59 protein-coding genes and 1 tRNA gene (1 of these 60 cut by a window edge) are annotated in these 57394 nt (G+C 44.5%); 37 read left to right on the forward strand and 23 right to left on the reverse strand.

Annotated features, from left to right (window positions below; genetic code table 11):
* Positions 1 to 202 (forward strand): hypothetical protein (locus Q7P33_RS09355; protein ID WP_303869657.1); only part of this gene is annotated, 202 nt, incomplete at its 5' end.
* A gap of 448 nt (positions 203 to 650) precedes the next feature.
* Here the strand turns inward: Q7P33_RS09355 and Q7P33_RS09360 are convergent.
* From Q7P33_RS09360 to Q7P33_RS09380, 5 genes are all read right to left on the reverse strand, one after another.
* Positions 651 to 1007, reverse strand: coding sequence for a hypothetical protein (locus Q7P33_RS09360; RefSeq protein ID WP_303869660.1), 357 nt, complete (start codon positions 1005 to 1007; stop codon positions 651 to 653).
* 11 nt (positions 1008 to 1018) lie between these two features.
* A complete protein-coding gene (locus tag Q7P33_RS09365; protein WP_303869663.1) occupies positions 1019 to 1873 on the reverse strand; it encodes an RNA polymerase sigma factor in 855 nt (284 codons plus the stop codon).
* A 239-nt stretch (positions 1874 to 2112) separates the two neighbouring features.
* Positions 2113 to 2607, reverse strand: coding sequence for a QueT transporter family protein (locus Q7P33_RS09370; protein WP_303869666.1), 495 nt, complete (start codon positions 2605 to 2607; stop codon positions 2113 to 2115).
* A gap of 160 nt (positions 2608 to 2767) precedes the next feature.
* Positions 2768 to 4129 carry a DUF2252 domain-containing protein gene (locus tag Q7P33_RS09375; protein WP_303869668.1) on the reverse strand — a complete coding sequence of 454 codons (1362 nt, stop codon included), beginning with the start codon at positions 4127 to 4129 and terminating at the stop codon, positions 2768 to 2770.
* Positions 4130 to 4339: 210 nt separating this feature from the next.
* A complete protein-coding gene (locus tag Q7P33_RS09380; RefSeq protein WP_070371752.1) occupies positions 4340 to 4732 on the reverse strand; it encodes a pyridoxamine 5'-phosphate oxidase family protein in 393 nt (130 codons plus the stop codon).
* 126 nt (positions 4733 to 4858) lie between these two features.
* Between Q7P33_RS09380 and Q7P33_RS09385 the strand changes: the two genes are divergently transcribed.
* The 15 genes from Q7P33_RS09385 (at position 4859) to Q7P33_RS09455 (ending at position 17852) form a co-directional block, all read left to right on the forward strand.
* Entirely contained in the window at positions 4859 to 5257 is a 399-nt protein-coding gene (locus Q7P33_RS09385) for a helix-turn-helix domain-containing protein (RefSeq protein WP_303869677.1), read from the forward strand.
* The gene (locus Q7P33_RS09390) at positions 5250 to 6257 is read left to right on the forward strand and encodes a PLP-dependent cysteine synthase family protein (protein WP_303869680.1); all 1008 of its coding nucleotides are present in this window, start codon (positions 5250 to 5252) and stop codon (positions 6255 to 6257) included. Before Q7P33_RS09385 ends, Q7P33_RS09390 begins: the two co-directional genes overlap by 8 nt.
* Positions 6258 to 6299: 42 nt before the next feature.
* Positions 6300 to 6776, forward strand: a complete 477-nt coding sequence (locus Q7P33_RS09395; RefSeq protein WP_303869682.1) for a methylglyoxal synthase — start codon at positions 6300 to 6302, stop codon at positions 6774 to 6776.
* 12 nt (positions 6777 to 6788) lie between these two features.
* Positions 6789 to 7043 carry a TIGR03905 family TSCPD domain-containing protein gene (locus Q7P33_RS09400; protein ID WP_303869684.1) on the forward strand — a complete coding sequence of 85 codons (255 nt, stop codon included), beginning with the start codon at positions 6789 to 6791 and terminating at the stop codon, positions 7041 to 7043.
* Positions 7040 to 7243, forward strand: a complete 204-nt coding sequence (locus Q7P33_RS09405; protein ID WP_303869685.1) for a YwbE family protein — start codon at positions 7040 to 7042, stop codon at positions 7241 to 7243. Before Q7P33_RS09400 ends, Q7P33_RS09405 begins: the two co-directional genes overlap by 4 nt.
* A gap of 763 nt (positions 7244 to 8006) precedes the next feature.
* Positions 8007 to 9212 (forward strand): molybdopterin molybdotransferase MoeA, encoded by a 1206-nt coding sequence (locus Q7P33_RS09410; protein ID WP_303869687.1) that lies wholly within the window; start codon positions 8007 to 8009, stop codon positions 9210 to 9212.
* A gap of 2 nt (positions 9213 to 9214) precedes the next feature.
* Positions 9215 to 10057: a DUF364 domain-containing protein gene (locus Q7P33_RS09415; protein WP_303869690.1), complete on the forward strand. Its 843-nt coding sequence runs from the start codon at positions 9215 to 9217 to the stop codon at positions 10055 to 10057.
* A 42-nt stretch (positions 10058 to 10099) separates the two neighbouring features.
* The gene (locus Q7P33_RS09420; RefSeq protein WP_303869692.1) at positions 10100 to 11122 is read left to right on the forward strand and encodes an iron ABC transporter permease; all 1023 of its coding nucleotides are present in this window, start codon (positions 10100 to 10102) and stop codon (positions 11120 to 11122) included.
* On the forward strand, positions 11122 to 11907 hold the full coding sequence (locus tag Q7P33_RS09425; RefSeq protein ID WP_303869694.1) for an ABC transporter ATP-binding protein: 786 nt from the start codon (positions 11122 to 11124) through the stop codon (positions 11905 to 11907). Before Q7P33_RS09420 ends, Q7P33_RS09425 begins: the two co-directional genes overlap by 1 nt.
* A gap of 33 nt (positions 11908 to 11940) precedes the next feature.
* On the forward strand, positions 11941 to 12999 hold the full coding sequence (locus Q7P33_RS09430) for an ABC transporter substrate-binding protein (RefSeq protein WP_303869695.1): 1059 nt from the start codon (positions 11941 to 11943) through the stop codon (positions 12997 to 12999).
* A gap of 39 nt (positions 13000 to 13038) precedes the next feature.
* Positions 13039 to 14049: a radical SAM protein gene (locus tag Q7P33_RS09435; protein ID WP_303869696.1), complete on the forward strand. Its 1011-nt coding sequence runs from the start codon at positions 13039 to 13041 to the stop codon at positions 14047 to 14049.
* Between the two features lie 46 nt (positions 14050 to 14095).
* Complete coding sequence (locus Q7P33_RS09440; protein WP_303869698.1) at positions 14096 to 15127, forward strand: iron ABC transporter permease; 1032 nt, start codon at positions 14096 to 14098, stop codon at positions 15125 to 15127.
* Positions 15124 to 15957 (forward strand): ABC transporter ATP-binding protein, encoded by an 834-nt coding sequence (locus Q7P33_RS09445; RefSeq protein ID WP_303869700.1) that lies wholly within the window; start codon positions 15124 to 15126, stop codon positions 15955 to 15957. The genes Q7P33_RS09440 and Q7P33_RS09445 overlap by 4 nt, the downstream gene beginning before the upstream one ends.
* Positions 15944 to 16789, forward strand: coding sequence for a Rossmann-like domain-containing protein (locus Q7P33_RS09450; RefSeq protein WP_303869702.1), 846 nt, complete (start codon positions 15944 to 15946; stop codon positions 16787 to 16789). Before Q7P33_RS09445 ends, Q7P33_RS09450 begins: the two co-directional genes overlap by 14 nt.
* 25 nt (positions 16790 to 16814) lie before the next feature.
* The gene (locus tag Q7P33_RS09455; RefSeq protein WP_303869703.1) at positions 16815 to 17852 is read left to right on the forward strand and encodes an ABC transporter substrate-binding protein; all 1038 of its coding nucleotides are present in this window, start codon (positions 16815 to 16817) and stop codon (positions 17850 to 17852) included.
* A gap of 99 nt (positions 17853 to 17951) precedes the next feature.
* On the opposite strand, the gene Q7P33_RS09460 is transcribed toward Q7P33_RS09455, so the two are convergent.
* The 8 genes from Q7P33_RS09460 to Q7P33_RS09495 all read right to left on the reverse strand — a co-directional run bounded on the left by Q7P33_RS09460 (position 17952) and on the right by Q7P33_RS09495 (position 23843).
* A complete protein-coding gene (locus Q7P33_RS09460; protein ID WP_303869705.1) occupies positions 17952 to 18494 on the reverse strand; it encodes a PH domain-containing protein in 543 nt (180 codons plus the stop codon).
* A gap of 46 nt (positions 18495 to 18540) precedes the next feature.
* Complete coding sequence (locus Q7P33_RS09465) at positions 18541 to 19032, reverse strand: hypothetical protein (protein WP_303869707.1); 492 nt, start codon at positions 19030 to 19032, stop codon at positions 18541 to 18543.
* On the reverse strand, positions 19033 to 19665 hold the full coding sequence (locus Q7P33_RS09470) for a TVP38/TMEM64 family protein (RefSeq protein ID WP_303869709.1): 633 nt from the start codon (positions 19663 to 19665) through the stop codon (positions 19033 to 19035).
* Between the two features lie 121 nt (positions 19666 to 19786).
* Entirely contained in the window at positions 19787 to 20830 is a 1044-nt protein-coding gene (locus Q7P33_RS09475; RefSeq protein WP_303869711.1) for a glycerol-3-phosphate dehydrogenase, read from the reverse strand.
* 183 nt (positions 20831 to 21013) lie between these two features.
* The gene (locus Q7P33_RS09480; protein ID WP_303869712.1) at positions 21014 to 21142 is read right to left on the reverse strand and encodes a hypothetical protein; all 129 of its coding nucleotides are present in this window, start codon (positions 21140 to 21142) and stop codon (positions 21014 to 21016) included.
* A gap of 197 nt (positions 21143 to 21339) precedes the next feature.
* Positions 21340 to 22137, reverse strand: a complete 798-nt coding sequence (locus Q7P33_RS09485; protein ID WP_303869715.1) for an ABC transporter permease subunit — start codon at positions 22135 to 22137, stop codon at positions 21340 to 21342.
* A gap of 21 nt (positions 22138 to 22158) precedes the next feature.
* Positions 22159 to 22956 carry an ABC transporter permease subunit gene (locus Q7P33_RS09490; protein ID WP_303869717.1) on the reverse strand — a complete coding sequence of 266 codons (798 nt, stop codon included), beginning with the start codon at positions 22954 to 22956 and terminating at the stop codon, positions 22159 to 22161.
* Entirely contained in the window at positions 22953 to 23843 is an 891-nt protein-coding gene (locus tag Q7P33_RS09495; RefSeq protein ID WP_303869720.1) for an ABC transporter ATP-binding protein, read from the reverse strand. The genes Q7P33_RS09490 and Q7P33_RS09495 overlap by 4 nt, the downstream gene beginning before the upstream one ends.
* Positions 23844 to 24034: 191 nt before the next feature.
* Between Q7P33_RS09495 and Q7P33_RS09500 the strand changes: the two genes are divergently transcribed.
* The gene (locus tag Q7P33_RS09500) at positions 24035 to 24709 is read left to right on the forward strand and encodes an NAD(P)H-dependent oxidoreductase (protein ID WP_303869721.1); all 675 of its coding nucleotides are present in this window, start codon (positions 24035 to 24037) and stop codon (positions 24707 to 24709) included.
* A 218-nt stretch (positions 24710 to 24927) separates the two neighbouring features.
* On the forward strand, positions 24928 to 27327 hold the full coding sequence (locus tag Q7P33_RS09505; RefSeq protein ID WP_303869723.1) for a diguanylate cyclase: 2400 nt from the start codon (positions 24928 to 24930) through the stop codon (positions 27325 to 27327).
* Between the two features lie 82 nt (positions 27328 to 27409).
* Here Q7P33_RS09505 and Q7P33_RS09510 read toward each other — a convergent pair whose 3' ends face one another.
* Both Q7P33_RS09510 and Q7P33_RS09515 read right to left on the reverse strand, forming a co-directional pair.
* A complete protein-coding gene (locus Q7P33_RS09510; RefSeq protein ID WP_303869725.1) occupies positions 27410 to 28624 on the reverse strand; it encodes a cell wall metabolism sensor histidine kinase WalK in 1215 nt (404 codons plus the stop codon).
* A 5-nt stretch (positions 28625 to 28629) separates the two neighbouring features.
* Positions 28630 to 29310, reverse strand: coding sequence for a response regulator transcription factor (locus tag Q7P33_RS09515; RefSeq protein WP_303869727.1), 681 nt, complete (start codon positions 29308 to 29310; stop codon positions 28630 to 28632).
* Positions 29311 to 29476: 166 nt separating this feature from the next.
* Here Q7P33_RS09515 and Q7P33_RS09520 point away from each other — a divergent pair, with 166 nt between their 5' ends.
* The 4 genes from Q7P33_RS09520 (at position 29477) to Q7P33_RS09535 (ending at position 33212) form a co-directional block, all read left to right on the forward strand.
* Positions 29477 to 30151, forward strand: coding sequence for a polyphosphate polymerase domain-containing protein (locus tag Q7P33_RS09520; RefSeq protein WP_303869729.1), 675 nt, complete (start codon positions 29477 to 29479; stop codon positions 30149 to 30151).
* A 42-nt stretch (positions 30152 to 30193) separates the two neighbouring features.
* Positions 30194 to 30865, forward strand: coding sequence for a DUF4956 domain-containing protein (locus tag Q7P33_RS09525; RefSeq protein WP_303869731.1), 672 nt, complete (start codon positions 30194 to 30196; stop codon positions 30863 to 30865).
* Positions 30866 to 30879: 14 nt separating this feature from the next.
* A complete protein-coding gene (locus Q7P33_RS09530; protein ID WP_303869733.1) occupies positions 30880 to 32916 on the forward strand; it encodes a CotH kinase family protein in 2037 nt (678 codons plus the stop codon).
* Positions 32917 to 33122: 206 nt separating this feature from the next.
* A tRNA-Ser gene (locus Q7P33_RS09535) sits at positions 33123 to 33212 on the forward strand.
* 126 nt (positions 33213 to 33338) lie between these two features.
* On the opposite strand, the gene Q7P33_RS09540 is transcribed toward Q7P33_RS09535, so the two are convergent.
* Complete coding sequence (locus tag Q7P33_RS09540) at positions 33339 to 33767, reverse strand: DUF3788 domain-containing protein (RefSeq protein WP_303869735.1); 429 nt, start codon at positions 33765 to 33767, stop codon at positions 33339 to 33341.
* A 205-nt stretch (positions 33768 to 33972) separates the two neighbouring features.
* On the opposite strand from Q7P33_RS09540, the gene Q7P33_RS09545 reads away from it, so the two are divergent.
* Together Q7P33_RS09545 and Q7P33_RS09550 are read left to right on the forward strand one after the other, a co-directional pair.
* Positions 33973 to 34407 (forward strand): iron chaperone, encoded by a 435-nt coding sequence (locus tag Q7P33_RS09545; protein ID WP_369693293.1) that lies wholly within the window; start codon positions 33973 to 33975, stop codon positions 34405 to 34407.
* A gap of 129 nt (positions 34408 to 34536) precedes the next feature.
* Positions 34537 to 35442 carry a hypothetical protein gene (locus tag Q7P33_RS09550; RefSeq protein ID WP_303869738.1) on the forward strand — a complete coding sequence of 302 codons (906 nt, stop codon included), beginning with the start codon at positions 34537 to 34539 and terminating at the stop codon, positions 35440 to 35442.
* Between the two features lie 42 nt (positions 35443 to 35484).
* On the opposite strand, the gene Q7P33_RS09555 is transcribed toward Q7P33_RS09550, so the two are convergent.
* Positions 35485 to 36285 carry a ferredoxin gene (locus tag Q7P33_RS09555; protein ID WP_303869741.1) on the reverse strand — a complete coding sequence of 267 codons (801 nt, stop codon included), beginning with the start codon at positions 36283 to 36285 and terminating at the stop codon, positions 35485 to 35487.
* Between the two features lie 105 nt (positions 36286 to 36390).
* On the opposite strand from Q7P33_RS09555, the gene Q7P33_RS09560 reads away from it, so the two are divergent.
* From Q7P33_RS09560 to Q7P33_RS09585, 6 genes are all read left to right on the forward strand, one after another.
* Complete coding sequence (locus Q7P33_RS09560) at positions 36391 to 37290, forward strand: helix-turn-helix transcriptional regulator (RefSeq protein WP_303869743.1); 900 nt, start codon at positions 36391 to 36393, stop codon at positions 37288 to 37290.
* A 105-nt stretch (positions 37291 to 37395) separates the two neighbouring features.
* Positions 37396 to 39135: an ABC transporter ATP-binding protein gene (locus Q7P33_RS09565; RefSeq protein ID WP_303869746.1), complete on the forward strand. Its 1740-nt coding sequence runs from the start codon at positions 37396 to 37398 to the stop codon at positions 39133 to 39135.
* Positions 39132 to 40988: an ABC transporter ATP-binding protein gene (locus Q7P33_RS09570; protein WP_303869749.1), complete on the forward strand. Its 1857-nt coding sequence runs from the start codon at positions 39132 to 39134 to the stop codon at positions 40986 to 40988. Before Q7P33_RS09565 ends, Q7P33_RS09570 begins: the two co-directional genes overlap by 4 nt.
* 133 nt (positions 40989 to 41121) lie before the next feature.
* Positions 41122 to 44583 (forward strand): YDG domain-containing protein, encoded by a 3462-nt coding sequence (locus Q7P33_RS09575; RefSeq protein WP_303869751.1) that lies wholly within the window; start codon positions 41122 to 41124, stop codon positions 44581 to 44583.
* A gap of 620 nt (positions 44584 to 45203) precedes the next feature.
* Positions 45204 to 46112 (forward strand): helix-turn-helix transcriptional regulator, encoded by a 909-nt coding sequence (locus tag Q7P33_RS09580; RefSeq protein WP_303869753.1) that lies wholly within the window; start codon positions 45204 to 45206, stop codon positions 46110 to 46112.
* Between the two features lie 68 nt (positions 46113 to 46180).
* Positions 46181 to 46858, forward strand: a complete 678-nt coding sequence (locus tag Q7P33_RS09585; protein WP_303869755.1) for an SOS response-associated peptidase — start codon at positions 46181 to 46183, stop codon at positions 46856 to 46858.
* Between the two features lie 165 nt (positions 46859 to 47023).
* Here Q7P33_RS09585 and Q7P33_RS09590 read toward each other — a convergent pair whose 3' ends face one another.
* Positions 47024 to 48601: a hypothetical protein gene (locus Q7P33_RS09590; protein ID WP_303869757.1), complete on the reverse strand. Its 1578-nt coding sequence runs from the start codon at positions 48599 to 48601 to the stop codon at positions 47024 to 47026.
* 276 nt (positions 48602 to 48877) lie between these two features.
* Here Q7P33_RS09590 and Q7P33_RS09595 point away from each other — a divergent pair, with 276 nt between their 5' ends.
* The 6 genes from Q7P33_RS09595 to Q7P33_RS09620 all read left to right on the forward strand — a co-directional run bounded on the left by Q7P33_RS09595 (position 48878) and on the right by Q7P33_RS09620 (position 53754).
* On the forward strand, positions 48878 to 49465 hold the full coding sequence (locus Q7P33_RS09595; protein ID WP_303869759.1) for a hypothetical protein: 588 nt from the start codon (positions 48878 to 48880) through the stop codon (positions 49463 to 49465).
* Between the two features lie 200 nt (positions 49466 to 49665).
* Entirely contained in the window at positions 49666 to 50379 is a 714-nt protein-coding gene (locus Q7P33_RS09600; protein WP_303869761.1) for a DnaJ domain-containing protein, read from the forward strand.
* A gap of 30 nt (positions 50380 to 50409) precedes the next feature.
* Positions 50410 to 50820 (forward strand): hypothetical protein, encoded by a 411-nt coding sequence (locus Q7P33_RS09605; RefSeq protein ID WP_303869763.1) that lies wholly within the window; start codon positions 50410 to 50412, stop codon positions 50818 to 50820.
* A 375-nt stretch (positions 50821 to 51195) separates the two neighbouring features.
* Positions 51196 to 51459: a hypothetical protein gene (locus tag Q7P33_RS09610; RefSeq protein ID WP_303869766.1), complete on the forward strand. Its 264-nt coding sequence runs from the start codon at positions 51196 to 51198 to the stop codon at positions 51457 to 51459.
* Between the two features lie 219 nt (positions 51460 to 51678).
* Positions 51679 to 52014: a glutaredoxin domain-containing protein gene (locus Q7P33_RS09615; protein ID WP_303869770.1), complete on the forward strand. Its 336-nt coding sequence runs from the start codon at positions 51679 to 51681 to the stop codon at positions 52012 to 52014.
* A gap of 30 nt (positions 52015 to 52044) precedes the next feature.
* Complete coding sequence (locus tag Q7P33_RS09620) at positions 52045 to 53754, forward strand: FAD-dependent oxidoreductase (RefSeq protein ID WP_303869772.1); 1710 nt, start codon at positions 52045 to 52047, stop codon at positions 53752 to 53754.
* A gap of 83 nt (positions 53755 to 53837) precedes the next feature.
* Here the strand turns inward: Q7P33_RS09620 and Q7P33_RS09625 are convergent, their stop codons facing one another.
* The 4 genes from Q7P33_RS09625 to Q7P33_RS09640 are packed head-to-tail and all read right to left on the reverse strand — an operon-like array spanning position 53838 to position 54944.
* Positions 53838 to 54053 (reverse strand): hypothetical protein, encoded by a 216-nt coding sequence (locus Q7P33_RS09625; protein WP_303869774.1) that lies wholly within the window; start codon positions 54051 to 54053, stop codon positions 53838 to 53840.
* A gap of 1 nt (position 54054) precedes the next feature.
* On the reverse strand, positions 54055 to 54261 hold the full coding sequence (locus Q7P33_RS09630; RefSeq protein ID WP_303869775.1) for a hypothetical protein: 207 nt from the start codon (positions 54259 to 54261) through the stop codon (positions 54055 to 54057).
* A 9-nt stretch (positions 54262 to 54270) separates the two neighbouring features.
* Entirely contained in the window at positions 54271 to 54726 is a 456-nt protein-coding gene (locus tag Q7P33_RS09635) for a hypothetical protein (protein ID WP_303869777.1), read from the reverse strand.
* Between the two features lie 11 nt (positions 54727 to 54737).
* Complete coding sequence (locus tag Q7P33_RS09640) at positions 54738 to 54944, reverse strand: helix-turn-helix transcriptional regulator (RefSeq protein ID WP_303869779.1); 207 nt, start codon at positions 54942 to 54944, stop codon at positions 54738 to 54740.
* A 336-nt stretch (positions 54945 to 55280) separates the two neighbouring features.
* Between Q7P33_RS09640 and Q7P33_RS09645 the strand changes: the two genes are divergently transcribed.
* On the forward strand, positions 55281 to 56771 hold the full coding sequence (locus Q7P33_RS09645) for a carbohydrate-binding domain-containing protein (RefSeq protein WP_303869781.1): 1491 nt from the start codon (positions 55281 to 55283) through the stop codon (positions 56769 to 56771).
* 144 nt (positions 56772 to 56915) lie between these two features.
* On the opposite strand, the gene Q7P33_RS09650 is transcribed toward Q7P33_RS09645, so the two are convergent.
* Positions 56916 to 57394: the 3' portion of a hypothetical protein gene (locus Q7P33_RS09650; protein ID WP_303869783.1), read on the reverse strand. It continues 478 nt past the right edge of the window; 479 of the gene's 957 nt are visible here — the last part of the coding sequence; its start codon lies off the right edge, out of view; it ends in the stop codon at positions 56916 to 56918.

Below are 57394 nucleotides of genomic sequence, written 5' to 3' on the forward strand. Positions count from 1 at the left end.
GCCGAAAGTACTTGGTGGGCAACTGCCTGGGAGGATAGGACATTGCGGGACTTTTTTTAATGAAGCCGTGCAAAAAAATAGATTCATAATGAAAGATATAAGGATACTTAATATCTTTCATTATGAATCTATTTTTTTATGGGGCGAAGCCCCAAACGGAGGCGCAGCGCGAGCGGAGACGGAGTTGCACGGCTCTATTTAACGGCAGTAACTTTAAGAGCTGTTTGAGATGAAAGCTTTTTATATTTTTAAGGAAGGAGCCATCTGGCGACTGACGCGACGAAGGCGTAGCGTTAGCTACGCCGAAGTGCCGCATGAGCGAGTTAAACGGCAGTACAATTGAGAGCCTGATTCAAGTTCACTTGAAATCAATGTTTATGTCTGTATTTTTTATGGGGCGAAGCCCCAAACGGAGGCAAAGTGAAACGGCGCCGGAGTTAGATCCAGACTTGCTTTTTATTGACATGCAATCAATTCGGATTATAGTACAGGTAAGGGGCTAGAGACATTTCAATGCCCTTGCCCCTTAATTAAATACTCTATTCTATATCAATTTTAGCAAATACACAAATCTTGAAACGCTCCCAAGCTATAGTCTTAAGCAGGTAATTGCCATGGCAATTACCTGCTTAACAGTTTTTCAGACGAACTTAATCCACTTGATATTTCGTATTACAGGCGCTACAATTAATTTCGTATTTATATGAATCAAGATTCTTTTCCAATAGTGTTGTCAGTGGAGATTTATCTTCAGGACAACATAAACGATTTTTTATTTGAATCAATGATTGTTTGCTATTGGTTGGCTTTATACTTTTGGGCTCAAAAGTGATATGGACACTACCGCAATTTCCGCATTTGCACTGATAGTTCAAACGAAAAAGATCATAAGTGACATAACACAGGTAACCAATCGTTTTATTACAACCTTCACAGTAGATCCAGCCACCGTAAGCATTGGCAAGCCGCGTGTTTATTAATTCTTTATATGCTGGGATTCTTGCCATAGTGGTGCTCCTTAGGCTCTGCCCATAATGGTCGCCATGTTTTCAGAGCCAAGGATTTTTTTAAGAAAATCCTTGGTGTTCTTGGGCGAACGATATCTGGGTAATTGAGCAAAGATAGCAGATTCGGTATCCATTTCCTCCATCGCTGACAAATAGTTTAAGGCAATAACTTCATCCACTTTTTCAAGTTGACTGTACTCCAAATTAGCAGGATTTAAACGGTGATTAGAAATAGCATAGCCAATCCGCTTTTGACAGTTGCATTTTTCTGAGGCAGCAAGACCGCAATACTGCTTCATAAAATCAGCCATTTTTTGACGAATCCGCGATAAACGCTGGCGGTATGCTTCCGGAGTAATCTCCAGAATTTCACCACAAATCTTGCTGTCTACTCTAAACATGATGCCCAGGACATAGATCAGACGACTTTCCGGGTCAAAACACTGGAGCATGACGTTGGTGCAGGACATTTTAAGTTCGTGAGTCAAAATTTCTTCGTCGACGTCATTTAGTTTACCTGGGTTATTCTCTAAAAATCCGGCTTCGATGTCCGCACCATAAAATTCAAAACTAAGCGGCGGCTGCTTTGCGAAAAAAGATTTTTTATAATTCAGCAGGTAATTGGTAGTGATGCGATATACCCAAGTGGTGAATTCACTTTCTTTCCTAAAAGACGACAAGCTTGTCATAATCTTGATGAGGATTTCCTGGGTGGCGTCTTCCGCATCATGGGGACTGCCGAGCATCCGTAATGACAAATTATATACCATATCCTGTACGCTACCAAGCAGGATTTCCAATGCCTGTTTATCACCACTAAGAGCCAGCTCAATTTGTTCATTTGTTTCAATCGATTTACTGTTCATAATAATCTCCATTTCATGTGATTTTGTTCTATACTAATTAGACAATTGTCGATCAGGACTTGTGACAGGAATTTTTAACTTTTTTCGCATGAGTTATATTTTGTTTGTATACATACTATGGTTATTTTAGTGTTTCGACGCTAACAATAGTTTTAATCGCAAAAGTTTAGATTAATTTAGGCGATACTAAAAAAGACAGGTACACGGAGCCTGTCTTTGAATAAAAGTGTATATTATTTTTAGTTCTGATGGAAAATTACCCGACGCTTGTCCAGGGCAAAATAGAGAACGGAACCTAACACCATGCACGAGATCACTTCGCCAATCCCTACGGTTGCCATCATGACTGGGATTGGTAAGGGAACACCATAACTGAATTTTAAGATAAACGGTACAATGATCATATTGACTATCACTGGGGGAACGGTAACCAGCAGCGGATATTTGTGGTTTCGCAGCTGATAGCTAAGGATTGCCGCAATGAGCGTTGCCAGACTCCCAAAGACAATGTCAATCACGGTACAACCGGTTAACAAATTGCTCAGAAGACAGCCAAGAAACAGACCTGGTATGGCGGCCGGGGTAAAGACCGGCAGGACACAGAGCATCTCGGAGAGCCGAATTTGAATTTCGCCGCTGGCCAAACCCATTGCGCTGGACACAAAGGTCAGAACCACATACATGGCAGCAATGACCGCTGCCTGCGTAACAAAGAGAACACTGATTTTTTGCATAAAAAAAACTCCTTTAGTTTTGTTTTACGTGTGGAAGGTCACGAACACACGAAGATTCAATGAGAAATAAACTCATATACTATAACTATAACGGATATCGACAGAAAAGGCAAGTGAAAACGTCGACTCCAGGGGTTATTTTCACTTGCCGATAGGAGCATTAGTTACTGGAAAAATGCCTGGCATAGATTTCATAATCGCGGTAAACTTGCTCAGAATAGGCTAGGCACCAGTCAAGAACAGCGTGATCAAACCCGTCGTCAGTACCTAAATAACCATTGATCCAGTTGGCATAAGGGCTCTGGACATGGGCCCGGGCCAGGGATAAACCACAATTAATAACGTATTGCTTAAAAGTCTCGAAATCCAGTTCGGATAGATCAACAGTTCCTTTCATGTCCCGAAACTGACGAACATAAAAATCCATCCCTTCGGTAGCAGAAAAATAGCCAAGAAAAGGGTCTGAAGCGGCTTGAAGGATCTGCTGATGGCTAACCACCCGATAGCCATTACCAAGGCCATGAGAGAGTGTATCCGGAGTGGTAAAATTTTTCTGATTGTATTGAGTAATTGCTGATTCATTAGCCTGCTTGATCTGTAAAACAAGATGACTTTCATCTTCACAGGTTAGCACCAGCAGATAACAGCGGGTACCAATACTGCCAACGCCGACGACTCGCTGGGCAATATCGGTTAACACATGTTGGGATAAGAGCATTTCAATATCCGGACGCACCGTTTTTAAATATTGCCGAAAATACTGTTCCACTTCATCAATGAGTTTGGGATCTAAATGGGTGGTAATCGGGGGACTTTCAATAAAAACCCGACGGCCGAATTGGTCTGTTTCGGTCATCTTAGAGATAACCTGATTAGAGGTTCTTTTTTTGGCTTTTTTGATGATTTTTTCAAATTCCTCCCGGGATGAATCGGAAAAACTTTTCAGAAAAAGCTCCTCATCACCCAGAATAAAGTAGCGTTCTAGAGAGGTCATATCGGACATCAGATCAAGACCTTTGCGGTAAAAAGCGGTGGCTTGCAGAATAACATCATGGATTTTTTTAGTATCAAAGCCCAAGTCATGAGCACAAAGAATCACACTGGTAATCAGTCGTTTCAAATCCCACTCCCAAGGGCCGGGAGCGGCTTCATCAAAGTCGTTGAGATCAAAGATCAGTCGGCGTTCCGGAGAGGCGTAGAATCCGAAGTTGCCAATATGAGCATCACCGCAGATGGTCACGTGAATGCCGGACTGAGCCTGGTGAGATAGATCATTAGCCATCAACAAGGCGGTTCCCCTAAAAAAAGCAAAAGGAGAAGCCGTCATTTTTTGGTGCCGCAGCGGAATCAGCTCAGGGATACGAAAATAGTTTTGGCTCTCAATGATCGTAACTGGGTCACGATCAACGGGATGAAAAACAGATTGGGCAGAAAATGGGATTTTTTCTCGAATGGCCCGACCGCTATTGCGATTCATTTTTGCCGTAGGAATTTGCTGATTTTTGGTTAAACCGACAATCATTCATTAACCTCCTGGGTTTTAAATCGTTGTTGCTGATACCAAGGGAATTATATTGGTATAGAGCGGGATTTCTGTTATGCTATTGATGATTTTTATTTTAGCACGGTTGTTTAAACTTGCATAGCAGAATCCGTCGTGGCAGCATTAAAAAAACAGTCCGAGCCAAAGGTCAGACTGCGTAGATCGCGTCGGTTTTAAACTGATGTTAGATTATAAAATGACTTGGTGGTTTTCGCCAGCCATGGAACAGAAATCAGCTACCCCGTTTTCAATGGCAAAAATCTCGAATAAGCCATCGCCAACGGCATACATGCCAGCCAGTCCAGGCATTGCTTCCAGAGCCTTGGCCTGAGATTCAGGTGTTGTACAGAAAACGGCATTGCCTTTAAGGCGGATCCACTTGCCCTCTTTTGAGGCCGAAATTTCCACTGCCGGATTTGCCTTCATTTGAGCATAGCTGGGTTTTTTATTATTGGTACAGAGACAGAGTTTACCATCATAATCCATCACAAATCCATAGGGACGAACCTTGGGTTGGTCGCCTTCAACGGTAGCGAGAAAGAAAACACCACAGTCAGTTAGAAATTCAATTACTTCGTTCATCTTTACCTCCTGATAAACATTGATTTATTTGGTTTATTTTAGTATGATTATAACAATGCCAGAATAAAAAACAAGTAGGCAGTAAATTATGACTTAGAAATAAATTTCTGAGTATTGGAGAAAAAAATGAAAGAAAACCATTGTATAAATGGCGAAGCATGTCCAATCAATCAGGTCGATTCGGAACAAAATCAGCCGTGTGTGAAACCGGAGTGTCGCATTAAACAGGCGCTCAAAATGATTGACGGTAAATGGAAACTCCCAATTATCTGTACGTTGGGTGATCAGACGATGCGGTTTAATGAACTAAAAAGGGAGATCGTCGGGATTACCAGCATGATGCTGACCAGCTCATTAAAGGAACTGGAGGAATGCGGAATCGTCCATCGGGAATCCTATCATGAGGTACCCCCAAAGGTCGAGTACTCATTGACGGATGGCGGCCTCAGTTTGACACCAATTTTATTTGACTTGGGTCATTGGGGACACAAACTAAATACAACAAAGGAAAAGGTAAATGAATAACCAAGAAAAATTTGGAGAACTGGAAAAACTCATCGGGAACACCCCCTTGTTAAAGATCAATTTTTTATATAAGGGCGTATCCCGTAGCGTTTATGCCAAAGCAGAGCATTATAATCTTACCGGCAGTATCAAAGATCGGGTGGCTTTGCATATTCTAAAAAAAGCGTATGAAAAGGGTGAGATCCATGAAGGGGAAACGATTATCGAAGCCACCAGTGGAAATACCGGAATCGCTTTTACAGCCGTCGGCACCTGTCTGGGACATCCGGTTGTGATCTACATGCCGGATTGGATGAGTGACGAACGAAAAAACCTGATCCGCAGTTATGGTGGAGAAGTTCGGCTGGTGTCCAAAGAAGAGGGCGGCTTTTTAGGGAGCATTGCCCAATGTGGTGCGCTGGCGGCTGAAGGCAATGCCTTTTTACCCTGCCAATTTTCCAATGAAGAAAACACTCAGGCCCAATATCAGCGCACGGCTCCGGAAATTGAACGCCAACTAGCAGCGTTTGGCGTGACGCCGCAGGCTCTGGTAGCTGGTGTCGGAACCGGGGGAACGGTTATGGGTTTAGGCCGGTATTTTAAAGAAAAGAATTCGGGGATAAAAGTCCACCCGATGGAACCAGTCAGTTCACCAACCATGTCTACGGGTTATAAGGTTGGTAGCCATCGAATCCAGGGTATTTCAGACGAATTTGTTCCGGATCTGATAAAATTGGAAGAATTAGATGATATTATTGCAGTGGATGATGGGGATGCCATCATTATGGCTCAGAAGCTATCCAAAGAATTGGGACTGGGAGTGGGGATTTCATCCGGGGCCAACTTTATTGCCGCCATTATTGCGCAAGATCTCCTGGAAGACCCCCGTGCAGTGGTGGTCACCGTTTTTGCTGATGATAATAAAAAATATTTAAGTACCGATTATGTTAAGGAAGAAACGGTGAAACCGGAGTTCGTATCAAAAGATGTCAAACTGCTGGATTTTGAAGTAAAAAAATAAACGTCTTCTGAAAATTTTAATAGAAAGTGAGTGAGGAATGAAATGGAAACGGAATACATTGATGTGACGATTGAAAAGACCAAGAAAATTGCCTTAATTGCTCATGATGGAAAAAAAGCCGAGTTATTGGATTGGGCCGTCCGGAACAAAGAAGTATTACAGAGCCATTTTTTATGTGGCACTGGCACTACCGGCCGACTGATTCAGGAACGAACCGGATTGCCGGTTCAAATTTTTCAAAGTGGTCCATTAGGCGGTGATCAGCAGATCGGGGCTCGGATTGTGGATGGCAAAATTGACATGTTAATTTTTATCTGGGATCCCATGGAAGCTCAGCCCCACGACCCGGATATCAAGGCTCTGCTACGGATTGCCACAGTTTATGATATCCCGGTGGCCAATAATTTGGCAACAGCCGATTTTATCATCCATTCACGCTTTATGAATGAAGAATATGTGCATCCAATTGAGGATTATGCCAAACAAATGAAAAGTAGACTGGAAAATGTACTAAAATAGAAAGAGGAAAAAATGACAGTAAATTATAAACCCGAGGGCGTTTGTATTCGTAATATCCAATTTGATCTAAGCGATGATGTGGTCAGCAACCTGGTCTTTGAAGGCGGTTGTGACGGCAATTTAAAAGCCCTGGTTAAACTGCTTGAGAAGAAACCGGCGGATGAAATTATCAGCCTGTTTAAAGGACAGACTTGTGGAAAAAAGCCAACCTCCTGTATGGATCAGTTGGCTATTGCCTTGGAAACGGCCCGAAAGGAAAAGCAGTGAACGGACAAAAAAGAAGTGACGTAAAGATCGGTGCATTGGTGGAGATTATCCTAAAGGCTGACCAGCGCAGCGGCAAGCTGACCCCGGGCCGGGTCGGTAAACTGCTGACGAAAAGCCCCACGCATCCACATGGCATTAAGGTGATGCTCACTGACGGACAGGTGGGCCGGGTAGCTAAAATAGTTGAAGAAGAGGATTAATATTAATAATCATCCAAAAATGTTGCGAAAAGAGGTGAGAAATCACCTCTTTTTTCATTGGATCAAATTCAGTTAGATTAGAATGATGTCCGGTGTGATGCAGTAAAAAAATGAAATCGCTTAAATTAGAAAATCATTTAAGCGTCATTGACGCACAAAATAATCAGTGCTATAATATGCAAAAAAATACTATTTAACATCAAAAAGAACAAAACAGAACATTAATGAACGAAAATTAGTTTGGAGGGAGGTGGTTTTATACGGCTTAAAATATAAATGAATTATTGGTTTAGAGGGAATTCGTTGCAAAGGCGCAACCGCGAATTCTCTTTTTTTATTATATCAGAATATTTTGGCTCCAGAGTTATTCTCAATGATGAGGCGCTGGAAGTAATTAACAGATCTCCGATTGATCGGGATAAGTGTGTTTAGAAAATGACCAAACGGAAGGTAGGTTGGTGGCATTAAATAGCTTGATCTGTTAAAGAATCGAACAATAACTAAGTGTCCGATGAAATATTTATCGGAAAAATATTTTGACATATGTTAAAGAACGACTGTATAATGAAAAACACAATAAAACGTTACTAAAAATAACTAAAACAGCAAAAAAGGTGGTGGGATTATAGATAGAACTAAATAATTGTTTAAGGTGGGTCAGAAATGGATTGTGATTTAAAGTGAAATGATTCCGATCGGAAGATTGAGAAGGGGACATTTGTTTTTTAAATCAAACACAAAAATAGAGTTGAGGAGAAGCGCAATGTATAAAGTACCGGATTTTCTGCCAGGCAGAGATGAGATGTTTAGAATACTTGAAGATAATATAAAGCCGATTACCAGAACCGAGACCATCCGGGTGGCTGATTCGTTAGGAAGAGTTTGTGCAGTCGATGTTTTTGCAAAGAATACCCTGCCAAACAAGCCGACCAGTTCCTGCGACGGTGTTTCAGTTCGGTTTGAGGACTTTTCCGAAGGAATGCCGAATACCCAATCATGGGTAGAAGGCAAAGACTATTGTTTCAGTAATACCGGGGTCGCAATCAATGAGGCTTTCGACACGGTTATTGCCATTGAAAAGGTTGAATTTGACGAAGAGGGTAAAATTTCTTTTTTAAGCGGCCCAAAGAATTTCGGGGAACGGGTCGGATTGGTGGGCGGACAGACCAAAGCAGGCGAGTTGATTGCGCATCAAGGCGAAAGAATCAATGCCTCGTTAATCGGTATGCTGCTGACTAGCGGCATCACCAATGTTAAAGTGTTGGCAAAACCGAAGGTCGCCTTTATCCCCACGGGAGATGAACTGGTACCGGTAGGTTACGATACCCCATTGGGCAAAAATGTCGAATCAAATAGTCTAATGCTGAAAGCGTATATCAATGAATGCGGAGGCGAAGCAATTCTTTATCCGATTATCCCTGATGTGATGGAAAAGCTTAGCGGCGCAATCAGCTCCGCGATAGAAGTAGCTGATCTGGTTTTGATTTGTGCCGGTTCTTCTAAAGGGAATAAGGATTTCACCATTGAACTCTTAGAAAGTGTCGGGAACGTTCTTGTTTATGAACTGGGGCATGGTCCCGGAAAACACTGCAGCTTAGCGTATGCTGGAAATATCCCGATTATTGGCTTGCCGGGGCCACCGATGGGAGCTGATTTGACGGCAGGATTATATGTTAAGAATGCCATGCATCTGATGCAAATGCAGCCGGTTCAGTCCCCCTATGCGATTGAAGCGGAACTCACCGAAGATGTTAACGGCATTGCCTTTGATTTTATTCGTCAGATGAAGGTGGTTATGAAAGATGGAAGATATTTAGCGCAACCCATTGCCAATCAGGGAATGACCCGGGCAGAATTTTATCACCAGACCAATGGCTACTTGTATATTGAAAAAGAAGCAGTGATTAAAGCGGGAACGAATATTACGGTTGAAATGCGTTATCCCAAAGAATATGTTGAGGAAGTATAAGTATGGTAGCAGAGAAGAATACGATTATTGATGAAACGATTAAAAAAATTGAGCAGACACTGGGTTCGGAATTAGATCAGATTACAGTGGAACGGGCGGTTTTTGGCCTATTTTTCTCAGGGGTCAAACTGTCGACCGGACAGGGTGGTCTGTGTTTTACACCTGTGAAGGAAATGCCAGAAGCTGTTTGTTGTCCCAGTACGGCAAAAGCGATGCCGCTATCGGGCAAGCTAGCGGGTCGGGCAGTTTCAAAATACATTGAAGATGTCCATTCAAAGAACCCATTGAAAAAAACCCTTGGTATTGCTACTTTGAATGCACTCAGCACCCTGTGTTGGGAAAAGGAAAAGGAGGATGAACTTAATTACGAAATCATTATGGGGGAAGACGCCTTTGAAAAGGTTGATGTCAGCCAGTATCAGAAAACGGTGGTCATCGGAGCGCTGGTGCCGATGTTAAAAAAGCTGACACAGGCGGAAGCAGATTACAAGGTTCTGGAAATGGATTCAAGAACGCTTAAGGGAAAAGAACTGGAGCACTATGCCCCGGCCACTGATGCCCATCTTTATATTCCAAATGCCGATCTGATTGTGATCACCGGGGTAACGATTTTGAATAATACCCTCTATGATTTGCTGAAAATGGCTAAAAAAGGTGCTGAGATCATTGTCACCGGACCAACTGCCAGTATGTTGCCCGATGCTTTTTTCAAGTATGGCGTGACCCTACTGGGCGGAATTATTGTCACAAAAGCCGATGAAATACTGGACATCATCAGCGAGGGCGGATCGGGATACCACTTCTTTGGAAAATACGCAGAAAGAACGGCAGTCAGAGCAGTATGAAACCAGTGGGATGGATGATAAAGAAGGCAGGCGGAAAATAGGATGAAAATTAGAAGCAATGATTATTTTAAACTGAAAATACTGTTGCTGGTATTGCTAGCACTGGCCTTGTTCGTTGCATCTTTTATCATTGGACGATACGCCATCACCATGAAAACGGTGATTGATATTATTCTGGCACAGTTTTTCGATATTCCCCAATATTGGGATGCGACTCTTAACACGGTAATTTTGCAAGTCCGTCTGCCAAGAATTATGCTTGCAATGATGGTCGGTGGAGCGCTTTCAGTAGCGGGCGCCTCGTATCAGACATTATTTAAAAACCCGATGGTATCACCCGATATTTTAGGGGTGTCAGCCGGAGCAGGTTTTGGAGCTGCATTGGCGATGATCAACAATTCAACATGGTGGGAAATACAGACTGTCGCATTTATTTTTGGAATTATTGCCGTAGCGGCAGCTTATTTAATTGCTCACATGTTTGGGGATCATACCATTACAGTCCTTATTTTAGCAGGAATTGTGGTTTCCAGCCTCTTTCAGGCATTGATCTCGATTGTCAAAACCCTTGCAGATACGGAGAATGAACTGCCGTCCATCACCTTCTGGTTAATGGGCAGCCTGGGAAAAGGTACAATGAATGATGTTTATATGATGGTGCCAACATTGATTATTTCACTGGGAATGATCTATTTCTTCCGGAATCAGATTAATACCCTGGCAGTCGGCGAGGATGAGGCAATAACGATGGGCGTCAACGTACCGCTGGTAAAACTGGTTGTTATTGTGAGTTCAACATTGATGACAGTGGCAGCCGTCAGCATTTGCGGCATCATCGGCTGGGTTGGTTTGATCGTTCCGCATCTTGCCCGAATGATCACGGGCGCTAATTATTCAAAAATTGTGATAACCTCTTTCCTGATTGGCGGTGCGTTCCTGCTGATTATCGATGACATTATCCGCGGTGTAGAAGGGGTCGAATTACCGCTTGGCGTACTGACCGCACTGGTCGGAACACCAGTTTTTGTGTTCTTGTTATCACGAGTAAAAAAGGGGTGGACATAGTGCTGACCGTTGAAGAATTGAGTTTTTATTATGACCCGGATCGGATGATCTTAAAAGACATCTCATTTAGTCTGGAAACAAAAGATATTCTATGTTTGTTAGGTCCTAATGGAACCGGCAAGACGACCCTGCTACGATGTCTGTTAGCCTTAAATAAAATGAAGAGTGGCAGGCTTGAAATTGATGGGTGTGATTTAACTAAAGCCAATATAAAAAAAAGAGCTGAAATGATGGCCTATGTTCCACAAGCGACAGTCATGGCTTTTTCTTATGAAGCCCGGGAAATTGTGATGATGGGGCGGGTCACGCACCTAGCCAGTGGCGGCAGCGCTTCAAGAGAAGACCGGAAACAGGTGGATGAAGCCATGGAAAAGCTGGGCATTCGCCATATGAGTCGAGCTTTGTTTAATGAAATGAGTGGTGGCGAAAGGCAAATGATTCTGATCGCCAGAGCATTGGTACAGCAGGCGAAAATACTGGTTATGGATGAGCCAACCGCAAATCTTGACTACAGCAATCAAGTAAAAATGCTACAAGTCATTAAGGATTTGGCTGAGCAGGGATATTCAATTTTAATGACCTCGCACTTTCCTGATCATGCATTTTTAGCCTGCAATCGGGCAGTGCTGATGAGAGATGGATATATCATGTCACAAGGATTGCCGGAAGATATTGTGAACACCGAAAATTTGACTAAACTGTACGGAACACCCGTGTGTGTAACCGAAGCAAAATTGGATTATCAGGACAGGACAATTAAAGTCTGTGTTCCGGTTATGAATTAAGATAAAGAAATAAGAAAAAGATAGGAGTAAGAAATGAAAAGATTTAAGAGCATCGTGGCGTTATTTTTAGTGATGGTTTGCATTGTAACGTGTTTTTCAGGTTGTACAAAAACTACCGCTACGGAAACAAAAGAACCTACCGAACGCACCGTCACCGATATGGCAGGTCGAACCGTTACCCTGCCAGCGGAAATAAACAAAATCGGAACCTTTGGTGCGATTGGTGTGTTGAACACATTTGTCGAAACAATGGGAGCCGGTGACAAGATCTGCAACGAGGGTTCGCCATCATTTGTGAAAAGTCCAAGCTGGGCCAAATATCAGTATTTATTTGCTCCACAGTTGCCAAATTGTCCAGCTTTTCAGGGCGCTGATGGGGAAATACTGATGGAAAATGTCCTGGCAGCCAAACCAGATCTTTGCCTGACCATGGATGCAGCCGTGACACAGCAGCTTGAGGCCCAGGGACTTAAGGTGGTTCAGCTATCCTGGACAGAGACCGAAGATGTGGAGAAATGTATCACCCTACTGGGAGTGGTGCTGAATAAAGAAGATGTGGCCAAAGACTATCTGGCATATTTTAATCAGATGGTGACAGAAGCCGAAAAACTGACGAAAAATATTAAAGAAGAAGACAAGAAAAAAGTGGCCTACGGAACCATCTCAGAATTTACCCAGCCTCATATTATTGCTGAATGGTGGATCCCGGAAGCGGGCGGTATCAGCGTTACCAGTACCTCCAGAACCGGTAGCAGTAAAGAAAAACTGGTTTATACCATGGAGGATCTGCTGCAATGGAATCCCGACGTCATGATTGTTGCCAGTAAAACTGAAAAAGAAACAGTTCAAAAGGATACCCGTTTTGCGGATATCACTGCTGTTCAGGATGGGGCAATCTATGTTATACCTCGCGTTGCCCATGTTTGGGGGAACCGCACCACCGAACAACCGTTGACAATTATGTGGACAATGAATAAATTATATCCGGAAATCATGACCAACGAGACGTTGGCTGAAGATATTTCTTATTTTTACAGCCATTTCCTGAAATATGACTTTACCGATGAACAAATTAAAGAAATTATTAGCTAAAGATGAAGACTAAAATGAGTAGTAAAGGAAGAAAGACACATGAATAGAAATCTAACATCGGATCAGGCTCTCGCGCTGATGAAAAAGGCCAGAGATCCAAGAAATGCCCAGGTGCTATTTCACCAGGCCTCAGAAATAAGAGATCAGGAGATTGGTCGTCGTTTGTGGTGGACTTCTGGTTCAGGAGGTATTTTCCCCTGTACGGTTACACCGCGCTGTTCGTATTGTACCTTTTGTACGGACAAACTATTTCCCATTGACACGCTCTTAAAAAGTCTGGAAAAGATCGAAAATCTTGGTCTCCAGCAGTTTCACATTAGCGGTGGAACCGATTTACAGGACGGTTACGACGAGCAGATTTTAGAGATGGTGCAGTTGATACAAGCACGTTCAGGACTGAAACTGGAAATCAATCTCGGGCCCTCTTTTAAAAAGCAAACCGTGATTGAATTAAAAAAAATGGGAGTGGACAGCATTACCAGTTCACTGGAGTCCAATGCGCCTGAAGTTTTCAGCCTCGCAAAGCCTGGGGACAGTCTGGACCGTCGTCGAAAACTGCTGCAATTTTGTGAGGAGGCGGATATACCCAGTCGCTCGATGATGCTGGTGGGGTTGGGAGAAACAGATCAGGAGAGAATCGAGCATCTGTTTTTTCTAAAACAGTTCAGTAAACTATATCAGCTTCGTATTTCCCGCTTTATGCCTTTTCCGGGAACCGCTTTTCAGAATAAACCACGATGTTCGCCATGGGAAACCGCTCTAGTAACTGCCATGGCACGGTTGATCCTGCCGAATATTGAGATCAGTTTAGCAGCCGGCAACAACTTAGATGATATTCCCCTCTGGTATATGGCGGGTGGTGGTAATCAGCTAATGGGCGTTTCGATTGCCAAGCAGAAGCCTCTATCCGTGCTGGATGTCGATGTTTATGAAATTAGCGAAAATGCTTTCGTGGTGGATAAACGAAAACAGGTGGAACGCATACTAGAAGCAATGCAGATGGAAGTTTCAAATCAAATGCCTGACTATAAAAAAGAGTTAAAGGGCTGATACAACTTAGTGATTTTTCAATTTAAGAAACAGCAGGAGGTGTGGCTTGGTCATTGAACACAAACAGCAACCGGGCGTAAAAGTGATTGTCAGAGCGGGGATTCTTTTAGTGTTGTTGTTTTTTATTTCGCTGATGCTGGGAAGATACCAGGTGAGTCTTGGGAACATGGGGGCGGTTTTTTATGCCAGGATTTTCGGAACCGAATGCACGGCTTCGGAAATGATCCAGTCCGTGATATTGAAGGTGCGAATCCCCAGAATATGTGCTGCCATTTTAATTGGCGGTGCTCTGTCAACAGCGGGGGCTACCTATCAGGGCTTGTTTAAAAACCCGATGATCTCACCGGATATTCTAGGCGCTTCAGCAGGTGCGGGTTTTGGTGCGGCGATGGCGATATTATTGTCGCTACCGTCTGTCTTTATTCAGTTTTCAGCATTTGCATTTGGTATGATGGCAGTTGGTTTAGCCTGTCTGATCTGTAAAATGGTGAGTAGAGGCAAAGATGCGTTGCTGATTCTGGTATTATCCGGGATGATTGTGGCAACCTTTTTTTCATCGCTGATTACGCTGCTGAAATATGTTGCTGATCCCCAGAGCAAGTTGCCGGAAATAACCTACTGGTTGATGGGTGGATTATCCACTGTCTCGGCAGGTGATGTTGGGATGATGTTAGTGCCCTTTATCATTGGTATTGTGCCGCTTTTTTTACTGCGGTGGCAGCTCAATGCTATGGCATTTGGCGATGAAGAGGCCAAAGCAATGGGTCTGAATACCAAAAGACTGCGGGGGATTTATATTGTTTCGGCCACACTCCTGACAGCAGCAGCGGTGGCTGTCTGTGGTATGATTGGCTGGATTGGTTTGGTGATTCCTCACTTAACAAGGATGTTGGTGGGACCAAACCATAAGTACCTGATACCGGCATCTTTTTTAATGGGTGGCATCTTTCTGTTGCTGGTGGATGATCTGGCGCGTACCCTGTTCACCGTGGAAATACCCCTGGGTATTCTGACTTCCATTATCGGCGCACCGTTTTTTGTATATCTTTTATTAAAGAGAAAGAAGGGTTGGGTATGAAATTTGAAGCAAAGGACATTCGGGCTGGTTACGAAAACCTGGATATAGTCAAAGATGTCTCCTTCTCGGTCACAAGTGGAGAAGTGCTTTGTTTACTGGGACCTAATGGGGTAGGGAAGACGACGCTGTTCAAATCACTGTTGGGATTCTTGCCGCTCCATGGCGGAGAAGTGCTCATCGATGGACAGCCCTGCGACTATCATGATTGCAAAAAACAGGCAACGTTGATAGGCTATGTACCGCAGTTACATGAACCGCCGTTTCCATTTCAGGTTCTGGATGTGGTGGTTATGGGCGGAATCGGCCAGATGAATATTTTTTCAGGTCCCAGCAAGGAAGAGTATCAACGGGCTGAAGATATTTTAGCAATGCTGGGGGTAGCCTTTTTGGCGAACAAAGTTTACACCGAAGTTAGTGGTGGTGAACGTCAAATGGTACTGATTGCCAGAGCCCTAATGCAGGAACCTAAATTTCTGATGATGGATGAACCCACCTCAAACCTGGACTTTGGTAACCAGATGCGGGTACTTCAGCAGGTTCGGATGCTGGCGGAAAAAGGGATGGGGATTATTATGACGTCCCATTTTCCCGATCATGCCTTTATGTGCTGCACAAAGGCCGCCGTGATGTGCCGGGATACCAGCTTCAAAGTGGGGTCGGTGGCAGAAACTATTACCGAAGAAACGCTACAGCAAGCCTATGGCATCCGGGTGAAAATTGCCAGTGTGGATATGGTGGAAGAAGAATCCGGGATCATTACGACCTGTTTGCCGATGTTGAATACCATCAAAATTTCCCGAGAAGCGAGGCAGCTTAATGAAACGGCTTGATGATGCCTACAAAAAAATATTTAAACTATATCTGAATGAAGGATTAATTGCGGGCTGCCTTGAAGGAATCAGTTTTAGTGGAAAGTGGACAACCGTTTTCGGCAGTCTGGGTCAAAGTGGCATGGCATTTAATTTTACCGGAGAACACAGTGTTTATGGAGCGGTTGATCCAGCACCCTTGTTTGAACTGCAGTGGTTAGTGGGGAAACCACTAACGTATCTGGCCGAGTATCTATCCGATCGGGATGATATTCTACATCGGTCGCTGTATCTGGCAGTATTAAATGCCTTGTCGGTTCCCCTTAATAGCCGGGAGCGATTGGTCAGCCGGGGCTTTTCATTTGTCAGCAAAGAAGAGCAATTCGATTTTGTCAAGGCTGATGATTTTGTCACGGTTATCGGTGCCGGCGGCGTGCTTGGAAATCTGAGTAAGCAGTGTGAAACGGTTCATGTACTGGACATGCGGCCTAAAAATGCGCTGGAAAATATTTTTATTGGAAAAGAAATCAGCCGGGGGCCGACCGGGTTGAGCTTTTACGCGCCACCCGAAAGTGCAGCATTACTGGCGCAGTCAGATGTTGTCTTTATGACCGGTTGCACCCTGGTTAATGAAACCATTTTCGATTTGTTGCCGATGATTAAAAAAGCCCGGGTGATTGGGGTCTTTGGTCCAAGTGCCATGCTGGCAGCAGATTTTCTTGGCGACCTAGGCATTAATTACATTCAAACCGTCACAATAGCCGATCCAGTGGCCTTAAAAAGTTGGATGATCGAGGGATCAGGGAGCAAAATACCAGAAAACAGCATGGATCACTTCATGATCAAGATTTAAAAAAGATGAAAAGAAGGAGAAACTTATGAAGAGAATAGTAGCATTACTGGTTTTGTCTTTGGCACTTGTCCTGGTGGTTTTAAGTGGTTGTAGTGCCACCAAAGCGGAATCGACAGCGACTACACCGAAATCCACAGCGATCATCGATGCAGCCGGTCGGGAAATAACCTTTCCGGAAAAGATTGAAAAGATTGCGATTACCTGCAATGGCGGGACAACCCATGAAGTTGCCATCTTTGGCGGTGCCGATATGATAGTCGCCCAGCCTTCCATGGCAAAATTTCCGCAGTTGTTAAAAATGTATCCGCAGTTCAATAACGTCACAAATGCCGGATCATTTGATGATATTAATATCGAACAGCTAATGGGCACCGAACCGGATATCGTGCTGGTTGGGGTGACATCAAAAAAGGGAAATGCCCTGATTGAAGAGGCCGGTATGCCGACTTATACGATGTTGATTGGCTCAGCTGGAATTGATTCCCTAAAACAAGAATTCTTGAACCTTGGGCATATGATGAATAATGATAAAAAAGCTGAAGCATTGGTAAAACACTGGGATGACACTCTGGACGATTTAGACAAGCTTATCGCAAAAATTCCTGAAAGCGAAAGAAAGTCCGTGTACTATACCGGACAGGTCATCACCAAAGCCAATAACGGCGCCTGGGGACGTAGCTGGATCGAAGGATCAGGCGGCATCAATGCGATTCCAACGGATACGACCGGTGATATCAGTGTCGAGCAGGTGATGGAATGGAATCCCGATGTGATCATCACTCAGGGTGGCAATGGCACCGCTGATTTGTTGGGCGATACCAGAATCCAAGATATGAACGCCATCAAGAACAGCCAGGTGTATGAATGCCCGATTGGCGGTTTCTGGTGGGATCGTCCCTCGCCGGAATCAACGCTCGGTTTCTTGTGGCTGGCAAAAACCCTTTATCCGGATTATACAAAAAATATTGATTTAAAAAAGGAAACAAAAGATTTCTTTAAAGAGTTCTATGAATATGATCTCAGTGATGCGGAATACGAATCTTTCTTTTTTGATAAAAAATAAATAGCGGTTAATAATTATGCGATACCGAAGAGGTTTAAGCGTATATTGGATTGATAAAAAAGGAGCTGTTGCGCAGTTGCAACAGCTCCTTTTAAGTGATCAAGGCTGTACGGGAATCAGTTTTTCACTGAAGCTTTTCACAAAATCATCGAAGCGATCAGGTCCTAACAGCAGGATGCGATTGGGAGTTTCCACCAGGATGGCCGTATTGCCGTTGGCAAAGACCGCAGCTTCAGTGCCATTTTGGAGCTGAAAAATACCTTCCCGGTAAGATCGAATTTCGGTACCTACTACCTTGGATACGATGGCATACTCGGTTTGATCAAGGCTGACGATCTTGGCCGAGAGAATATCGGCCTCAGGGTAGGTTTCAAAGGTAAAGCCAGTAGGCAGTCGCAGCGATAGTTCATCGTCATTAACAGTAACTCCGGCGATCAGTGGAACGACGATAAAGATACCCAGAATTAATACCAGCACAAGACCGCCGACGCTCATTTCTTTAATCGCATTGCGGCGCAGCTCCGGGTCATCCGGGTAGGTTTTGAAGGTATAGATGGCTTTCCAGAGAAGCAATGCCAGGACCGCTAAAAGTGCAAAAAAAAGTGGATTAATGGTGTGTAAAAGAGAAACAAAATAAGTCATGTGTTAATAAACCACGGTTTAGACCAGGTGAAACCGTTACCCTTCGTTAAATTAATTTTGTCTTTTCATAGTGAGAAAGTTCCAGACTGAGTTCAGAGGGGACTTTCTTTTTGATTGTTCCGATCTGGACACTGAAATAATAGTAGTTATAGTATTCGATCATCGAAAAAGCATAAAGGATCAGGCCAAAAATATTCATCGTCATAAAAAAAGCATCCGGCTGAAAAATTAGCAGATAAAGCAAATACAGGGGGTATAACCCAAACAAAGCCAGATCCAATTTTTTAAGCACCGAAAAAACTGGCATTACCCAGTCCATCGGGCTACGGGGGTTGTCAAGCTGCTGGTAACGATAATACCAATAGCCGGCGCTTTGGAGGATGATAAAAATCAGCACCCCACCGGGAATCAGCAGACGCAGATCCAGGGGCTGACCGGTGGAGTCAGTGAGCAAATACATCAGCATACCACAGACCAGGGCGGTGAGCAGTTCGCTCATATACAAACGGTTCAGTTCTTTTTTTGTTTTCTCGGTCATTTATAGCTCCTTGTCAAGACTTGATGGTGAAGGAAGTTCGGCCACCATGTTTTTACTGTGATCAATAAAAGCATCCAGACGTTTGCGGTTAAAATAAAGAACAGCGATCAGTACCGCATAAATAGACACCGCTACAATAAACTGGGTGGGGTTGTCATCCATAATGCCAGCGCCGATCATGGTATTGATAAAGACACTGGGAGTTCGGGCCAACAGAATAATCAGGGCAAACGTTTTTAGCGGCATCGACGAAAGACCAGCGATAAAACACAGCATGTCATCAGGAAACAGTGGAAAGAGAAAAATCAGAAAAAGAACCGTATTGAGTCGGGATTCTTTAATATGATCGTATTTTTCAACGAGTTCCGGGCTGACAAAGCGCAGCACAAAGGGGCGACCAAAGCGTTTAGCCAAAACAAAAACGATGATCGAGCCGACCAGAGTGCCGGCAGCATTAATTAAAAAACCGCCGAAGGTACCAAACAGGGCACCGCCGACTAAACCCACAGTACCACCAGGAATGGGGGCAATAATAATCTGGAGCAACTGCAGTAAAAAAAATACCAGCGGTGTCCAGACACCAAATTGTAAAAGAAAGCTCTGCAAGGTGTCAAGTGTTGAAAAAATTTCCATTTCTTACCTCGATTTCTTTTTATCATTTTAGCATAAAAATGGCAGATCTACACCATATTTTGGGGATCTGCCGGAAGTAAAATATTTATTTAAGAAATCTAACGCAGCACAAAATTGCGGATTAATATTTCACAGTCTCAAAAGCGGCCCAAGGAATCGCTACAGATGCGTCGTTAGTGATGATGTCGTCGACGTGCATCAGTAGAGGGAAGTCGTTTAATTTAACCACACCCCGTTCGGCCAGACGTCTTACGCAACGGGCGGTGCGGGTGGCGATGACGATGGATTCCAGGGTTACCCCTTCCAGCTCGGCGATGGCTTTTTCAAAAGACCAGCCTTGGCCCAACAGGGTACCGATTTTTCGGGTACGTCCGCCAAAAATGGTAACGTAAAGATCACCAGCGCCATAGATAATATTTTCTTCACCGCCGCCGACAATGGTTAGCAGCTGTTTCATTTCTTTGATGCTCTGCCCGAAGAGAGCAGCCTGAGAATTATAATGTTCTTTACCCGATCCGTCGGGACCAAGAGCCAGGCCGATCGCCAGGGAAACCCCCAGAGCGTAGGCGTTTTTTAGAGCGACTGCACATTCAACGCCGACTACATCGGTGGACAAACTGATGTGATAATAGTCGGTGGAAAACAATTTTTTAAAGCGCCGCAGAATTTCTATGTCTTCACCGCAAAAGGCTACGACGGAGTGATCCTTGTCAGCCAGTTCATAACTGGTGCAGGGGCCACCGATGGCATTTATGGAGAGTTTTTTTCCAGCTGGTAGCTTACTGAAAAAATAATCGGGGTAGGTAAGCATCGAGCCATCCTCCAAATCGATCATGCCTTTGGTGACGGACAGAACTGGAACCGAATCGCTGATCAGTGGCAGGATTTTTTCACAAAACCAGTCAACCCCGAAGCTGCTGACACCACACAGTACAGTATTGGTGCCGTCCAGCGCCAATTCGACATCTTCAATTTGATAAAATTTGATTCCTTCTTTGGGCAGCTGTCGTTTCAGGGTTGGATGAAAGCCAGTTAATTCAGCGGAATTAATAATGTCCCGATCCAGGTGAGTTCCCACCAGACGCACTTCATGGCCGTTTTCCGTGGCCGGAAAAGTTAGGGCAGAAGCCATCTGACCGGCGCCCACAAAGGTAATTACACTCATAATAAATCTCCTTTTCAGATTTTTAGAAATAGACTGACGCGAGCTTTGCCGCCAGTTATTCGAAACAATTCTTAGACATTACGTCGCACAGTCTATCGACTGTTCGCCTACACGTTATAGAATTGTTTGTGAAACTGTCATCAAAGTAAACAGGATTCATTAGTTTACAAGCGATTTAAAAAATCAGGTCTTGTTCAGACCGACGGCGTCCCGGGATGCAGAGAGGGCCTCGTAAAAGACCGCTTCGTTTCGCATAAAGGCGCTTAAGTAGAGGATATCGATGATGGTCAGCTGGACAATCCGGGAGGCCATCGCTTCGGAATGGTTTAGGCGTTGACAAAGAAGGCAAGCTGGCGATGATCATGGTAACCAGCTTTGTTCAATTGGCTTTCTCGGAAAAGAAACTAAATCTCAAGCGGTCAGCGGCTACTAAACAAAATAAACTTCAATAAAAGCATCCAGACAAATTGTTTGGATGCTTTTTTGTATGGGGGATGATCACCAGAACATTAGGTATTTAAGTCCCTTCGGTTAAAAGCCACAAAGGTCAACCCAAAAAAGACCAGCGAAACGATCAGTAAAATGGCGGCAGAGCTGAATGAAAGCTGATCATTGATCATCAGACTGGCACCTTCAAAGTACTTAAAAGGTGTGAAGATCTTGAGAAATGACAGCTTACTGTACAAATCCACGGCGACTGATAAGATAAAAAAGCCCATGACCAGTCCGGCGGCAGCGGCGGTAGCCCGTTTGGTGTTTTTTAAAACGGCACCAAACATGGCTCCCAGCGCTAAAAAGAATAGCTGCAGGATAAAGAGTGCAAGCATCGTCAAAGAAACCTTGTCGATAAGACCATCGCCGTTGTTATGCTGAGCAATGAAAAATACTGAAGCACCAAAAGTGACGACATTAAAAATCAGAATATTGATGATTCCAGCCAGCAGCTTGGGCCAGATTACTTGAAACCGATGCACGGGTTTGGTATAGATAAAATCAGCACAGTGATCGCGTTCTTCCTTGGATACCACTACCGCTCCAAACATTGTCGCATGAACCGCGGCCAGTAGCATAAAGTAGAGAAAGAACACCGAATAAAACCCGGCAACTTTGGTAATATCCACTGAACCGATTCCAAAAACCACCATGATTTCTTCGGGAAAGGCTGCAAACAGGGCGTTGACATCCACCTGAGAGTCGGAAAAACCCTGGTATTTCATCATTCCGGCAAAGATAATGAAAACCTGGGCACAACACCATATGATCAGCGACTTGATATTGGCCTTCATTTCTTTTTTAAACACGTTCATGGGGTAACGCCTCCTTTTAAGTTAGATCGACGGCAGATCTTTTCGGGCAAACAGCTTGAAGGTCAGAAACGTAAACAGTCCGACTAACACGAACCACAATAATAAATTCAACGAATCGTAATTCATGTTTTTGGATATTTCGGAGAGATTGAAATAATCAAAGGGAGAAATTAGTCCCAACTTTTCATCTTTCAAGGTTTCATTGAGCAGATGAATAATATAAAAAATAAAGACCACCCCCATACTGATTGGTAAAATGGTACGGATTCGTCTTAAAAAAACCGACACAAACAGACCCAGACTGGCAAAGAAAATCTGGATAAAGAGCAGACTTAAAGTAAACAGAGCAAACAGCTCGAAATCATAAGATTCGGTGCTGAGTAGGGTGACCATGATTAAGGAAGCTGTAAAGATAACGGCATTGGTAATCAGAATCTGAATCAGCACGGCCAGAATTTTCATGGACACAATCCGGTTGCGACTGATTGGCTTAACAAACAGAAAATCGCCGGTTTTTTCCCGGACTTCCGCTGAAATAATGGAAACACCCATATTCATAGCTTGGATGGCACCGGCCAGCAACACGTACATCAGGGCAAATTGATAAAAGCTTAAAATACTGGAAAGCTCCAGATCAGCGACGCCAAAAGCCTGCTGGAATTCAGGCGGGAAACTCTCAAAGACTTTTTGAAAGTCCTCCAGTTGACTGGCAATCGAAGGGTAAAGTAGCATGAACAGGCTTAGTACGCCAACCAGTGAGAGACACCAGATAATTAGGGTTTTACGGCCCATTCGCAGTTCCTGCTTCAGGATGTTCATGGCTGCTCCTCCTTCTGGTAATAATGCATAAAAATTTCCTCAAGACTGGGTTCTTCTACGAGCATATTAAGTAAAGATTGCCCCTGAAGTCGCTCAACAATTCGATTAATATCGCCTTTGAAGAGAAAATGCAGGGTGTCTTCATTGACGCTTAAGTTGGTCACCCCATCCAGATTAAAATGATGAACATCAATGACACCCTTGAATTCCAAAGTGAATTTTTTATAATTGTGCTTTTGCATATCCCGAATGTTTTCCACTTGGACAATGGTACCATCTTTTATGATGGCTACCCGGCTGCACAGCTTTTGAACTTCGGAAAGGATATGCGACGAAAATAAAACGGTAGCGCCTTTTTGATTTTCCGTCCGGATCAGTTCAAAAAATTTTTGTTGCATCAGCGGATCGAGGCCTCCGGTGGGTTCGTCCAGAATAATCAGCTTGGGTTCATGGAGTAGCCCTTGAACAATGCCAACTTTCTTTTTATTTCCATAGGATAGGTCGTCGATGCGCTTATTCAAGTCCAGATCCATCACTTCGGCCAGACTTTGTATCCGAGTGTAGTCGACATTGTCATAGAAACTGGCCGAATAATTAAGCACTTCCCGAACTTTCATGTGCTCATAATAGAATACTTCTGAGGGCAAGTAGCCGATATCCCGGCGAATTTCGTTGCCATATTTAATGCAGTCCTTGCCAAAAATGGTGGCTGAGCCGCTGGTGGGATGAATCAGTGACAACAGCGTCCGGATGGTGGTGGATTTACCGGCGCCATTGGGACCGATAAAACCAAAAATCTCGCCTTCTTCCACAGAAAAGGATACGTTTTCAATGCCTCGATGTTTTCCATAATATTTTGTCAGTTGATTGATTTCAATTACATTCATGTAGATCCCCTTCTTTCAAATTTAATTCAAATAATTCGGTGTGCTGCAATTAATTTACCCTGATCAAGTAAAAATAAACAATGATATGGTGGAGATAACGGTGAGAATAAAAAATAATTAAATGTTATGTTTGAGTCAAGGTTCAAAGGGAATACATTAAAAGATAATGAAAAATATGGGAGGTTGTCAAGATGAAACAAGAAGAAACTCGAAATTTGATTCTGAATATATTTAACAATCGCTATACCTGTAAAGGCTATGATGCCAATAAAAAGGTCAGCGATGAAGATTTTGCAGTGATCATGGAAGCAGCCCGGTTGTCACCTAGCTCCATGGGGCTGGAACCTTGGAAATTTGTGCTACTCAATAATCGGGAAATCCGGGAAAAAATAAAACCTTTTGCCTGGGGGGCGGAAGTCAGTCTCGATGGCGCCAGTCATTTTGTCCTGATTTTTGCCAGAAAACCGATTGATCTAAAACCCGATTCTGATTATGTCGAATACATGATGAACGATATCCAGCATTTTACCGATGATTTGCGTGCAGTCCGGAAAAACAAACTGAAGAGTTTTCAGGAAGATGACCTGAAAATTGCAGGAAATGATCGGGCTTTTTTTGACTGGGCCTGCAAACAAACCTATATTCCGCTGGCCAATATGCTGACGGCTGCAGCGATGCTGGGCGTGGATTCCACCCCGATGGAAGGCTTTAATACCGAAAAGGTCGAAGCCGTGCTGGTTCAGGAAGGAATTCTCGACCCTGTCCACTTTGGATTATCCTGCATGATCGCCTTTGGATATAAAAACCGGGATCACCGTCCTAAAACGAGAAGAAAAATTGAAGAAATCCTGGAAATCGTTGAATAAACTCCATAAATAGTTCATTGAATTTGGGATATTGTTGGTAATAACAATATTAAATAAAAATTGTGTTTTTTTATATAAACAATAGGAATTAATTTAATTTTGTTATATAATAATGAAATTAAAAGTGAAAAGAAAACCTTTACAAGTGGTTAAGTAAGATTTTGATGCTTATATAAGCGCCTAACATGCGTGTGAAAAGTTGGATGAGGAGATAAAGGATGGAACCAACAGCGGCAGATAGTCTATTGATTGTTGGACTTATGATTGCAGTCGGGATTCTATTGCTATTATTAGTTCAAACAAATAAAAAATTGAGGAAAAATGAGATAGAGACAAGAAGCATTAAGAATATTTGTGAAACATTCATGAATAGTCATGATACGGTGATCTATTTAAAGGATGAACAATTGAACTATGTCTTTATCAATAAGGCTGCAGAGCCCCATTATCAGAAATCGATACCGGAAATTATTGCTCAGGCCGATCCAATTTTGGACATCGAAGCTTTAGGTCCGTCAATTATTACAACGGATCAGCAGGTTGTCGCAACGAGAGAGACGACTGAATATGAGGAAAAGCATAAAAACCGTATTTATAAAATTAAAAAATTTCCAGTGGAATTTAAAAATAACCGGATTGGGGTCGGAGCCTTTATTCGGGAAATCACTGATGAAGAAAAATTGATTAAAAAACAGGAGCGGGTACTCTTTCGAAACAAAATTTTAGTGAATGTTTTAAGCAAGAAATTCAGAAATGATCAAAAGCAGCTGGACTATGTTTTGCATGAAGCTCTGAAACTGACCGATAGCAACAGCGGTTTTATCTGTTTTTATGATGAAAAAAAGCAGGAATTTACCCTCAAAGCCTGGTCTAAAGGCCTGATTAAAAGGGAAGACATGATGATTCTAAAGCGGCACTATCGACTGGAGGAAGTCGGGTCGTGGGGAGATGTAGTACGGCAGCGTCAGCCGATTATCATCAATAACCAAGTTGACAAATTACCATCAGTATGGAGACTTCCCGGGGGATCAAAAATTAACGGCAATATAATTGCAGTTCCTATTTTCATTGATGAAAAAATCACGGCGGTGGTAGGATTCGCTGGCAAAGTTGACGAATATGGCGATAATGATGTGTATGAAATAACTGTACTAATGAACGGTGTCTTAACGAATGTGGAGCGTCGAAATATTCAAAATAAATTATTTGCCGAACGCAGTAAGTATTTTCAGACCCTGATTTCCATTGGCGATGGGGTAATGGTGGTTGATCCCCAGGGTAAGATCGAAATGCTCAATAAGGTGGCCCAGCAACTGACAGGTTGGACCAATGAAGATGCAAAAGGGCGGCATTATAGGGAGGTTTTTGTCTTATCTCATGAAGAAAGTAACAAGGAAATTGCAGATACCATCGTTGCAGCGATGGCGACTGATCAGACCCAGGAACTTAAAAATCATGCGGTTTTGACAGCCAAAGACGGATCGATTTTTCACCTCGAAGATAGTGCGGCGCCGATTAAAAATGAAAAAGGTGAAACAGTGGGGATTGTTCTGGTATTTCGGGATGTTTCCGAGAAAAAGGAGCAACGTAAAGAAATTGAATACCTGAGTTTTCACGATGCTTTGACCGGGCTTTATAATCGTCGTTTTTTAGAAGCAGAGTTATTACGACTGGACACCGAAAGAAATCTGCCAATTTCGATTATAATGGGCGATGTCAACGGTTTAAAACTCACCAATGATATTTTTGGACATGCCCATGGTGATGTTTTTTTAAAGAAAATAGCTGATGTGATGCGCCGAGTCTGCCGCTCCGATGACATTATCGCCCGTTGGGGAGGCGATGAATTCGTAATCCTGCTGCCAAAAACCTCCATTGAGCAGGCGAAACAGATTAAAATGCGGATCAAAACCGAGTTTGCCTTGGATAGCGTCAAGCTCATCCGGGGGAATATCTCTCTCGGTTGTGCGGTTAAAACAGATATGAGCCAGAGTATTATGGAATGTCTGGAATTTGCCGAAGAAAGAATGTATGCCATCAAGGTACTGGAACGGGATGATTTTAAGAGCTCAACCCTGGATTCCATTGTCACCAGTTTGCAAAGTGACTGTCCCCAGGAAGAGGAGCATGCCCAGCGAGTTAGTCAATGGTGCTATGATCTGGGGGTGTCGATGGAACTGCCCCATGTTAAAATCAGACGTCTGAAATTGGCCGGTTATTTTCATGATATCGGCAAGATTGTTTTGCATAAAGATTGTCTGCAAGAGCGCAGTGAATTTACCGAGGCAGAAAAGACTGAGATCAGGAAGCATCCGATTATGGGGTATCGGATTCTCAATGCTTTTGATGATACCATGTCGTTGGCCGATGCGGTACTGCATCATCACGAACGATGGGATGGGTCTGGTTACCCCAAGGGTTTAAAAGGTGACGAAATTCCCTTTATTGCACGGGTCGTTGCGGTGGCCAGTTATTATGATCGTCTGACCTCGGATCAGGAGGGTGTCGTGTTGGGATTTGACGAAAATCCGCTGAGCCATCTGGAGAAAACGGAAGGGTATTTTGATCCGGAAATCAAACGGGAATTTATCAACATGATCAAAAATCTTCCCAACTAGTAGCTCGTTGTCAGAACAGCAGCAAGCCATCTGGATCAAAGTCTGGATGGCTTTTTTAGCGGCAATTTTCTGCAGGCCTTAGTTAGAGGATCACACTAAACCGGGCCCAACGACCGATCTCGCTGTTTACTTTAATTTTCCCCTGATGTTCGTTAACAATCGCTTGGGCAATGGCCAGTCCCAGCCCATAGCCACCGGTGGCCTTGGAACGGGATTCATCGTAGCGGTAGAAGCGCTCAAAAATCTTATCACGCTGATCTTCAGGAATTCCGGCACCGGTGTTAAACACGTCAAGGTGGATTTTATCACCAATGCGCTTAAGGGTGAGCTCAATTTGCCCATCTTCATTGGCGTGTTTAATGGCATTGTCGATCAGGATGGCGGCAACCTGCTTGATCTGATTGGCATCACCCTGATAGGTGATACCGTCCTCAATCTTAAGAGCATAGTTTTTATGCGCCTCAAAGGCAATGCTCTCGAAACTCAGGGCAATGCTTTTTATGGCTTGACTCAGATCAAAGGTTGATGTAACCCCAAACGTTTTGTCGGCGTCCAGCCGGGCCAGCGTGAGGAGGTCATTGACCAGAGTATTCATTCGGTCGGTTTCGGATTGGATATAGCCAAGATGTCGATTTGTTCCAATGTCTCCGGCTAAAACATCAGCGTTGACGCTGATAACTGAGAGGGGTGTTTTGAGTTCATGACTGGCATCCGAAATAAACCGCTTCTGTTTTTCAAAGGAATCGGCCACCGGTTTAACCATCAGGTTGGCCAGAAAAAGCGAGACAAAGAAGAGCACCAGCAGGGTAATACTGCCAATGATCAGGGAGTTCGTCAGGAGCCTGTCGGCCATCGCATTGGAAATCCGTTGATCGACAAAAACCAGCAGTTGTCCATAGGGTTTGTCAACAATCAGATAGCGGTAACCGTTAAGGGCGCCGGAGGATTTGTTTTTTTTCAGCATCTGATTTGCCAGATCCAGAACTTCCTGAGATACCAGGCTGGTATCATTGCTGCCGTTGATGGTGAAAAGGTTAGTCGCTGCATTAACCTTAACGGAATAGGTTTTTTCCCGCTCAAAGATATCTGGTGGCAGGGGATTAGACGCCCCTGGAGTTCCCGGAGTAGCTGGAGGAATCACCCCATCATTATCGGCCAGCACTGACAGAAGAGAAATACTTTGACGTTCACTGGACTGGTAGTTGAAATAGTTGATGGAACCTAGAATCAGGGCAAACACCAGCGAGAGGATAACCATAATTGTTGCCACAAAGCGGCGCTTCAGTTTTCTGATCATCGTGCTTACCCTTGTACCGACAACTCCAGATAATAACCAATCCCCCGGTTAACCTTAATCTGGACCTGAGATCCCACAAAACTGATCTTTTTTCGCAGAAACGAAATATAGACCTCTACATTATTATACTCAGCTTCGCTGTCAAAGCCCCAAACCTTCTCAATCAGCTGTTCCTTGGAAATGATCTGGCGGGAATTGACCATCAGGGTTTCCAACAGCAAAAATTCCTTCAAACCCAGTTTAACCGTCGTATTGCCGCAGCAAAGCTCCCGGGTTTTTTGGCGTAAGGTCAGATCACCCCAGCCCGGATCATTCGTCACCACTTCACCTTTGCGTCGGGTTATCGCCCGGATGCGGGCCAGTAACTCCCCGGTTTGAAAGGGCTTGGTGAGATAGTCATCTGCTCCCCGATCCAATCCGGCAATTTTGTCATGCAGTTCGGACCGGGCTGTCAGCATCAGCACTGGGGTTTCAATTTTAGCTTGACGCAGCTCCTGCAAAACCACCAGGCCGTCTTTACGGGGCAGCATAATATCCAGAATAATCAGATCATAAATCCCGGTCAGAGCATTATCCAGGCCACTTTCTCCATCCATGCAAATATCCACGCCATAATTTTCTTTGATAAAAATTGCCTTTAGGGCTTCGACCAGTCCCCATTCATCTTCCACCAGTAACAGCCGCACGCAAAAAACACCTCCTTGTACCAATCGCTATTTTTTATTATAGCATCTTTAATTGAATTAAGCTTGAACTCCAGCTTAAGAGATTCTTGCTTCAATCTTTATTCAAGCTAGCTTCATTATCATAGGCTTTGTTAAGAACGTGTTAAATCACAAAAGGAGGTACGACATGCAATTTCGGCATGAACACAAACATTATATTAATTATCTGGATTACCTGATTCTGCACAGGCAGCTAAAAGCCGTGATGCAGCCAGACGTCAATACCGATGAAGCAGGCCAATATCATATTCGCAGTTTGTATTTTGATAACTATCGGGACGTGGCATTGCAGGATAAGATCAGTGGAATCAACCATCGGGAAAAATTCAGAATCCGCTGTTACAACAAAGACTTTGCCTTTATCAATCTGGAAAAAAAGAGCAAGATCAATGGCCTGTGTGCCAAGATCAAGGCCAATATTACCAGGGGGCAGGTTGAAGCGATTCTGGCCCATGATACCGATTGGATGGCCACAAGTTCAGAACCCCTAGTGGTTGAGCTCTATTCAAAAATGAAGTCGGGACAACTAAGACCTAAAACCATAGTCGACTATAGACGGGAGGCCTTTGTTTATCGACCTGGAAACGTCCGGGTTACGATTGACCGGGACATCCGCACCGGCCTGTTCAGTACGGATCTGTTTAATCCTGACTTACCTACCATTTGTGCCGGGGATCGGCATATGCTACTGGAAGTGAAGTATGATAACTTTATTCCAGCCGTAATTGCCGATATCATCCAGCTGGATGGACGAAGACAAACGGCTTTTTCGAAATACGCAGCCAGCCGGATTTACTGCTGATTTTTTACAAATTCAATTACGCAAATCAACAAGGAGATCTAAATGAGTTTTAACGATATTTTTAATTCAAATTTTCTGGACAATGTTACCTCGGTCTCGATGATCGATATCGCCATGGCCATGATTCTGGCTTTTGGGATTGGGGTATTTGTCTATCTGGTTCATAAAAAAACTTATAAAGGGGTGATGTATTCATCCGGCTTTGGAGTTACGTTAATTGCCCTCTGTATGATCACCACCTTTGTGATGCTGGCGATTACCAGCAACGTGGTATTGTCATTGGGGATGGTTGGGGCGCTTTCGATTGTCCGGTTTAGAACGGCGGTTAAAGAACCGTTGGACATCGCCTTTGTGTTCTGGTCGATTGCTGCCGGGATTGTCCTCTCGGCTGGGATGATTCCGCTGGCGATTCTCGGTTCGGTATTGATCGGGATCATTCTGCTGGTGTTTGTCAACCGCAAACCCAACGAGCTGCCCTATATTATCGTCGTTAACTGCAGCGATCGGGAAGCAGAAGCTGAAGTGAAAGAGTTTATCGATGCCAGTGTCACCAAAAGCATTATAAAAAATAAAACAGTATCCCGGGAGGGCATCGAACTGAACATCGAGGTGCGACTCAAAAATGATAATACCGATTTTATTAACCAGGTGGTTGAGTTAAAAAATGTCAATCATGCCGTCTTGGTCAGCTATAATGGCGAATTTATGAATTAAGCGAGGTGACCGCATTGGCTGATCACAAAAATATTGAACGGATTTGCATCATCATTGGTATCATCACCTTGATACTCGGGCTGGTTTTTGCCTATTTTGGCGAAAGCCTTGGGATCACAGCCAGTAGCAATACGGATTTGAGTTATGCAACGACATTATTTGACGACAGCATGGTTCATACCATCGACATCGAGATTGCCGAATCGGACTGGAACAATCTGCAGGAGAATGCCGCCGATGAAGAATATCAGCTTTGTACCATTATCGTTGATGGCGAAACCCTTGACAATGTGGCGATTCGGCCCAAGGGCAATTCATCGCTTACCAGCGTGGTCTCGTCGGATTCGGAGCGCTATAGCTTCAAGGTTGACTTTGACAAATATAGTGATGGTTTAACCTATCATGGTCTGGATAAGCTCAATTTAAACAATATCATTTCGGACAATACCTATTTAAAAGAATACCTCAGTTATGACATGATGGCATATATGGGGGTAGCGGCACCGCTTACGAGCTTTGCAAAAGTGTCGGTAAATGGTGAATACTTTGGTCTCTACCTGGCTGTAGAAGGGGTGGAAGAAGCCTTTGCTCAGCGTAATTACGGCTCGGATTATGGCAATATTTATAAACCCGACAGCATGCAAATGGGCGGTGACGGAGCAAAGGGCGGCGGTGAAATGCCCGATATGAGCCAGATGCCAGAACGGCCTCAGGGAACTGCTGACAGTCAGACAACGACCAGCCAAAATGGTGCTCCCCAAACTGCTGATGGGTTTCAACCACAAAACATGGGTACACCTCCGGAAATGAACAGCGAAACGACCGGTCAGCCCGATCAAACGGCCTCCAATGCTGGTCAGTTTCCGGACATCGGCCAAATGGGAATGGGCGGTAACTCGGGAAATGATGTAGCACTAATCTATTCCGATGATGAACTCTCCAGTTATGAAAATATCTGGGAAGGGGCTGTTTTTGATGTCAGCACCAGCGATAAAGAACGACTGATTGATTCGATTAAACAGCTTAATGCCGGGGAAAATCTGGAAACGGTGGTGGATGTGGAAGCAGTGCTTAAATATTTCGTGGTGCATAATTTCGTTGACAATTTTGACAGCTATACTGGCAGCATGAAACATAACTACTATTTACGGGAAGATCAGGGCCAATTATCAATGATTCCCTGGGATTATAATCTGGCTTTTAGCAATTTCAGTGGTGGCGGCATGGGCGGCGGGACAGCAACGGCTACCAGCACCGATGAAGCAACAGCCCTGGTGAATTATCCCATTGATACCCCAGTATCGGGAACGACCATGGACGAGCGACCGATGCTGGATGTCTTGCTTTCCAATGAAGTGTATCGGGAGCAGTACCATCAGTATTTTCAGGAATTTATTTCCGGATATTTTGAAAGTGGTCAATGTACCAAGACCATCGATCAGGCCACTGCCTTGATATCGGACTATGTAAAAGACGATCCGACGGCCTTCTGCACCTATGAAGAGTATCAGGCCGGGGTTGCAGTACTTGAGCAATTTTGTACACTCCGGGCCGAAAGTATTAGCGGCCAACTGGACGGAACCATTCCGGCGACCTCTGAGGGACAGGCGGCCCAGCCAGCTGCTCTGCTCGATGCCAGCAGTCTTGATATTGCGGCCATGGGCAGCGGCATGGGTGGCGGTATGGACAGGAAAATGACAGCACCAACTATTCAAGGAACCGATCAAACGGCCAATGCTGATGCTACAAGTACACAGTCAGCAACTCCTTCTCAGTCTGCCAAAGGGCAACCGCCAACCCGACCCGATGCGGACACGACCACGGCGGCAACCAATACGCAATCGAACGCAGCGAGTGATTCAGCTGCTGGTGAAAAACAGACCGGGAACGGGCAAACCGAGTCAACGAATGCGACAAATCGGTCAAATGAGCGCACCAGGCCCAGTGATACCACGACAAGCACGATGGATCTCTTGGCTCTGATGCTTCTGGGAGGCTCCTGTCTGGTACTGTTGTTGGGGATTCTGGTGGCAAAGCGTTATAAACGATAAGCAAAACAGTTTATGCTGAACCAGCAAATAGACATGTTAAAAACGGCGGGTGCCAGTAGGTACCCGCCGTTTTTAAAATAATTGGCGCAATGAAGCGCAGGGTTTAGAAAAAAAGGGGTTTTACAAAGAAAAGATTGACTTTTATAGCCAATTACCGTATAATCAACAAGCATGAAAAAATTGAATATTTTTTTTGTTCTACCTGAGGAGAGATGTCTGAGTGGTCGAAGGAGCACGCCTGGAAAGCGTGTGTACGTGAAAGCGTACCGAGGGTTCGAATCCCTCTCTCTCCGCCATTTAAAATGCCTTATTACAGCCGTTTGTGGCTGTTTTTTTTATGCTGTTTTTAGGGAGGACGTCCGTACATTGACCTTTTTGTAGGATATAGGATAAAAGCCTGTTAGAATCCAGTAATAAGCCCATTATAACTTGGGTCGAACCCGGATCTGAATCAGGTTTTTGACATCGTCAAGAATCCGTTCAGAGGTAACGGGGATCATCAGCCAGCGGCCTCCGGCAGCAAAGGGGGTTCTTTTAAACAGGGCCTGAATTTCTGGGCTGGCCTGGGGAAGGTAGGCTTCCGTTTCGTTAAGTTCTTTGTTTCCAATTACGACCAGGGCAATAAAATAGCCATCCATGGGGTAAAGGACACAAAGGGACTTGCTGCTTTTCCGGTACTTCAGATTCCAGCCGCGCTGGGCCAAACAGCGGCTGTAATTCATGACCGGTTGGATATGATAGGTGGTTTCAATAAAGCTTTGTAAATCAACCCAGAGCGGATTATTGACGAAATTAATCATCTCAGCCAGGGTTGGTTCATGATCCTGTTCAAAAGATAGACTCCATTCCATTGGGAACCTCCAATATTTTCTGGCAATCGTAGCAGGAATAGGTGCAGAAGCAGGATGTTCAACCCGGTTTTTTCCCAATTACCGATAATTTTATATTTAGAATTTATCACCATGCCTCAAACAGGTCAAGTAAAACATAAAAATAGTGGTAAATTGTGATGGTGATTGGTACACTTATACTAAAGCCGAAAGGAATAATAGTGCAATGACTAAAAAAGAAAGTATGAATCCCATTGATACCTATATTGGTCAATTCCCAGCAGAAGTTCAGCAAATCCTTCAGGAGATCCGGCAGGTTATTAAAGAAGCAGCGCCCGAAGCGGAAGAAAAAATCAGTTATCAAATGCCGACTTTTTATCTGGGCGGCAATCTGGTTCATTTTGCGGCATATAAAAAACATATCGGGTTTTATCCCGCCCCCTCGGGTATCGAAAAATTCAAGCAAGATTTATCAAAATATAAAAGTGCCAAAGGATCGGTTCAATTCCCCATTAATCAGCCTATCCCCTTTGATCTGATCCGAAAAATTGTTGCATTTAGAGTGGCAGAGAATCAGATGCTGAGTGAAAATAAACAAAGGAAGAACAAGACGGAAGCTGGAATCAAGAATAAAAAAGTCGACGATGACTCTGAGCGGTAAGAAGGATGATCGTTGATTTTCTGAATCCCATTATACAGAAGAAGCAAATAAAATGATGCGCGTTGAGAAAAATGATTTAAATGTGGTCTATCTGGAAAATTTTCAAAGGTGTTAAGGTGGTAGGATCGTATGAAAAGCATAAAGAAGGATTCTTTTTTTCAAATGAAGAAAATAAATGTCAGAAAGATACAGACTTTAACAGGTATAAAGGGGTTACTGATACTTCTGTTTCTGATTAGCGCGCTGTTGGTACTTTCGGGTTGTGCTGAAAAGAAAGCAGAGCTCATTGGGAATTGGGAATTAGTGCCCAGTGAGGGAGCGTTAAATGATACCGCAATGACGGGTTATGTCTTTGGCGAAAATGGTACCGTCAGTTTTTATAATGGTTATGATGGAAAACTGACGATTTCAGAAGGCACATGGCAGATCAGCGGTGATGACAAAAACGTTCTGGAATTATTTTTAGATGAAGTAGATACACCACAGCGGAAGATCCGGTTTAAAGTTGCGGATGAAACCTTATATCTCTTTTCGGATTCCGGAGAAGGTAAAACTACCTATGATAGCTGCTATAAAAAGACAGAACAATTTAGTTTTGAAGCATTAATAGCAGCAGCCCAAAAACAGAAAGCAAAAGAAAAACAGGATGCGCAACTGTTTTGCACCCTGTCGCCGACGGAAATCATCGACCAGCTGAAAGCAGCAGGCCAATCAATCGGGCAAGTTGTGGTTTATACTGATCCTGATTATGCAACGGGTTTGTTAAAACAGCCCAATCTCCAATTGGCTCAGGCCGCCCGCTTTGAGGATACTTCCATTGAGCAGGCGGAAAACCAAATTGAACCCATCGGCGGATCGGTAGAAGTTTATCAGGACTATGCAGTCGCGAAACAGCGCTATGATTATTTGACGGTTTTTTCTGATGCGGCCGGAACGACCTATCAGCGCGGAAATGTCCTTTTACGGCTGGATAATGCGTTACAACCGGAAAAGCGGGTGCCATATGAAGCCGCATTTTTGGGGATTGTAAATTGAACGGCTAACAAAATATGTACCAGTGTGCCAGGGATAGCATCCTTAATAATAAAGCTCTGGCTGTTTGGGGTCGTAAAAGAGGCGATGAAGCCTGCCAGCGGCGTCAAGAACCGGCCCCGGCTTAATTGATCGGGCTTGGGTGGGACATTTTTTAATGCAGGCGCAGCAGGTGACGCATTTTTTATGATCAATCTGACGGCTATCCTGGGGATTGATGGCACTGGTGGGACAGATACTTGAGCAGATTTGACAGCTGTTACAGGCGGGGCTGACATCAATAAAATCAACATCCCAAAGGGTCGTTTCACCACGATAGGGTAGCTGGCCCGGGGGCGTGATCAGGCAATTGCGGTCAGGGTTTGGGTGGGTTAGCAGCTTATCCTTAATTTTGCGACCAAAGCTTTCGGCCAGTGCCAGATCACTGGGATCAGGTCGGTTAGCGGCAATGGGTGTTTCGGAACTTGAAAAAGAGTGTTCGCCAATAAAAGCCCCGGCGGCAATGGGCAGACAACCATCACTGATCAGGATGTCCCGCAGTTCCAGCAACCCATCATCATAGACGCGATTGCCGTAGACCACCACACAAATCGTGGGCGTATTTGTGGCATGGATCGTTTTTAACCATGTGCCAATCACTTCTGGGACACGCCCCATGTAAACGGGGACGCCGATGAGTAGGATATCATCAGTGGAGAGTAAAAGGGGTTGGTTACGTTGTTCAGGTCGGGTGATATCGACCTTGATCAAATCGCCGGGATTAAAACCGCGTGCGATGGCATTCAGAATAGCTTCTGTAGTACCGGTCGGAGAAAAACTGACCAGTTTAAGAGTTTGGTATTTCATGATTAGCCTCCAATAATAACTTTTTAATCAGTATACGATAAAAGCTATCATGTTTCCAGATGAGTAATTATACTAGTATCAATACTAACAGGAAGGAGCAGAAAAATGGATGGTGAACAACAACGAAACAGAGAACTGGGTGATTTTCTCAAAAAGCGCCGACAAAGCATCGCACCAGTGGGGCTTGACGTTGAAGCGCTTGCACGGCGGCGGACACCGGGATTAAGAAGAGAAGAAGTGGCTCAAATGGCGGGGATCAGTTTAACCTGGTATACCTGGCTTGAGCAGGGGCGGCCCATTCAGGTGTCAACTTCGGTGGTGGAGAGTCTGACGCGGGTCTTGCAGCTTGATGCGGAAGAGCAAACCTATCTTTATCGCCTGTCCAACCAGCCCCTGCCATCGGAACATTTTAAACACCATAATCTTATCAGTTCGGCATTGCAACATGTTCTGGATAATCTTAGCCATTGTCCATCGTTGATCACCGATCAACGATGGAATGTCATCGGCTGGAATGCTGCGGCCAGCACAATCTTTGGTGATTTTGAGGAGATGAATGAGCTTGAGCGAAACATCGTCTGGGCAATGTTTACCGATGCAAAATATAAAACCCTGTTTGTCGACTGGGAACGTCACGCTAAAGGAATGGTGGGTCGATTTCGGGCCAGTTGCGGAAAATTTGTTGAAGACCCCTGGTTTAAACAGTTTGTTGAGAACCTCAAAGCCGAAAGTGCCGATTTCAATCGCTGGTGGCCACTCCATGAGATAAAAAATAATGGCGAACTCTATAAGCAACTGATGCATCCCATTGTTGGCCGCCTGGATTTTGAAATTAGCAATTTTGATGTATCGGGTCATTCCGATCTCAAAATGGCCGTGCATATTCCCGAACCCGGCACCGACACTGATGAGAAAATGACGGAGCTGTTAAAAATAGCCAAAGAAAAAAAGGAAGCTCGCCGTATGGCAGGTGAAAAAAAAGGCGAGGCTGATTCTCTGTTTTGATTAAATTCTAAGAACCATATCCTAATAATTGTCTAATCGAGTAAATAGAAAGAATAAACCGACATAACGATTCACCGATTTACAACAACTTCGGAGGGCAGAAAGATGACATATTTGATTCAATTTTTAAAAGCAAAAAAAGCGCTGTTGTTTTTAATTATACTGGCCACGGTAATCCAGTCTTTTAGCATGTTGGCGGTGCCCTATTTTGCGGCCAAAATGATTGATGATGGGATTCTCAAAAATGATCTGATTGCGATTGTGCGATTAGGTTTGCAGATGCTGGCTGCAGTTGGTTTATCCGCCCTGATTTCCTTATGGGCCAGCTATATGAGTGCCGATTTAGCGGCCCTTTCAGGAAAATATCTACGCGATCGGATTTTTGACAAAACCCAGATTCTTTCGATCCGTGATTTTAATCACTTTAGTACCGCTTCAATGATTACCCGGGCAACTGGGGATATCACGGTGATCCAACAGACGGTGATTATGCTGGCCCAAATGGTTTTGCCGGCACCGATTATTGCGGTGGTGGCGATTATTATGACGATCGCCGTGAGTCCCAAATTGGTAGCGATTCCGGTTTTGGCCATGGTTGTTTTTATGATGGGCATTTATATGATTTTTATCAAAGCCAGTCCGATTTCAAAAACCATCCAAAAGAGATTGGACAGCATCAACCGGATTATGGGTGAAGCGATTTCCGGGGTGCGGGTCATCCGGGCCTTTGATAATTCCGAATTTGAAAGAAATCGAACCAATGCGGCCTTTTTAAATTACGCCAACAACGTGATCCGGCTCAATAAGGCTTTTGCGGTGTTTAGTCCACTGATCTGGTCAGTCGTGGGAATCAGCCTGGTAGCGGTGTTATGGTTTGGCAGCTTTCTGGTGCTCAACGGAGAAATCCAAGTTGGGGGTATTACTGCTGTTTCAGAATATACCATTCTTTTGTTGATTGCGCTGATTATGTCGTCGATGGTGATGGTGATGTTGCCAAAAATGAAAGCCTGCCTGGATCGCACTCAGGAGGTATTGGATACGATTCCGGAAATCAACGATGCGACATTACCACAGGTTAGAAGAAATCCAGCCGATCCGGTAAAAATTGTTTTCGATCAGGTCAGTTTCTCCTATCGGGGGGCAGAAGAGGCGGTTCTTAAGGAAATCAGCTTTGCCTGTGAGCAGGGAAAAACAACGGCCATTATCGGCGGAACCGGTTCGGGCAAAAGCACCATAGCCAGTTTGATGCTGCGTTTTTATGATGTTGCCAGCGGAACCATCACACTGGAAGGGGTGGATATCCGCCAGATTTCTCAACATGAGCTGCGGGAAAACATCAGTTATGTACCCCAGAAGGCGATTCTTTTTAGTGGCACCATTGCCGACAATCTGCGGATGGGAAACAGTCAGGCCACGCAGCGGGAACTGGAACAGGCAGCCCAAACCGCCCAGGCCCATGACTTTATTATTGAGAGTGCAGAAGGATACCAGCGATCGGTGGCCCAAGGCGGCACCAATTTTTCCGGCGGCCAGAAGCAGCGGCTATGTATTGCCCGGGCGCTGGTAAAAAAAGCCCCGGTTTACATTTTTGATGATAGTTTTTCGGCACTCGATTTTAAAACCGATGCAGCCTTGAGAAACGCCTTAAAACTAGAGATGGCTTCGGCAGCGGTGGTGATCGTCGCCCAACGGGTCAGCACGATTATCGATGCTGATCAGATTATCGTACTGGAGGCCGGTCGGATGGTTGGAATTGGTCGTCATGATGAACTGATTAAAAGCTGCCTCGTCTATCAGGAAATTGTGGCATCACAACTGTGCGAAAAGGAGGTCGGCAGTTTATGAGGAAACGGCGAAAAAAAGCACAACAGCAAAAGAAGCAGGCGTTTAAGCCCGAAGTAAAGCCGGAAATGGAAGATGTTCCGAAAAATTCCAAGGCGGCGGCCAAGCGCTTGATGGGGTTGTTGCTAAAACAAAAATGGGCCTTGCTGATCATTTTGCTGGCGGCAGTTGTCAGCAGTGGACTCTTTGCCGTTACGCCGATCATCATGGGCAAAGCCCTGGATCAGTTGATTCAGGCCATTCGTACCAATGGCTTGGGTGGTAGTTATGAACAGCTGGCTGAAATGGTCGGGTGGCCGCTGCTGTTGTTGGCGCTGGCCTATCTGATTGGTGCAGTGGTGGCCTTTGTTCAGGAATATACCATGGCCAGTGTGGGTGAAAAGCTGGCCTTATCGATGCGGGAGAAAATAAGTGAAAAGATTACCAGGTTGCCACTTCATTATTACGATGCCAATGAAACCGGCGAAATACTAAGCCGCACCACCAACGATCCCGATAAGATTGCCGAGATCTTAAAAACCGGCGCCCTACAGTTTGCCAATGCCCTTTGTAACCTGGTTTTCAGTGTGGTGATTATGTTTATTCTCAGCCCAGTTATGGCAGTGATTATCATTGCGACGATGTCGCTAAGCGTTTTTGCCACCAAAGCGATTTCCAAAAAAACATTGGCAATTTTTGCTGAAAATCAGAAAGTGTTAGGGGAATTAAACGGAAAAATCGAAGAATATTACACCGGTAACCTGATTATCAAAAGCTTTAACCAGCAGGTAATGGTTACGCAAACCGAACGGGAGTTAAGTGAACGACAATATCAGGCCAACAAAAAATCACAGTTTGTGATCTATGCTATCTATCCGGCGATCCGTTTTTTGACACAACTCAGTTTTGTGGTGACGGCCATCGTTGGTGGGATCTTTGCCATTAACGGCACCATGACCATTGGAACCGTGCAGGCTTTTTTGCAGTATGTTAACCAGATTGCCGATCCGATTACCCAGGCTTCTTATTTTATCAATTCGATGCAGGCGGCGTTGGCCTCAGCCGAGCGGGTTTTTGAATTTCTGGATGAATCCGAAGAGCTGCCGGAAACCATCAATCCCATACAGATCACAGCGCCAGACGGGGCGGTAGCCTTTGAACATGTCCGTTTTGGTTATCAGCCCGGGCAATTGCTGATGCAGGATGTCAGCTTTACCGTTAAACCGAATGAGATGGTGGCGATTGTCGGGCCAACCGGTGCTGGTAAGACAACGTTGGTTAATCTATTGATGCGCTTTTATGAGCTGGAGGGGGGAACGATAGCGATCGATGGAATAGATATCAAGAAACTGTCAAAAAGTGGGCTGCGGCGGATGGTAGGGATGGTACTTCAGGATACCTGGCTCTTTAAAGGTACCATCGCCGAGAACCTTGCGTACGGCAAGATGGATGCTACCCGGGAAGAAATTACTCTAGTCGCTAAAGCGGCCCGTTGTGACCATTTTATCCGAACCTTACCAGAGGGGTATGATACGGTGATTTCCAATGAAGAAGGATCGGTTTCCCAGGGCCAAATGCAGTTATTAACCATTGCCCGGGCAATGCTGGCCAATCCGGCCCTGATGATTCTTGACGAAGCGACATCCAGCGTTGACACCAAAACCGAACTGGAAGTCCAGAAAGCGATGGTACAGAGTATGAAGGGCAAAACCAGTTTTGTGATTGCCCATCGGCTGTCCACGATTAAGTCGGCCGATCTGATTCTGGTGATGAAAAACGGAACCATTGTTGAAAAAGGAACCCATCAGGAGTTGTTGGCTGGGGATACATTTTATGCTGATTTGTATAACAGCCAGTTTAATCATCTGGTGGGGTAAAGAGCCGCCATAACTGCGAGAATTCACAAATCGTTTTTTTCGTAAAATGCCTTTTCATGCTGAATTGTTAGTGCTAGAATGAATATGACGAAAATCATTTGAAATTTTATAAAGACATTGATAGGAGAAAGCAATGAAAAAGGGTATTATCAGTCTTTTGCTGATGCTTTTGCTGTTGTCGGCAGCTCAGGTTTTTGCTGCATCAGACATGGGCACAGATTCAGTTTTTTCGCGCGGCCATATTGAGAATATCGGCGATTTTCCGACCGATGGCAGCTGGGTTCAAAGCCCCAATCGCATTGGCACCGCGGGTGAGAGTAAACGGATTGAAGGGTTTGAGTTTAAGCTTGGCGGGGGTCTGCCTTCGGATATGGAAATTCGCTACAATGTCCATGTTCAAAACATTGGCTGGATTTATGATAAAGAAGATCTTGGCACTTGGGCGAAAAACGGCGAATACGCGGGAACCCGGGGCGAATGCCTGCGGATTGAAGCGATCAGAATCGTCCTTACCGATGCCAACGGCAATTTGTATCCGGGTTATCATATCAAATATCGGGGTCATATTCAAAATATCGGGGACATGCCGGAGGATGCCAGTCAGTGGATTGCCGACGGCGAACAGCTTGGCACGGTGGGCAGCAGTCTGCGGCTGGAAGCCTTGACACTTGAAATCGTAAAAGATGAACCGACAGGCGCGGATTTAAGCAGTTACAATAAGTTATGTTCGCAATTTGCAAGCTTAACGGCTTCAAACTATACACTGAACTCGTTTAATCATCTGACAAACGTTTTAAAGAATAACACCGTTACTGCAAAGAATACGCAAGACGAGGTGGATGCCGCCGTAGCCGTCATTGAAGCGGCGTTTGCCCGACTTGAAAGCCTGATTGATGCGACGGTCTACGCAACGGCCGGTACCTTTGGCCCGGAAACAGGCCTTGAGACCATCGATTCTGATGTGATTATGACTGCCAGCGGTGTCACGCTTCAGAATCTTCGGATCAACGGAAATCTGATTGTTGATGAAGCGGTTGGCGATGGCGAGGTCACCTTAAACAACATCGAAGTCACGGGTGAACTGCGGGTTCGCGGCGGCGGCAAAAACAGTATTCATATTAATGGCGGAAAGATGACAACCATTCGAGTGGAACAGACGCCGACGGGCGCGGTGCGGATTGTAAGCGTCGGTCTTAATGGGACAGAAGTGGTGCTTTGCAAAGATGCCACCGGAGAGACTCTGGTTCTGGAGGGGGCGTTTAGTCAAGTTACGGTTGAGGCGCCGGGCATCACCCTGACGACCCAGGGAAACACCCGCATTAATGCGCTTAACCTGACGGCTACTGCGCAAAATACCAGTGTCAATCTCGCCGCATCTTCTAGCGTCCGCAACCTGTCGATTGGCGCACCGGCCAATATTATTGGTTCCGGTACGGTGACCAATGCCAATATTGCGGCGGATCATGTCGTTTTCCAAAATGCACCGCTTAATTATACGGTTGATCCGGGAGTCACCGATCCGCCCGTTATTCCGCCGCTGGATTCCGGCGGTACGGGTGGGGGCGGAAGTACACCCGATAAAATCAGCTTAAGTGTGATTACGCCACCAGCTATTTCCGATAAAACCTATGACGGTACCACCGCCACCAATGTCACCGCACAGGCCCTTGATCCGTCGGTAGTATCCGGTATTGTTTCCGGGGATTCGGTGACGGTATACGCCACGGCCACCTATTGTGATCAAAATGCCGGAAGCGGAAAAACGGTTGCCATAACCTATCACCTTACCGGGATAAATGCCGGCCGCTATGAACAACCGGCAAACAGCACCACGACGGCGGCCATTAGTCCGGTGGCACTTGGCATTCGAATGATAACATCAGGCGCTGCTAAAACCTATGATGGCAGTAGTGTCGCAAAAAATCTGGAGGGCTTAATTGAACCGCTAGCCGCGACCGATCAGGTGGTTTTTCAGGCTGATTTTGGGGCGTCAATGATTGAAGGGGGCAATGGAAAAAACGGAATTAATATCAAAGGAGAGTATTATACCGCCGCGTCGTCAAGTGAAAAAGCGGTTTTCGGGTCGGATCTGGCGGTAAAAGGGACGGCTTACCTAAGCGGAAAAGCTACTCAGAACTACGTTTTTAACCGGGATGTTTATTTGGCTGCCGGTGAGATCAAACCGGGTACGGTATGGTTTTATCCGGGCAATCTGGAGACAATAAAAATCTATGATGGCACCGTTGATGTTAGTGGTTCCGGGGCGTCTTTTGATGTTGCTCCTGTTTCTGGCGACGAGGCCAAACTGACCGTATCGGGCCGTTACTTAAATTCAGCGGCCGGTAATAACAGAATTCGTGTAATGTATGAACTGACCGGTGCCGAGGCGAATCGCTATGTCTTATCAGACAGCGTCCCCCGTTTGATTGATGGCCTCATTGTGCCAAAAAAGTTAGCGATAACACCGCCTGCCGTCGGCTCAACCAAAGTCTACGATGGGAAACCGGCAACCGATATGGAGGGTCTGGCGATTGACAATGCGATGATTTCGGGTTTTATCGGGACTGATTCGAAATACGTGAAGGTCACAGCCACGGCCATTTATGAGGATAAAAACGTTGGGGCGACTCAGCCGGTCACTATTTCTTATTGTTTAACAGGGACGGGCGCCGGCAATTATGAAGCCCCAGAAGATAAAACCACGGCCGCCATTACAGCCCGACCATTAAGCCTTGAGAATGTCAGTATCGAAACCCAGCGAAAATTCGAGTCCGGCAATACCGGGGCGCAACTGCTTCTTTTACCGATCCTTGCTGGTGTCATCGTAGCAGAGGATACGATGATGGCCGAGGATGTTTATCTAAAAACCTGTGAAGCCAATTATTACAATCTCGAGGAAAGAAGTGATGCGATTGGGGAACATACCATCTGTTTAAGCGGGACACTGGGGGGTGCCGATGCCGGGAATTACTCGTTGGATACGTCCGCTTATGATACCAATGGCGAGATTCTGGCGGCGGTGATGACCGCAACGTTTATAAATGAAAATTGGGGAGAATGGTTAAACAACAGTGCGACATTTACAGCACCGGAGGATAACTTCAAACTTTTTTATAAAGATGAAAATAACTTTTACGGGATTGATGAAGAGGGCGCGATTTATTATGCCAGTGACTTAAACAGTTGGCAGCCATACTGTGATGCAGACTCAAACCCGGTGACCGTAACAGTCGGTACGTCTCGGCTAATTGGGATTGATAAAGAGGGGACTGTGCTGGCAGTTGATGCAAGCGGTCAAATCGAAAGCTGGGATGGCACTACGTGGGTACCAAAGACGACCGTTTCTGTTTCACTAAGCGGTATCGTCAATCCGACTTATTATCAGAACGGCACCGATGAGTATCTGATTGCCCAGGCCAATGACGGGAGTGTTTACAGGCAGGCTTTTGATCCGTCGGATACGACCGAGCCAGTACCGGAAACACTGGCCTTGTCATCCGAAATCCTGGCCCCGTCATGTCCGCCGCTTCCAGCCGGCTTTGACAAGGCGCTGTATTATTACGACGGAGCGATACTGCAGAGCTTCTGCTATTAACGCTGGCGGTTTAACAACAAAAAACTAGAACCGGTTCCACATTTTTTAATCTGTGAAACCGGTCTAGTTTGAAGTCTCAATTATCATTGTTTGGACTCCTTTTTTGGATTTATCAAAAATCTTCTTTTTTCATTTTTAAATAAACGCCTCCACGGTTGGATTGCCTTTTGATTTAGCTGATTTTTCATTTCTTTTAATTGGGATTAAATTATTGGATTGAAAGTTCATCTAAATTTTCTGGTTAATCTGCTTTTTAATTCGTTGAATTGGTTAAAATTCAACGAGGGCATTGTTTTTAATAATGATTAAGTTGATCTTTGATTTAAGCTAATTATAGCACATTATAAAAAGAAGTGAATAGACAAAATGTAAACGTTTGTATAAAATTGATGCCATCATGCGAATAAGGTTTTTATTGGGCAGACGTTTTTGCAAATGGTATGAAAGCGAATTTTAAGTTGATGACTGAATTCTGTTACTGAAGAAAACGAAAAGATTAACCTCGGAAAAGTTAAAACTTGATAATCGTCTTTTTCTTTCAAAAATGGCATAAATTAGCAAAAGAAATCAAGTATCTTTTTTCATGAAGGATTATGATATGGGGAGAGGAGGTGAGAAAAATGGATGAGGCGCAGATTTTTCAGGCGGTGCAACGGATGCAGGACTATATCGAAACCAATTTAACCCAAAAGATCACTTTGAAAGAACTGGCTAATGCGGCCGGGTATTCGCCCTGGCATGCCGCTAGGCTGTTTAAAGAGGTGGTCGGGAAAGCGCCCTTTGAATATATCAGGGCGTTAAGGCTCACCAGGGCGGCGCTTTTGCTCCGGGACGGAGAGATGAAAATTGTCGATGTGGCCATGGATTTTGTCTTTGATTCGCACGAAGGATTTACCCGGGCATTTTCCCGGGAGTTTGGAATGGCCCCCAGCAAATATGGTCGTCAGACGCCGCCAATCAAATTGTTTATGCCTCAGAAAGTTTTCGATACCTACCAGTCCATGCGTAAAGGAGAGAAAAAAATGAGCGACAAAAATGAAACCAAAACGGTATTTGTTCAGGTAATTGAGCGACCAGCCCGGAAGCTGCTGTTAAAGCGGGGTGTTAAAGCAACCGAGTATTTTGGTTATTGTGAAGAAGTAGGCTGTGAGATCTGGTCGGTACTCACCAGTGTCAAGGAAGCTTTATACGAACCCATTGGCATGTGGTTGCCCGATCATCTGATCCGGGAAGGGACGTCTCAATATGTACAGGGGGTGGAAGTACCGCTGAACTATGCCAATGTCATTCCGGAAGGGTATGAGCTGATTGAGCTGCCGCCCTGTACGATGATGGTGTTCCAGGGTGAACCCTATGACGATGCTGATTTCATGGCTGAAATCGGATCGATTTGGGAGCATGTTAAACGCTTTGATCCAACCGTTTACGGCTATCAATGGGCACCCCAGGCAGCACCGCGATTCCAGTTGGCGCCGATGGGCTACCGCGGGTACATTGAGGCCTATCCGGTTAAACCTGTTAATGGATAAATAAAGCAACTGGGGATATGTTCAGGGCTGATTGGATTAGCAGTAATTGACAATGATTGATTGTCACAGTGGAATTTAAAGCGGGTTTTAAAAAGCGAGGTGCAAAAATGTGCGGGCGTTATGTGCTTTATTCGGAGAAAGATGAAAAGGCAATAAAAGCAATCGTTGACGAAGTAAATAAGAAATATCAGACATCGATAAAAAAGGGGGATATTTATCCCACGGATCTGGCACCAGTTTACACGATGCAGCCAAATGATCCAGGAATTGAACTGAAGCTGATGCAATGGGGGTATCAGCGTGATTTTGGAAAAAAGACGTTGTTGATTAATGCCCGATCGGAAACGGTTCTGGAAAAAGCAAGTTTTCGGGATGACTTTCTTAATCGACGTTGCCTGATTCCGGCGATTGGTTTTTATGAATGGAATCAGAAAAAAGAGAAATTCCGTTTTGTCGGGCTGGATGATCTCATTTATCTGGGGGGCTTTTATCATTCCTCAGCCGGAGGGCCAGAAACGTTTCTGATTATGACAAAGAAACCCGTTGAGCTGGTGGCAGAGATCCATGATCGGATGCCAGTGCTTATTCCTAAAAATCACGCCAATGACTTTCTTTATTCCACCGAAACGGCCCTGAAACTGATGTCAGAAGACCGGGTTGCCCTGAAACGGGAAGCACTGGTTGGGATCAAACAATGCAGTTTCATCGATGAATTGAAGCAGGGGGATTCGAGTACGCAGAAGTAGTCAGAATTACAGCAAACGAGGTCAGTGAAAAATTAAAAACCGGTGAAATGAACAACATTTCACCGGTTTTTTATACGATAGCGATATTACTGATTAAATAATTGAAATCATAAGGTTGAACCGACGATCGCAGTCAGGGTTTAGCTTTGTAACGATCACGATTACTTATTCGCCTGGCTTCCACTCCGAATTCATACTGAGTTTGAAGTCATTCCACATGAAGGTCATGGTTTTCCAAACGACCCGTTTGGGAATGATTTCTGTCATCCCGGCACCATAGAATTCATATTCGGACTGGCCTTCCCGGTTGGGCTTATATTCATTGTGAATATAGTCGCTGAGGGTTCCTTCTGAGTAGAGGTCATCCTCAAACGTGTTCATGCCAATTTCAGTGAGATCACCATCATAAAGAATTGTTCCATCGTTATTGGTGAGCATAAAATTGACATTTTCACCAATGCTTTCCAGATTGGTCAGATAGGCAGCAAAATCATAGAGTCGCACCTGAGCCACAATATAGCCGGCAATCTGGCCATCTTTTTCGACGGGGGTCACAAAAGCCAGAAGCTGTGTTGCCGGAGACTGATGGTCGGTAAAAGTTAACGGTGTGATAAAAGGCTGTTTTTGCTGGCTGATGGCAGGGATATTTTTATTATAAAGATCAAATGAAATCCCTTTAAAGTAGCTGGGGTAGGCGTTGGTAATGAGGTTTTCATTATTGACAAACACAACATTTTTAGCAATCGGACTCTCTTTTGCGATGGCGGCTAAGGCACTGGAGAAAGCGTCGCTTGTTTCACCGGATTGCTGGTAGGCAGTTACGGCGGTCTTGGTGAGCGTTTCGAGATTGGTAAACTCATCATAGATCAAGGTGCTGGCAGTATCCAGCCAGGATAATTCTTCCTCGGTAAACTGACGCAGATCCCCGTTGGTCGCTGTGGTTTCACCTGCACCAGGTTCGGAATTGACGTACACCCGCAGTTCGGAGCCAAAGGCGTTAACCGTATCCCATTTTACTTGCTTCTGCACCGGTTCATTGGTACCAGCGGCATTATACGTGTAGGTTCCTTCACCCTGAGCATCAGGGATCATTTTGTTTTTGATAAGCGTTTGAAGTTCAACAAAACTGCTGTAGATCGGATCAGTTAAGATATTCTTACCAATTTCGGTCATATTGCTGGTGTAGATATTGGTTCCGTTGGTGTCGATGACGCCAAGATCGAGATTCTGTCCGATGGCCAGTTTACTGAGTTCAGCGCCAAAGGTATAGGGATCAATATAGGCAATTACCCAACCACCGTTTTCGATGGGTACCGAAGCATAGAGGTAAGGGGTATCATCAGTGGAGGTGTGTGGTTTGATAACCATCGCCGGGGTATCGACAAATAGTTCGGGATGGCGGTTGATGCTTTTTAAATTGAGACCAATAAAAGGGCTGTCCATTTTTGTGGCAACCTGAGTCACGTTTGAATCGGCATCCGTTACCAGGATATCAAAGAAATAAGGCTTGCTGTTGAGCTGCTCGTTCATCAGCGAGTAGGCTTTTTCATCACCAGCGGGGCTTTTTCCGACGCTCGTTCCAATTTTTTTAAGCATTGTCTGAATTTCGTCCACTTCATTTTGCAGTGTGGCCGTTGCATCAGAAAGGGTATCCGGATTACTTTGGCTGGAGCCTGGTGCAGTACAACCACTTAACAGTAGGACAAAAATGAGCAATAAGGGCAGTAGATTTCTTTTCATCATGAGGTTCACTCCTTTAGTTAGTCATTTCTGTAAAGGTCTTCACAGAAATTATAAATGTATTTTACCATAGACGCTATTTAGATCAAATAAATATTTTTTAGATCAACAACTATTTGCAAACCGATCGTTTGCTGTAACGAATCGACCTGAATAATCGAAATCGCGGCGTCTTCCAGGTGGTGGGAGATCGTCGGTATAGAAAAATTTACTCTTATTTAATATTTTGAAGTAGAATGGGTATAAACAAAAAATAACCCAAAAGATTGGAGAAAGAAAATGGAATTTAAGATTTTTGAAAAATTTCCCTTCGTCTATGATATGGAAACGTTGGACAAAGAACTGCATTTAAGAGGAAATGAGGCGATGCTGGATATTCTGGAGCCGGTTTATGAAGTGGTTGAGCAGATTGCCAGACCCAAGGCGATCTATTTTAGTGCGACAGTTACTGAAAAAACGGATTCGTGGGTAAAAATCAACGACGTGATGTTTGAAAGCCAGCTGCTTCGGGGGTATGTTAACCCAGATGATCCGGTTTTTCCCTATATAGTTACGGTTGGCACGGAGCTGGATGACTATGCGAAAACCCTCAAAGATTCCATGGATCTTTTTATGATCGATGAGGTTATGAATCTGCTGGTGAATACCGGGAAGGTTTTTGTGGCAGATGCGGTGAAGGCGCAAACCGGTTGGCTGGCAGTGCAGGACTACGTTCCCGGAAATGGTGAAGAATGGTCCACGGCGGAACAGAAACGGCTGTTTGACATGTTCTTGGGTGAAACGGATAAAATCGGCGTGACGTTGGGCGATAATTACTTTGTTTTACCCGGACGATCCACCATCGGGGTTTTGTCACAGCAAAAATAAATGAGCACTTTTGATCAACGAGCTGCCATTAAAAGACAGTGATAGACACGCACCTTTTAGTGGCAGTTTTGATTTGACAAAGAAGAATGATCCAATTGAATAACTTTTTTTCAATTATTTAAACAAAACCTAAACATTTAGGGGTACAATCGAGCCACTATTAATTTTAGAATAAATTTACAGATAAAGGTGGAAGCACAATGAATTTGGATCCCTATCACGTTTTGGGGGTTCCTCACGATGCCAGTGATGAGGACGTCTCAAAAGCATATAAAAAACTGGCGAAGCAATACCATCCCGACCTGAATCCGGGAAATCCGGAGGCTGCCAAGAAAATGAGTGAGGTCAATGCGGCCTATGACTTAATCAAAAGCGGGCAGGCCAACTATGCTTATGGCAATGCCCATGGCACCGCCAGTCCCTATCGACAGGGCCAGTCGGGACAAACCTATACCTATCGCTATGCCAGCAGCAGTCGACAAACAAGTCAGGGTGACCCTTTTGAAGGATTCGATCCCTTTGAGTGGATTTTTGGCGCTTTTTACAGTCAACGTCAGAGCTACAGTTTTGACGCCGCCGCCAACCAAATCAATATGGGGAATTATCAGGAGGCTTTGAATATTCTCAATCATTTGTCAGATCGCAGTGCCCAATGGCATTTCTACAGCGCCATTGCCAACTATGGCCTGGGTTACCGGGATGTTGCTCGGGAACATGCCCAGATGGCTGTTGAAATGGAACCGGATAACAGCGAGTATCAAAACCTCCTAAACCAAATGAGCGGGCGACGTAGTTGGTTTGGAGGTGCTGGTCGGCGGGCATCGAGTTTTTCGCCGCTGGGTACCATTGTTAAACTGTTTATCGGTTTTTACGCGATTCAGTTTTTGCTGTCGTTTTTAGGATTGATATTTTAGAACCTGTGGTTAATTAATAAGGAGACAAAAATGGAGAGTTTTAAAAATACCCTGATCCGCTTCATGTCTGGCCGATATGGCATTGATCAGCTTTATTATGCCGGGTTACTTGTGGCTCTGGGACTGATGATGGTCAATTTGATGGTCAATTCAACGATCCTGATGATTCTTTCAAACGCCTTGATCCTACTGATGGTGCTGCGGGGGTTTTCCCGAAAGATCAGCCGCAGGCGGAGCGAAAACGAACAATTCCTGAAACTGTGGAATCCTGTAAAAAAAGAAGGCCGGATTTTTCTCCGGCGGATTAAAGAAGTCCGGGTGCATCGGTATCGCAAATGTCCCCATTGCAGGAAGATGCTTAAACTGCCGATCAAACGGGGTAAACATATGGTTAAATGTCCGGCGTGTAACGAATCATTTGCAGTTCGGGTGTTAGTATAAAGAAACGCTGATAAATCAGTAGATGGTCAACCAAAAACCCAAGAATTTGAAAAGAAAAATTCTTGGGTTTTTCATGTATTTACGATTTGATGAAGAAAGACAGGATAACATAAATGCCAAAAAATTAAATTGCGTTTGAGTTTATCAAAAAAATGTAGTGAGATTTATGATAAAGATAACCTTAAAAAAAATCAACCCGACAAAACAGATAACGTTTCCACTGGTTATTTATTTAACAATCTTTAGGTTTTGTGTTATAATTCAGAAAAGATAAAATTTTACTAAAAATGGCCAAAAGCACGACGGTTCCGGCAGACAATGGCGGCGACGTTGAAATCAATCTGTTTCTGAGCAAAGGTTTTGGAGGTTCAATCAATGATCAACACACATTTAAAAGAAGAAAAAGCGGTAATCTGTCAGGAGGATGGAATCAGAGAAATTAAACTCACCTGCACTATCTGTTCTCATCAATGTAAAATGACCCTGTTGATGGAAGGGCTTTCGATATTGATGGTAAAAGATGATGGCTGTAAAAAAGGTAGTAAGTTTGCCTATCAGGAGATGAAAATCCGCAGAACGAAAAGAACTCACAGTGGGACGAAGTGTTCCGAAATAGACCGCATAAAAAATGCAATTTAAACCTAAAAAGAGCTGGAAATAGAGTCAAAATAAGGCAGGTTTTAAAATAAGAGCAACCGGAACTAAATTTCTGGTTGTTTTTGTTTTTTTGATAATCTGTATTATTTTGATCGCTCAGTGATGAAATCACAGAGAATCGGGTAAGTATTTGGTAAGATCAATTTAGTTAATTTATAAACAAACAAAGTCACAAAAAATAAAAGAAATCAGGTGAGAGTAATGAAAGATGTAACCTTGTTTACTACCCAGACCTGCCCGCATTGCAAGACCGCAAAGGCTTTTCTCAGGCAGAATCACATTCAATTTATTGAGAAGGACGTTAATGTTGATGCAGCGGCCCAACAGGAAATGGCCCGAAGAGGAATTCGTGGAGTACCGACGTTTATCATTGGCGATGACGCCGTGATTGGTTTGGATCAGGCCAAGGTACTGGAACTGGTCGATCATCGAGTGGTCGTCTGTCCGAATTGTCAGACCAAAATGCGAGCGCCCAGTAATAAGGGCAAAATCACGATCCGTTGCCCGAAATGTAAAACTAGCTTTGAAACAAAATAATAAAATGAATAGCATAAAGGAGATAACACAATGAAAAAAATATTAATTGTTGGTGGTGTCGCTGGCGGTGCTACGGCCGCAGCCAGACTTCGTCGTTTAAGTGAAGGAGATCAGATTATCCTGTTTGAACGGGACGAATATATCTCATTTGCCAATTGCGGACTGCCTTATTATATCGGCGATGTAATTACTGACCGTCAAAAACTGCTGGTTCAAACGGTAGCTGGGATGTCCAAACGGTTTAACCTGGATATCCGCAATTTCAGCGAGGTAACAGCCATCGATCCGGATCAAAAAATCGTGACGGTTAAGAACCATCAAACGGGTACAACGTATACCGAGAGTTATGATAAACTGATCCTATCACCCGGAGCAAAACCCATCGCTCCGCCGATTCCGGGATTGGCGGATGCTAAAAACATCCTGACCCTGCGAAACATTCCCGATACCGATAAGATCAAAGCCGTGGTAGACAGCGGCAAGGTTAACCGGGCAGTGGTCATCGGTGGTGGTTTTATCGGTGTTGAAATGGCTGAAAACCTACGGGAATTAGGCATTAATGTCACTTTAGTCGAAAAAATGAACCAGGTTTTAAAACCGTTGGATTTTGAAATGGCTCAGTTGGTTCACCAGGAAATCAATGCCAATGGCGTTAATCTGATTCTCGAAGATGGGGTTGACCATTTCCAGAAGGAGGGCAGTGAAGTGGTGCTCGAAAGTGGTCAGGTCCTCCAAGCTGATCTGGTTATTCTCGCTATCGGGGTGGTGCCTGAAAATGCTTTGGCTAAACAGGCGAACTTAAAAGTGGGACTCCGAGGACATATCGTTACAACCGTTAATTATGAGGTCTATAACGGCGAAAATGATGCCATCAATCCGGATATTTTTGCCATCGGTGACGCCGTGGAAGTGGTCGATTTTGTCAGCAAAACACCGACTGCGATTCCCTTAGCCTGGCCGGCGAATCGTCAGGGACGGTTGGTAGCTGATTATATCAACGGTAAAAAAATCAGAAATGTCGGTATTCAGGGAACTGCCGTAGCCAAGGTGTTTAATCAGACCATTGCCGCCACCGGCAATAATGCCGCTCTGCTGGATCTCAAGAAAATCCCCTATCAGGTGGTAGTGGCGCATCGGAGCAATCATGCCGGGTATTATCCCAATGCCACCAATATTGCCTTGAAACTGCTGTATAACCCACAAACCCTGAAAATTCTCGGGGCCCAGGCCGTTGGTCAGGAGGGGACTGAAAAGCGGATTGATGTGATTGCCACGGCGATGAAGCTCGGCGCAACGGTACTGGATCTTCAGGACTTTGAACTCAGTTATGCGCCGCCGTTCTCATCAGCGAAAGATCCGGTGAACATTCTGGGTTACATTGCCGAGAACATTATCGATGGGGTCTATCAAACCGTTCAATGGCATGAAATTGATCAGATTGTCGCAGATGGCGGCTTTCTACTGGATGTCCGTTCACCAGTGGAAGTCCGGGCAGGCGGGATTAAGGGTGCTGTGAATATTGAGCTGGATAGTCTGAGAGATCGGATAGGTGAAATTCCAATCGCCAAAGATACCCCGATTTATGTAACCTGTCAGGTTGGACAACGGGCTTATCTGGCAATCCGTATTCTTAAGAATCACGGCTTTACCAATATTTATAATCTGGCCGGCGGCTATAGTACCTATAAAACTGCCCATTATCAATTGGCCGAACTTAAGTTTGAGACAACGGCAAAATAGGTTTTTAAAAAGACGGGTCAGAAATAACGGAAAAATATACAATTTCAAAACCCTCAACAATCAAATTTTGTTGAGGGTTTTGTTTATAAATTCTTTTTTAGCTTTTTCAGTTTTGTGTACGTGGTTTCCGGCAAGATGCCGATAATCGCCTCACAAAAAGCCAACCCGGCCAGCCCACCGAGGATAAAGTGCAGGGCCGGTACTTCTGGAAACAGGTTATTGGTGAACAAATTGACGAGATTAAATAGGGCAAATAGCAAAAGTCCGATTTTTAATTCTTTTCGCATGGTTCTTTTCACATTAAAAACTCCGTTTCTTTTTATTGATGGTTTTACAAAATTTTATCCGGGAATAAACCAGAACCGGCAAGTCGGCCAGCATCAGCAGGCCAAAGCTGCGAACGCTCCAATCTGGCAGAGGCACAATCAGCCAGTTAACGACCATGATGCCCAGGCAGAACATCATGATCGTGAGAGTCACTGGAAACAAAAGGCTATTTTTCATCATCGTCCCTCTTTACATGGTTTTCATACAATAGAGCTTAACAACGGCACTGACTGACAGTTGGGCCGCTACAGCAATGATCAGGGTATAAAAGACGATAATATTGAAATATCCGGCGACAATGGCAGCTAGAATCATCAGCATCGAGGTGATGGCGATGAGCGGCATTCCCGCTTTGCTGCGGATGGCTTTCATTCGCTCGTCATGTTCTTTATTGTATAATAGCTTCAGTTTGGTTTCGTCCTTCATCGCCAGACTCAGCTTGATGATGTCAATCACCGCAAGTCCCAGAATACTGACGATCAGACCAAACTGGAATCCTGCCACAAAACCGTCAGAATGGGTAGCCGTTGAGATGTCAGCAGTAATGATTGAGTAAATACTATAAGCCCCCAAGACCAGGGCCACCAAGGCGATTCCTGAAGAAAGGGCGATTCTTCGTTTAACCGTTATTTTAAATTTTTCCATACAACTGCCTCCTAAAATTCATTTTCTTCTGAAAAGTCAAAAACTTCTTCAATGGTCAGTCCGAAATAGTGGGCAATTTTATAGGCCAACATCAGTGAAGCCGTATATTTGCCCACTTCAATGGAGGTTATGGTCTGTCGGGTTGTGCCCACCGCCAGAGCCAATTCTTCCTGGGAGAGTTTTCGTTCTTTTCGTAATTCTTTGATTCGTGTTTTCATATTACACCTTCTAATAATCTGCATAGCATACTTTGCATTTTTAGTATAGTTTGCTTTGCATAAAATGTCAAGCAAACTTTGCAAAAAAGTTGGGGATAGAATTTTGAACTTAAAATAGCGCTGGTGATGCAAAATAAAATGCGGTCTTTCAATAAAAAAACAGCCTTTATCCATATAGCCGTCACATAACCTGCCTATAATAAAAAAAACGAGGCAACACCTTACGATGATCAAGAGATTCTCATTTACTACAACGTTTATCCCTGATTGTGTGAGAATATTGCTAATATAAAAATACTTCATAAAGTCTAACAGAAAAAGAGAGGAAAGAATTCAATGAAAAGATTAAAGAGGCTGATACCATTTTTATTAATCATTATGGTATTTTTGGGCGGTTGCAGTCCAAATTCCCAGACGACAACGGCTGAAAGTACCGCCGAAGCGGTCACTGAAACCACTGCTGTTTTAAGCGCCGTGGTATCACCGACATCAACGGTTGTGGTTGATCCGGAATTTACCGATCGTGACCTGGAAACAAGCTATGATGACGCCACTGCGGTTCAAGTCACTCTGGATGGCGGTACTATCCAGGTATCAGGTGACGGTGCTACGGCCAGTAACGGCGTTTTGACGATTACCAAAGAAGGAACCTATGTGGTCACCGGAAATCTGTCTGATGGCCAGATTGTCGTCGCTGCTGCCGATACCGACAAGATTCAGATTGTGTTAAGTGGTGCAACCATCAATTGTTCCGATAATGCGCCCATCTATGTAAAAAGCGCCGATAAGGTATTTATTACCTTGGCAGCCAACACCGTCAATACTTTAACCGATGGTGGCGCCTACGTTCAGACCGATGAAAATACCGTCGATGGTGTGATTTTCAGTAAAGCTGATTTGACTATCAACGGCGAAGGCACACTTAACATCACAACGGATGTTAATCATGGTATTGTATCAAAGGATGATTTGGTCATAACCGGTGGAATCATTAATATCGCTTCGGCAAATGATGGTCTGAACGGCAAGAACTGTGTAAAAATAAAAGATGGCTTGATTAGCATCAATTCTTCTGATGGAAAAGGAATAACATCAAAAAATGCCGACGATTCGACCAAAGGTCATGTTTATATTGCTGGCGGTACGATTACCATTTCAAATTCCTTCGAAGGTATTGAAGGGACTGTAATTATCGTTGAAGGTGGAACCGTTGATATCACAGCAGAAGATGATGGATTCAACGGATCTAATGCCATGACTTCAGCGAACGATACTGGTGGCAGAGGTGGGGCGATGGAGAATGATGCCAATGTATATGTCTCGATTGCGGGTGGAACGATTCACGTCAATGCTTCAGGCGATGGCCTTGACAGCAATGGTAATTTATATATTTCAGGTGGCACCATTTATGTCAGTGGACCGACCAGTAATGGCGATGGCGCTCTGGATTATAACGGTACGGCCGATGTATCAGGCGGAACCGTTGTGATTGCCGGCAGTACCGGAATGGCGCAGTCATTTTCAGAAACATCAACCCAGGTATCCTTGCTTTATAACCTGACATCAAGTTGTGCAGCCGGGACTGAAATAAAATTGACCGATGACAGCGGCAAGACTGTAGTAACATACACCCCGGATAAAACCTATCAATCGGTGGTGATCAGTAGTCCGGATCTGGCTCAGGGATCGACCTATACGCTGACCTGTGGTAGCCAGACGGTGGAAATTCCTCTAACGGGCGTGGTTATCAGCAATGGCCAGACCGGAATGGGAGAACCGGGCCAGGGCGGTCAGAGTCAACCCGGTCAGAGCGGTCAAAGACCTTAATAGATAAAGTATTTATAAAAAAAGGCATGTTTCTTTCAAAGGAAGGACATGCCTTTTTTGAGGTGCGCCCGGCACAGGCACAATCTAACGGGTGAAAGTCCCGAGCACGGATAGGTAAGTGCATAGCTTATGCGATTCTTTATTCTAATTAGATGTGCCCTTTGCTTTCGCGTTCAGCTTTTCCAAGCACTCATCCCAGTGTGCGTAGTTTTTGTCTCCACGGTGATCTGATAAGATTCCCCTGCCTGACAGGTATTCCGCTAAATAATGAGTTACTTTGTTTGCTCCGGAATAATTTAAATGATCCCCACTGTCACGGGTGTCCAGGCTCCAGTTTATGCCGACGGTATCATTCATCAGATTTAAATCAATATATTCGCAGCTCAATTCGCTGGCAAGGATCGCAATTCCGTTGTGTGACTTATAATTCCAATTCTGTGTGCTCGGTGTGCTGAGAAGGATCAATTCGGCTCCATTTTCATCACAGAAGTCTTTGATTTTTTGTATGAAGTATCTGTTTGTTTTTGCAATTTTCGCAGACTCTTCTGTCGGCGTCATGTATTCCAAATTTTGAGCGGGAGTTACTTGATCGGAGTAAAAATAGCCCTTGTAATCTTCAGCCC

Origin of the sequence: Acetobacterium wieringae (genome assembly GCF_026646375.1) — a bacterium.
Lineage (GTDB): Bacteria > Bacillota > Clostridia > Eubacteriales > Eubacteriaceae > Acetobacterium > Acetobacterium wieringae_A.

Excerpts from the sequence above, each read along its gene's own strand:
- Q7P33_RS09360 (WP_303869660.1), bottom strand. The coding sequence starts at position 1,007 with ATGGCAAGAATCCCAGCATATAAAGAATTAATAAACACGCGGCTTGCC.
- Q7P33_RS09365 (WP_303869663.1), bottom strand. The coding sequence starts at position 1,873 with ATGAACAGTAAATCGATTGAAACAAATGAACAAATTGAGCTGGCTCTT.
- Q7P33_RS09370 (WP_303869666.1), bottom strand. The coding sequence starts at position 2,607 with ATGCAAAAAATCAGTGTTCTCTTTGTTACGCAGGCAGCGGTCATTGCT.
- Q7P33_RS09375 (WP_303869668.1), bottom strand. The coding sequence starts at position 4,129 with ATGATTGTCGGTTTAACCAAAAATCAGCAAATTCCTACGGCAAAAATG.
- Q7P33_RS09380 (WP_070371752.1), bottom strand. The coding sequence starts at position 4,732 with ATGAACGAAGTAATTGAATTTCTAACTGACTGTGGTGTTTTCTTTCTC.
- Q7P33_RS09385 (WP_303869677.1), top strand. The coding sequence starts at position 4,859 with ATGAAAGAAAACCATTGTATAAATGGCGAAGCATGTCCAATCAATCAG.
- Q7P33_RS09390 (WP_303869680.1), top strand. The coding sequence starts at position 5,250 with ATGAATAACCAAGAAAAATTTGGAGAACTGGAAAAACTCATCGGGAAC.
- Q7P33_RS09395 (WP_303869682.1), top strand. The coding sequence starts at position 6,300 with ATGGAAACGGAATACATTGATGTGACGATTGAAAAGACCAAGAAAATT.
- Q7P33_RS09400 (WP_303869684.1), top strand. The coding sequence starts at position 6,789 with ATGACAGTAAATTATAAACCCGAGGGCGTTTGTATTCGTAATATCCAA.
- Q7P33_RS09410 (WP_303869687.1), top strand. The coding sequence starts at position 8,007 with ATGTATAAAGTACCGGATTTTCTGCCAGGCAGAGATGAGATGTTTAGA.
- Q7P33_RS09415 (WP_303869690.1), top strand. The coding sequence starts at position 9,215 with ATGGTAGCAGAGAAGAATACGATTATTGATGAAACGATTAAAAAAATT.
- Q7P33_RS09420 (WP_303869692.1), top strand. The coding sequence starts at position 10,100 with ATGAAAATTAGAAGCAATGATTATTTTAAACTGAAAATACTGTTGCTG.
- Q7P33_RS09430 (WP_303869695.1), top strand. The coding sequence starts at position 11,941 with ATGAAAAGATTTAAGAGCATCGTGGCGTTATTTTTAGTGATGGTTTGC.
- Q7P33_RS09435 (WP_303869696.1), top strand. The coding sequence starts at position 13,039 with ATGAATAGAAATCTAACATCGGATCAGGCTCTCGCGCTGATGAAAAAG.
- Q7P33_RS09445 (WP_303869700.1), top strand. The coding sequence starts at position 15,124 with ATGAAATTTGAAGCAAAGGACATTCGGGCTGGTTACGAAAACCTGGAT.
- Q7P33_RS09450 (WP_303869702.1), top strand. The coding sequence starts at position 15,944 with ATGAAACGGCTTGATGATGCCTACAAAAAAATATTTAAACTATATCTG.
- Q7P33_RS09455 (WP_303869703.1), top strand. The coding sequence starts at position 16,815 with ATGAAGAGAATAGTAGCATTACTGGTTTTGTCTTTGGCACTTGTCCTG.
- Q7P33_RS09460 (WP_303869705.1), bottom strand. The coding sequence starts at position 18,494 with ATGACTTATTTTGTTTCTCTTTTACACACCATTAATCCACTTTTTTTT.
- Q7P33_RS09465 (WP_303869707.1), bottom strand. The coding sequence starts at position 19,032 with ATGACCGAGAAAACAAAAAAAGAACTGAACCGTTTGTATATGAGCGAA.
- Q7P33_RS09470 (WP_303869709.1), bottom strand. The coding sequence starts at position 19,665 with ATGGAAATTTTTTCAACACTTGACACCTTGCAGAGCTTTCTTTTACAA.
- Q7P33_RS09475 (WP_303869711.1), bottom strand. The coding sequence starts at position 20,830 with ATGAGTGTAATTACCTTTGTGGGCGCCGGTCAGATGGCTTCTGCCCTA.
- Q7P33_RS09480 (WP_303869712.1), bottom strand. The coding sequence starts at position 21,142 with ATGGCCTCCCGGATTGTCCAGCTGACCATCATCGATATCCTCTACTTA.
- Q7P33_RS09485 (WP_303869715.1), bottom strand. The coding sequence starts at position 22,137 with ATGAACGTGTTTAAAAAAGAAATGAAGGCCAATATCAAGTCGCTGATC.
- Q7P33_RS09490 (WP_303869717.1), bottom strand. The coding sequence starts at position 22,956 with ATGAACATCCTGAAGCAGGAACTGCGAATGGGCCGTAAAACCCTAATT.
- Q7P33_RS09495 (WP_303869720.1), bottom strand. The coding sequence starts at position 23,843 with ATGAATGTAATTGAAATCAATCAACTGACAAAATATTATGGAAAACAT.
- Q7P33_RS09500 (WP_303869721.1), top strand. The coding sequence starts at position 24,035 with ATGAAACAAGAAGAAACTCGAAATTTGATTCTGAATATATTTAACAAT.
- Q7P33_RS09505 (WP_303869723.1), top strand. The coding sequence starts at position 24,928 with ATGGAACCAACAGCGGCAGATAGTCTATTGATTGTTGGACTTATGATT.
- Q7P33_RS09510 (WP_303869725.1), bottom strand. The coding sequence starts at position 28,624 with ATGATCAGAAAACTGAAGCGCCGCTTTGTGGCAACAATTATGGTTATC.
- Q7P33_RS09520 (WP_303869729.1), top strand. The coding sequence starts at position 29,477 with ATGCAATTTCGGCATGAACACAAACATTATATTAATTATCTGGATTAC.
- Q7P33_RS09525 (WP_303869731.1), top strand. The coding sequence starts at position 30,194 with ATGAGTTTTAACGATATTTTTAATTCAAATTTTCTGGACAATGTTACC.
- Q7P33_RS09540 (WP_303869735.1), bottom strand. The coding sequence starts at position 33,767 with ATGGAATGGAGTCTATCTTTTGAACAGGATCATGAACCAACCCTGGCT.
- Q7P33_RS09545 (WP_369693293.1), top strand. The coding sequence starts at position 33,973 with ATGACTAAAAAAGAAAGTATGAATCCCATTGATACCTATATTGGTCAA.
- Q7P33_RS09550 (WP_303869738.1), top strand. The coding sequence starts at position 34,537 with ATGAAAAGCATAAAGAAGGATTCTTTTTTTCAAATGAAGAAAATAAAT.
- Q7P33_RS09555 (WP_303869741.1), bottom strand. The coding sequence starts at position 36,285 with ATGAAATACCAAACTCTTAAACTGGTCAGTTTTTCTCCGACCGGTACT.
- Q7P33_RS09560 (WP_303869743.1), top strand. The coding sequence starts at position 36,391 with ATGGATGGTGAACAACAACGAAACAGAGAACTGGGTGATTTTCTCAAA.
- Q7P33_RS09565 (WP_303869746.1), top strand. The coding sequence starts at position 37,396 with ATGACATATTTGATTCAATTTTTAAAAGCAAAAAAAGCGCTGTTGTTT.
- Q7P33_RS09570 (WP_303869749.1), top strand. The coding sequence starts at position 39,132 with ATGAGGAAACGGCGAAAAAAAGCACAACAGCAAAAGAAGCAGGCGTTT.
- Q7P33_RS09575 (WP_303869751.1), top strand. The coding sequence starts at position 41,122 with ATGAAAAAGGGTATTATCAGTCTTTTGCTGATGCTTTTGCTGTTGTCG.
- Q7P33_RS09580 (WP_303869753.1), top strand. The coding sequence starts at position 45,204 with ATGGATGAGGCGCAGATTTTTCAGGCGGTGCAACGGATGCAGGACTAT.
- Q7P33_RS09590 (WP_303869757.1), bottom strand. The coding sequence starts at position 48,601 with ATGATGAAAAGAAATCTACTGCCCTTATTGCTCATTTTTGTCCTACTG.
- Q7P33_RS09595 (WP_303869759.1), top strand. The coding sequence starts at position 48,878 with ATGGAATTTAAGATTTTTGAAAAATTTCCCTTCGTCTATGATATGGAA.
- Q7P33_RS09600 (WP_303869761.1), top strand. The coding sequence starts at position 49,666 with ATGAATTTGGATCCCTATCACGTTTTGGGGGTTCCTCACGATGCCAGT.
- Q7P33_RS09605 (WP_303869763.1), top strand. The coding sequence starts at position 50,410 with ATGGAGAGTTTTAAAAATACCCTGATCCGCTTCATGTCTGGCCGATAT.
- Q7P33_RS09610 (WP_303869766.1), top strand. The coding sequence starts at position 51,196 with ATGATCAACACACATTTAAAAGAAGAAAAAGCGGTAATCTGTCAGGAG.
- Q7P33_RS09615 (WP_303869770.1), top strand. The coding sequence starts at position 51,679 with ATGAAAGATGTAACCTTGTTTACTACCCAGACCTGCCCGCATTGCAAG.
- Q7P33_RS09620 (WP_303869772.1), top strand. The coding sequence starts at position 52,045 with ATGAAAAAAATATTAATTGTTGGTGGTGTCGCTGGCGGTGCTACGGCC.
- Q7P33_RS09630 (WP_303869775.1), bottom strand. The coding sequence starts at position 54,261 with ATGATGAAAAATAGCCTTTTGTTTCCAGTGACTCTCACGATCATGATG.
- Q7P33_RS09635 (WP_303869777.1), bottom strand. The coding sequence starts at position 54,726 with ATGGAAAAATTTAAAATAACGGTTAAACGAAGAATCGCCCTTTCTTCA.
- Q7P33_RS09640 (WP_303869779.1), bottom strand. The coding sequence starts at position 54,944 with ATGAAAACACGAATCAAAGAATTACGAAAAGAACGAAAACTCTCCCAG.
- Q7P33_RS09645 (WP_303869781.1), top strand. The coding sequence starts at position 55,281 with ATGAAAAGATTAAAGAGGCTGATACCATTTTTATTAATCATTATGGTA.